This is a genomic window from Streptococcus mitis, from assembly GCF_009496285.1.
In the GTDB taxonomy this organism is placed as follows: domain Bacteria; phylum Bacillota; class Bacilli; order Lactobacillales; family Streptococcaceae; genus Streptococcus; species Streptococcus mitis_BP.
Window position 1 is genome coordinate 1 of sequence record NZ_WIJK01000013.1, and the last position, 57,671, is coordinate 57,671.

The following is a 57,671-nucleotide window of genomic DNA, read 5'->3' on the forward strand; positions in this document are numbered from 1 at the left end:
CATCAATCCCAAATACTGTACGCATGATATTACCTCTTTTGTCTTGAATAATTCCGTGTTTTAGTGATTTTATTTTCAATACGCGACGTCTAGCGTCCCACATACTTTGATCAAATTCCACCTAAAACAGGTGTCTTTCCAGTTTGTCAAGCGACGTCTAGCGCCAAAGAGCCCTACGACTTTACAAGACACCTCTACTTTAACATAAAGAAAAAGTAGTGAGTACTCTCTCCCGTCGGAGATTTTCTCACTACTAATCTTAGTATGTTTTCTACAACAAAATAGGCTCCATAATATCTATAGGGGATTTACCCACTACAAATATTATAGAGCCACTATAAAAAGCTAGAGTTCCACAATTGGGAATATCTAGCTTTTTTGTGGCTGAGAACTATTTTGTCGCAGACTTTTTTAAATGATTTTATAGGTAGAACTATCGGCCTAAACAGAAAAGACTTGCTAAGTTTTATGAAAGTAAGTATACTAGAAGGTAACAAGCGCTTTCAGCTAGTTGCTTTGGAGTTTATTTAGAAATTGAGAGGGAGTTATGGGGACTAGAAAATTTCGACTATTGATGTCCAAGTATGGTTTTAGCATTGCGATTATTCTGATAGAATTATTTGTAGTTTTTGCAGTCATTCTTTACATGAGCCAGATTGCTCCACTTGTTTGGGTTGCTCTTGTATTTCTTGTCAGCGTGGCGACTGTTTTAGCCATTGTCAATCGTTCTATGTCTCCTGAAAGCAAGGTGACGTGGTTGATTGTCACTTTTGTCCCTGTTTTTGGCCCCTTGCTTTATATCATGTTTGGTGAGCGTCGGTTATCAAAAAAGGAATTTAAACAATTACAGGAACTTCGTTCTATCACATCTCATGAAAAGCGCGAACATAGTCTTCATCAAGACATACAGAAAACTGATAAATCTGCCTACGGGATTATCAATGCCTTATTGCATATGGACAGTAATGCAGAAGTTTATGATCAGACAGACTCACAATTCTTTTCAAATGGTAAGGAAATGTGGCAGCAGATGCTGGAGGATTTGAAGAGGGCTGAAAAATTTATTTTTCTAGAATACTACATTGTCGAAGAAGGCTTGATGTGGGATAGTATGCTCGAAGTTCTAGAAGAAAAAGCTGCTCAGGGTGTTGAAGTTAAGATGCTCTACGACGATATCGGCTGTATGGTGACCCTGCCAGGTGATTATACAGTGCATCTCCGATCTCGAGGAATTGAGGCTCATAAGTTTAATAAGGTAATTCCTCGTATGACAGTGGCCTATAATAACCGAGATCACCGCAAAATTTTGGTCATTGATGGGCAGATTGCCTATACTGGTGGCGTCAATCTTGCGGATGAGTATATAAATCAGATTGAACGTTTTGGACATTGGAAAGATAGTGGGATTCGGATCGATGGTCCGGCGACTCAAGCCTTTACAAGACTATTTCTCATGAACTGGTACATCAACCGTGGAGAAATCAGTGATTTTGATCAGTATCATTTGGAAAATCAGACACGACTAGGTGGCGGGCTATGTATCCCATATGGAAGTGGACCAAAGCCTATCTATAGAATGAAGGTGGGTAAAATTGTCTATCAAAACCTGATTAATCAAGCGGAAGATTTTGTCTATATCACCACGCCTTATCTCATTATTGATTATGATTTGACAGAGGATATCAAAAATGCGGCTATGCGAGGCGTAGATGTGAGAATTATAACTCCATTTATCCCAGATAAAAAGCTCATACAGTTAGTAACTCGAGGTTCTTATCCTGATCTTTTGTCTGCTGGTGTACGTATCTACGAGTATACTCCTGGTTTTATCCATAGTAAGCAAATGATTGTTGATGATCGATTTGCGGTTGTTGGAACCATAAATCTTGATTATCGCAGCTTGGTTCACCACTATGAAAATGCAGTTTTATTATATGAAACACCATCGATTGTAGATATTCGTAAGGACTTTGAAGAAATTTTTGAAGAGTCGCAAGAAATTTTTCCTGGAACAATCAAGCCTACCTGGTATCAAACATTAATCAAAGAAGTAGTTCAATTATTCGCCCCTATGCTTTAATTGGAAGAATTAACTGAGAATAAATGATTAGAGGGAGAGGTGGAGAACCGCCTCTTTTTCTGTAAGCAGTTTCCTTGACATCTTGTTTATTTTGCGTTATCATATGTCCATATAATATATGGGAGTCTGTGTACAGTCTGAGAGGAAGTGTTAAACTTCGACCGCACCTGATCTGGGTAATGCCAGCGTAGGGAACGAATACTTGGCCTAATTTTGCACCTTTTTCATATATGAAAGAGGTTTTTCTTTTTTTACAAAGAAAAACTGTAACTTAGAAGGAGGTTTTTATGAAAGCAAGCATTGCTTTACAAGTCTTGCCCCTGTCACAAGGGATTGACCGCATAGCCCTTATTGATCAAGTTATTGCTTATCTGCAGGCTCAAGGAGTGTCCATGGTGGTGACACCTTTTGAAACAGTCCTAGAAGGAAACTTTGAGGAACTGATGCGTATTCTCAAAGAAGCTTTAGAAGTGGCAGGTCAAGGGGCAGATAATGTTTTTGCCAATGTCAAAATAAATGTAGGAGAGATTTTAAGTATTGATGAGAAACTTGAAAAGTATCATGAGACGGCATATTAGTCTGCTAGGATTTTTGGGTGTCTTATCTCTTTGGCAGGTGGCAGGTTTCTTAAAACTCCTACCAAAGTTTATCTTGCCGACACCACTTGAAATCCTCAAGTCTTTTGTTCGTGACAGAGAATTTCTTTGGTACCATAGTTGGGCAACCTTGAAAGTAGCCTTGTTAGGTCTAGTGTTAGGTGTCTTGATAGCCTGTATCATGGCCGTCCTTATGGATAGTCTGGGCTGGCTCAATGATCTGATTTATCCTATGATGGTGGTTGTCCAGACCATACCGACCATTGCCATAGCCCCTATCCTGGTTTTATGGTTAGGTTATGGAATCTTGCCCAAGATTGTCTTGATTATCTTGACGACAACCTTCCCTATTATCGTCAGTATTCTAGATGGATTTAGGCATTGTGACAAGGATATGCTGACCTTGTTTAGTCTGATGCGAGCCAATCCTTGGCAAATTCTCTGGCATTTTAAAATCCCTGTCAGCCTGCCTTACTTTTATGCAGGACTGAGGGTGAGTGTCTCCTACGCCTTTATCACAACAGTGGTATCTGAGTGGTTGGGAGGCTTTGAAGGACTAGGTGTCTACATGATTCAGTCTAAAAAACTGTTTCAGTATGATACCATGTTTGCGATTATTATTCTGGTATCGCTTATCAGCCTTCTGGGTATGAAGCTGGTCGATGTCAGTGAAAAATATGTGATTAAATGGAAACGTTCATAGAACAATAACGTTTGAGAAAAAGAAAAGAGGAAATAAAAATGAAGAAAACATGGAAAGTGTTTTTAACGATTGTAACAGCTCTTGTAGCTGTCGTGCTTGTGGCTTGTGGTCAAGGAACTGCTTCTAAGGACAATAAAGAAGCAGAACTCAAAAAAATTGATTTTATCCTAGACTGGACACCAAATACCAACCATACAGGGCTTTATGTAGCTAAAGAAAAAGGTTATTTCAAGGAAGCTGGAGTGGATGTTGATTTGAAATTGCCACCTGAAGAAAGCTCGTCAGACTTAGTTATCAATGGCAAGGCGCCATTTGCTATCTATTTCCAAGATTACATGGCTAAGAAATTGGAAAAAGGGGCAGGAATCACTGCCGTTGCCGCTATAGTTGAACACAATACATCAGGAATCATCTCTCGTAAGTCTGACAATGTTAGCAGTCCAAAAGACTTAGTTGGTAAGAAATACGGAACCTGGAATGACCCGACTGAGCTTGCTATGTTGAAAACCTTGGTAGAATCTCAAGGTGGAGACTTCGAGAAGGTTGAAAAAGTACCAAACAATGACTCAAACTCGATCACACCGATTGCCAACGGCGTTTTTGACTCTGCTTGGATTTATTATGGTTGGGATGGAATTCTTGCCAAATCTCAAGGTGTAGATGCCAACTTCATGTACTTAAAAGACTATGTAAAAGAGTTTGACTACTACTCACCAGTTATCATCGCTAACAACGATTATCTGAAAGACAATAAAGAAGAAGCTCGTAAAGTTATCCAAGCCATCAAAAAAGGCTACCAATATGCCATGGAGCACCCAGAAGAAGCTGCAGATATCCTCATCAAGAATGCACCTGAACTCAAGGATAAACGTGACTTTGTCATCGAATCTCAGAAATACTTGTCAAAAGAATACGCAAGCGACAAGGACAAATGGGGACAATTTGATGCTGACCGCTGGAATGCCTTCTACAAATGGGATAAAGAAAATGGTATCCTTAAAGAAGACTTGACAGACAAAGGCTTCACTAATGAATTTGTGAAATAATGACAGAAATTAGACTAGAACACGTCAGTTATGCCTATGGTCAGGAGAGGATTTTAGAGGATATCAATCTGAAAGTCACTTCAGGTGAAGTGGTTTCTATCCTAGGCCCAAGTGGTGTAGGAAAGACCACCCTCTTTAATCTGATCGCTGGGATTTTAGAAGTTCAGTCAGGGCGAATTGTCCTTGATGGTGAAGAAAATCCTAAGGGGCGCGTGAGTTATATGCTACAAAAGGATCTGCTCCTGGAGCACAAGACTGTGCTAGGAAATATCATCTTGCCCCTCTTGATCCAAAAGGTGGATAAGGCAGAAGCCATTGCCCGTGCAGATGAAATCCTTGCTACCTTTCAGTTGACGGCTGTACGGGACAAGTATCCTCATGAGCTTAGCGGCGGGATGCGCCAGCGTGTGGCCTTACTTCGCACTTACCTATTTGGGCATAAACTCTTTCTTCTCGACGAGGCCTTTAGTGCCTTGGATGAGATGACTAAGATGGAGCTTCATGACTGGTATCTTGATATTCATAAACAGCTAGGCCTGACGACACTCATCATTACGCATAGTATCGAGGAGGCCCTTAACCTTAGCGATCGTATCTATATCTTGAAAAATCGCCCTGGGCAGATTGTTTCAGAAATTAAACTAGATTGGTCTGAAGACGAGGACAAGGAAGTCCAAAAAATTGCTTATAAACGTCAAATCTTTGCAGAATTAGGCTTAGATAAGTAGAAAAATAGGGAGTTGGTGATGTTGAACTTTGCCAGCTCTTTTTTCTTTTAAAAATGAGAAAATTTCGGTATAATAGTCAAAGATAGTCAAGGTTTAAAGAGAGGTGGGTTTGTTATGAGACTTAAAAATACATCAGATCATATTGAGGCCTACATCAAGGCAATTTTAGATCAATCTGGTATTGTGGAGTTGCAACGGAGTCAGTTGGCAGATACTTTCCAGGTTGTTCCTAGTCAGATTAACTATGTGATTAAGACTCGTTTTACAGAAAGCAGGGGATACTTGGTTGAAAGTAAGCGTGGTGGTGGTGGCTACATTCGTATAGGACGGATCGAATTCTCCAACCACCATGAAATGCTCCGCGATTTACTGTATTCGGTGGGCGAAGAAGTCAGCCTAGTTATCTTTGAAGATGTTTTAAGACTCTTGTTTGAACAGGATTTAGTGACTCGTCAGGAGATGAATCTATTACTAGCGATGGCGACAGACCGGGTTTTAGGTGAGGATGCCAATCTTATCCGTGCCAATATGCTCCGACAGTTATTACAAGAGGTAGATAGAAAAGGAAAATAGAACTAAATGAAATATTCAAAAGCATTGAAAGAATGTATAGACAGTGCCTTTCTGGTCGCAAGTCATTTTGGAGCAGAATACCTAGAGTCTTGGCACCTATTGATTGCTATGGCCAATCATAGTTATAGTGTAGCTGGGGCAACTTTAAACGAATTTCCATATGAGATTGATCGTCTGGAGGAAGTTGCCGTAGAGCTGACTGAAACAAAGTATAGCGATAAGGAAAATTATCAGGAGTTGCCTTTTTCACACCGTTTGAAGGTATTGTTGTTGGAAGCAGAGCATGTAGCTTCTGTTGTGCATGCCAAGGTTTTAGGAACAGAGCACGTGCTTTATGCTATCTTACATGATGGCAATGCCTTGGCTACTCGTATTCTAGAAAAAGCGGGATTTTCTTACGAAGATCAGAAGGATCAGGTCAAGATTGCTGGACTTCGTCGTAGTCTTGAAGCGCGTGCTGGTTGGACTAGAGATGATTTGAAGGCCCTTCGTCAACGCCATCGTACGGTAGCGGACAAGCAAAATTCTATGGCTAATATGATGGGCATGCCTCAGACACCAAGTGGAGGTTTGGAAGATTATACGCATGATCTTACAGAGCAAGCTCGCTCAGGTAAATTGGAACCAGTCATCGGGCGTGACCAAGAAATCTCTCGTATGATTCAAATCTTGAGCCGTAAGACAAAAAATAATCCAGTCCTAGTTGGAGATGCAGGTGTCGGTAAAACAGCTCTAGCACTTGGTCTTGCGCAACGTATTGCCAACGGGGATGTACCTGATGAAATGGCTAAGATGCGAGTTTTAGAGCTTGATTTAATGAATGTGGTTGCGGGAACTCGTTTCCGTGGAGACTTTGAAGAACGTATGAACAATATCATCAAAGATATCGAGGAAGATGGCAAGGTCATCCTCTTTATCGATGAGCTTCATACCATTATGGGTTCAGGAAGTGGGATTGATTCGACCTTGGATGCGGCCAATATCCTGAAACCTGCCCTAGCGCGTGGAACTCTGAGAACTGTTGGGGCAACCACTCAGGAAGAATACCAAAAACACATCGAAAAAGATGCAGCCCTTTCTCGTCGCTTTGCAAAAGTGATGATTGAGGAACCAAGTGTGGCTGATAGTATGGCTATCTTGCGTGGCTTGAAGGCAACTTATGAGAAACACCACCATGTTCAAATTACAGATGATGCAGTCGAAACAGCTGTCAAAATGGCACATCGCTATTTGACTAGTCGTCACTTGCCAGACTCAGCGATTGATCTTTTGGATGAAGCGGCAGCAACTGTCCAAAATAAATCAAAGCACGCTAAAAAAGATGAGTCAGGCTTAACAGCTGCAGATAAGGCTTTGATGGATGGCAAATGGAAACAAGTAGCTCAGCTCATTTCAAAAGAACAGGAAGTTCCAGTCTATAAAGATCTAGTAAAAGAGTCTGATATTTTGACAACCTTGAGTCGCTTGTCAGGTATTCCAGTTCAAAAATTGACACAAACGGATGCCAAGAAGTATCTCAATCTTGAAACTGAACTGCATAAACGTGTTATCGGTCAGGAACAAGCGGTATCAAGCATCAGTCGTGCCATTCGCAGAAATCAATCGGGGATTCGCAATAACAAACGTCCAATTGGATCCTTTATGTTCCTAGGACCAACAGGTGTTGGTAAAACTGAATTAGCCAAAGCCTTGGCAGAAGTTCTCTTTGATGACGAGTCAGCTCTCATTCGTTTTGACATGAGTGAATACATGGAGAAATTCGCAGCTAGTCGTCTCAATGGAGCTCCTCCAGGTTATGTAGGCTACGAAGAGGGCGGAGAGTTGACCGAGAAGGTTCGTAACAAACCGTACTCAGTACTTCTCTTTGACGAGGTAGAAAAGGCCCACCCAGATATCTTTAATGTGCTCTTGCAGGTCTTGGATGATGGTGTCTTAACAGACAGTAAGGGTCGCAAGGTTGATTTCTCAAATACCATTATTATCATGACGTCAAACCTTGGTGCGACAGCTCTTCGTGATGACAAGACAGTCGGTTTTGGAGCTAAGGATATTCGTTTTGACCAAGAAAATATGGAAAAACGGATGTTCGAAGAGTTGAAAAAAGCTTATCGTCCAGAGTTTATCAACCGTATTGACGAAAAGGTGGTCTTCCACAGCTTGTCAAGTCAAGATATGCAGGAAGTGGTTAAGATTATGGTCAAACCATTGATTGCAAGTCTGGCAGAAAAAGGAATTGACTTGAAACTCCAAGCATCTGCCCTTAAGCTTCTAGCTCAGAAGGGATATGACCCAGAGATGGGAGCTCGCCCACTGCGCAGAACTCTGCAAACAGAAGTAGAAGACAAACTAGCAGAACTCCTTCTTACAGGTGAACTGAAAGAAGGTAAGACACTTAAAATTGGTGTCAAAGCTGGTCAGTTAAAATTTGAAATTGTTTAAAAATGTAAGGTTGGAACAGATTGTTTCAGCCTCTTTTTTTGGAAAGTTGTTACTCAAATAAGGATTTGGATTTTGCATTTAGTTTAAGGATTTCAAAACAGAATTCTCCTGATCAGGTTTTGCATATCAAGTAAAAAAATCTTATCATGTATCAACGTTTTTATAAAAAATAATAAAAAAGTGTTGACAAACAGAACAAGACATAGTATAATGCAAAATATAAAAAGTTATAAAAAGGTTGAAAAGACATGAAAAAAAAGATAGCGGTGGTTTTTGGAACCTTTGCTCCCTTGCATCAGGGGCATATTGATTTAATCCAAAGAGCAAAACGACAATGCGATGCTGTATGGGTGGTAGTTTCAGGCTATAAGGGAGATCGTGGTGAACAGGTTGGACTGACACTACAAAAGAGGTTTCGCTATATTCGTGAAGCATTTCGAGATGATGAGTTGACCTCTGTTTGTAAACTTGACGAAACTAATATCCCTCGCTATCCAATGGGCTGGCAGGAGTGGTTGGATCAGATGTTGCAGGCCATTTCCTATGACCAGACTGGTCAGGAGCTCATCTTTTTTGTAGGAGAGTCCGAATACCAACAAGAATTGTCAGAACGTGGTTTCGAGACTGTTTTGCAGGAAAGAAAATTTGGAATTTCGGCTAGCATGATTCGTGAAAATCCAAGCAAATATTGGAAATATATCGCTCAACCTTTCCGCCGTCAGTTTACGAAAAAAGTGTTGATTATGGGAAGTGCTAGTAATGGTAAAACAACTCTAGCCAAGGATTTAGCTCGCTTTTATGACGCGCCAGTCAGTCTGGAGTATGCTCGTGAGTATCAGATAAAAAATAATGTTCGAGATGATGAGCTTACTCCAAAAGACTATTATTACCTCCTTTTGGGCCAATATGACCAAACTTCCAAGTTAATCGATAGCAATGCCAATCGAGGCTTGGTCATTGCAGACACCAACTCATTGGTAACCAAGGGCTACTACGATTACTACATGGAAACTGAAGAGCAGGGGGACTTGTCCGTAGAAACATTTGATAATCTATTCGTTTCCATCTTAGCCAAGGAAAAGTGGGATTTAATCCTCTTTGTGCAACCTGTTGGCTCTTATGTTAATGATGGTTTTCGAGACATGACCATGGCAGAAGACCATATCCGTCATAGTTTTTCTCAGCATTTGGATATGATGAGGGAGCAATATCTGGCTACTATCCCTCATGTTTATCTAGCTGATGACTATCTAGGAAATTATGAAGCAGCAAAAGTAGCTATCGATGCCATTTACCAAGCAGATTAGGAGAAGAAAATGAAAAAAATAACTGAAAAAATCACTCGATTTATCGCAAACTTTAAAAATGTTCACGCAGAAGCTCGTAAAATTGGTTTTGAAGGAGTTATGCGTTTGCTTTGGAATGACCTCTTTGTGGGACGCAGTCTTTTCCAGTGGCTCTATTTGATTGCTTTATCAAGTGTCCCTCTTATTCTGGAGTTTACACAAAACACAGAAAGTCATGACTGGATTGGTCTCTTGGCCTCTTGGACAGGGATTGTCTGCGTTATCTTGGTAGCTGAAGGTCGGGCTAGCAACTATCTTTTTGGAGCTATTAACTCTGCAATCTATTTGGTCCTAGCTATGAATGCTACTTTCTACGGAGAAGTATTGACCACAGTTTATTTCTTTGTCATGCAGCCTATTGGTCTCTATACTTGGTTGTCTAATCGGATCAATGAGCAAGGAAGACCAGAGGAGTCTCACTTTGAAGCTAAGAAACTCGGTCTGATTGATTGGCTCAAGTACTTGGCCTTGACTGCTATCATCTGGATTGGCATGGGATTAGCCTACCAAAGTATCAGCAGTGCTCGTCCTTTCCGTGACAGTGTTACCGATGCGACCAATGGTGTTGGTCAGCTCTTGATGACACGTCTTTACCGTGAGCAATGGATTTTCTGGATTGCAACCAATCTCTTTAGTATTTACCTCTGGTGGGGTGAAAATATCCACATCCAAGGTATGTACTGGGTTTACACCATCAATAGTTTAGTCGGTTGGTACCAATGGACAAAAGCTGTCAGGGAGGGATAAGATGACTGAAACGATAATCTCGGCTGGAATGACAGAAAGAGAATATTTTGAGATTCATGCGACGGAGAAGGAATTTTTAGACTGGTACTGCAAACAGGATCTTCCTCAGTATGAAAAACCAAGCGTGACGGTGGATATGGTAGCTTATTGCTTTGTGGAAGGGAAAATCAAACTCTTGCTGATTCGTCGCAAGGCCCATCCTTATCAAAACTGTTTGGCTTTGGTCGGTGGTTTTATGGATAAGAGTGAAGATGCAAGGCATGCTTGCCAGCGTGAGGTGCGAGAGGAGGTTAACCTCGACCTTCCGTTGGAAAAAATCGAACAGTTGATGACAGTGTCTACCCCAGGTCGTGATCCGCGGGGCTGGACGGTTACTATCGCCCACTTGGTGTATCTACCTAGTCGAGCACTCGAACTCGTTCAAGCTGGAGATGATGCCAAGGATGTGGTTTTTGTCGATGTTGATTTTCAGACGGGCAAGTGTTTCCTAGAGGGACTAGAGTTGGAGGAGCATGCCTTCGCCTTTGACCATTATGCCATTATCCAAGAGTCTATTAAACGAATCCAAGGGCGTCTTGACTGGAATCCGACCTTCCTCTATCTACTAGAGGAGGAGTTCACTGTCTATGAAGGAACCGAATTAGTCAATCTCATCAACCCAGGACGACCAATCGTCAGCAATAACTTTCTCGTAAAATACGGTGAGTATGTAGAAGAAGTTGGGCTCAAACGAGTTCCTAAAAAGAAACCAAGAAAAACCTATCGATTGAAATAAAAAGCTTTAGGATAGAAATCGATAGACCAAGTCTCGATTTCCTAGTCTCAGTCCTGAGAAGTCTCAACAAATCCGATGGCTGGTTCATGTTTGAGAATAGAGAAAATAAAGTTTGTGTCAAAAGTCAATTCAACTATCGTGTCAAAGGTTTATTATTCATAAAAAATCGAGGTCGGGATTTTTCCCGGCCTCTTTTTGTTGTTATTTTTTGTTTAAGGATGTTTATCTTTTTTAGGATTACTCATAAAACGAATGAATAAATCTTTGTATTTATATTTTAAATAATGTTCATGTAAGTACAGTAGAGCTACGTAGACAATCATGAAAATGGCAGTTAGGTAGAACAAATCAAATGTTGTTTGAGCGTAATGAGTAGCAACTCCATAAGAAGAGAATGCACCAATAATCAACCAAGGAAGATATGTGTAATATTTCTTTGACATAAACCTACACCTCCAATATCCTATTTCAATTTTATTATAGCACTTCAAGAAAAAAATGCAAGCGATTACACTTTAAAATATAGCACTTTGTCAGGAAGAACTTTTGTGTTTTTTTAAATTCTTTACGAATAAAAGATATAGGAGGGGTAAGAAAATAAGTGTACTAAAAAATAATTCTAAAAAATTTTAGATAAATAGTTGACAGATTTAAAAACGAATATTACAATAATGTTACAAAAAAATTTCTTAACATTTCAAAAATGTTACAAAGGAGCATAAAATGAAAAATAAAACTTCTATCAAATTAATGGCCGCAACTGTACTCGCTTCAACATTGCTATTGGGGGCTTGTGGTAATAAGAAAGAGAATACTGTAAGCGATAGTTCTAGCAAGACAACACAAGCATCTTCTAGTTCTAAGGCAAGTTCTTCAAGTAAAGAGAACAAGACTCAGAAGTCCTCAAGTTCAGCTTCATCAGAAAAAGCTAAATCATCATCTTCCGATCAGTCAACGACTACTGCTAATCAATCGCAAGCAACACCAGCACCAGAAACAAGACAGAGTCAAGAAGCTTCTAACCAACAGGCATCTTCGCAAACTCCCTCAAATCAACAAGGTTCTCAAGCACAGACTAGCCAGTCGACTTATGACCCAACGACTGACCGCAAACTCCAAGACAAGCAAGCAGAGCAAAACAAACGTTACAAGGGTGTTCTAACCATGGTTGATGGAGATTTCTCTGCCGCAGCTGGAAACTGGAAGGGGGCTAATGGCGAGACTATCACGGTCTCATCAGCTGGTCAATTTACAGTAGAATCTGCTGATGGAAAGAAAGAAAATTACTCTATCCAAGGTTATGCCTATACTCTTGATGATGGTAAATATAATGCCAAAATTGGTGGAGGAAAAGTCATCCAAATTACAATAGGTGCAGATGGTACTGTTTCCAGTGTTGCTTTGATTAAGCCATAGACTTCAGTACAGAAACAATTTGTTTAAAATAGTTTAGTTGATAAGTACCTACAGCATTTGAAGTTGATAAGACGTCATAAATGAACTCCAGAGATGAGACTAACTTAGGAGTATATCTAATCATGTCTACCTGATCTGACTGTTTTTCACTTAGTTTCTTTCAGAGAAAGTGGTATAATGAAAAAATCAAAGGGAAACGAGTGATGAATCAATGCCAGATAAATTAATTTTACCTCAAAACACACGACTCATGGGAGTGTTCCTTGGCTTTATCGGTGGTTCTTTGGATGTATTCTGTCACATCCAGTACCATAGTTTGGTGGCAACGCAGACAGGGAACATTCTCCTACTGATATCAGATTGGCACGATTCACATGTCATCAATACCATGTTGAGATTCTGTTCTATTATATTCTTTTCCCTAGGCTTTCTGTTTGCCTTGTACATGAAAGAATATCGCAAAACAGCCTATTGGCGGGTTAAGATGCTACTTCCCTTATTTATCGGGACCCTTGTTTTGCCCTTCTTTTCTCGATTTCCTTTACTAGAAGTACCTTTTATTGCTTTTGGAACAGGCATGATGATGCTAACATTTACGGGTATTTTGATTGAAGATCATCCCTATGTCATTTTTATGACGTCTGGGAATTACCGAAAAATGTTGACTGCTTTGTATCGTATCGTTAGAGGAGAAGGAGATGTTCAAGAATATCGTCGTCAAGCCTTGAACTATGGTATTGTTGTAGGCAGTTTCGTAGTGGGTGCCATTAGCTTGGCTGTATCTATGCATTTTTTTCATGAATGGTCTATCTGGATTGTCAGCTTCAATTTGTTTTTGATCATGTCCTACTATATTGCTAGAGTGAAGCAACTCGATTTGCAAGATGAAAATATATAAAAAACGGCAAATCTCAATTTGAGGGATTTGCCGTTTTTGGTACGATGGACATGTCGTACATCTGAGGTGGAAGTCCTCTGTGGGACACTTACTACCAGTGAACTTTTGAGCAACTGAATTTGTCCATTAGGGGATGGATAAACTATTTCTCATTGGAAAATATGAAGCGCATAGTCACCAGCATAGATGAGCGCTTGCGTACTCGTCTACGAGTGATTATCTGGAAGCAATGGAAGAAGAAATCTAAACGACTGTCGGGCCTATTTAAGTTAGGAATTCCTAAAAGGATAGCAGATAAGGATCTGGCTGGGGTGAACACTATCAATTAGGGCTCAGAGGTCGGTACTTAAACGTGATATATCAAAACCAGTCCTCGAAAACGTGGACTGGTTTCTGGTTTGTATTATCTTGAACAGCATGCGTTAAAAGTTAGTTGAACTACCGTATGCCGAATGGCATGTACCATGGTGTGAGTGGGGTTAGTCTTAGCCGCTACTCGATTTTATTTCACCAACTTCTTCATCTCATCAATACGTGCGACAGTCGCATCATATTTCGCTTGGTAGTCGGCTTGTTTGTCGCGTTCTTTTTGGACGACTTCTGGTTTGGCATTGGCTACGAAGCGTTCGTTAGAGAGTTTCTTACCGACCATGTCCAGTTCTTTTTGCCATTTAGCAAGTTCTTTGTCGAGACGAGCGAGTTCTTCTTCGACATTGAGGAGGTCTGCGAGCGGCAGGTAGATTTCTGCTCCTGTGATGACGCTTGACATTGCAAGTTCAGGTGCAGGGATGGTTGATGCGATTTCCAAGTGTTCTGGATTTGTGAAGCGTTTGATGTAGTTGACATTGCTGTTAAAGAAAGTTTCCAAGTCGCTATCACTGGTTTTAACAAGAATTGTGATAGGCTTGCTTGGTGCTACGTTTACTTCCGCACGCGCATTACGAACAGCACGGATCAAGTCTTTAAGGCTTTCTACACCAGTGTGAGCAGCGAGGTCTTCAAAGGCTGGGTTAACAGTTGGGTATTCTGCTGTAACGATAGAGCCTTCTGAGATTTGTCCAAAGATTTCCTCTGTCACGAAAGGCATGATTGGGTGAAGGAGACGAAGGATCTTGTCCAAAGTGTAAAGGAGAACAGAACGTGTGATGACTTTCTCTTCTTCGTTATCGCTATAAAGGACTTCTTTGGTCAACTCAACATACCAGTCCGCAAACTCGTCCCAGATGAAGTTGTAGAGGATGTGTCCAGCAACACCAAACTCAAACTTGTCAAAGTTAGCAGTTGCTTTTCCGATTGTCTCATTGAGGTTGTGGAGAATCCAGCGGTCTGTGACGTTCCCAGCTTCCTTGTTAACAACTTTTTCCACATTTGCAGTTGCTTGCTCAAGGGTCAAGCCTTCATTGTTCATGAGGATGTAGCGAGAGATGTTCCAGATCTTGTTAATGAAGTTCCATGAGGCATCCATTTTCTCGTAAGAGAAGCGAACGTCTTGACCTGGTGCAGAACCGTTTGAAAGGAACCAACGAAGAGCATCGGCACCGTATTTCTCGATGACATCCATTGGATCAATCCCGTTACCGAGAGATTTAGACATCTTGCGTCCTTGCTCATCACGAATGAGACCGTGGATAAGGACGTTTTGGAATGGCTGACGACCAGTAAATTCCAAGGATTGGAAGATCATACGAGACACCCAGAAGAAGATGATGTCGTAACCTGTAACCAAGGTTGAAGTTGGGAAGTAGCGTTTGAAGTCTGCTGAGTCGACATCAGGCCAGCCCATAGTTGAGAACGGCCAAAGAGCAGAACTGAACCAAGTGTCCAAGACATCTTCGTCCTGAGTCCATCCGTCACCTTCTGGAGCTTCCTCACCGACATACATTTCACCCTCAGCATTATACCAAGCAGGGATTTGGTGACCCCACCAGAGCTGACGAGAGATAACCCAGTCGTGGACATTTTCCATCCATTGGAGGAAGGTATCGTTGAAACGAGGTGGGTAGAATTCAACCTTGTCCTCTGTGTCTTGGTTGGCGATAGCGTTCTTAGCCAATTGGTCCATTTTCACGAACCACTGCGTAGACAAGCGTGGTTCAACCACAACACCTGTACGTTCTGAGTGACCAACACTGTGGATACGTTTTTCGATTTTGACGAGGGCACCGATTTCTTCCAACTTAGCCACAACTGCCTTACGAGCTTCAAAACGGTCCATGCCTACAAATTCGAAGGCAAGCTCGTTCATAGTTCCGTCGTCGTTCATGACATTGACTTGTGGCAAGTTATGACGTTGACCAACCAAGAAGTCGTTTGGATCATGGGCAGGCGTGATTTTCACGACACCAGTACCAAACTCAGGGTCGGCGTGCTCGTCTCCCACGATTGGGATGAGTTTATTAGCGATTGGAAGGATGACGTTTTTACCGATCAAGTCCTTGTAGCGTGGGTCTTCTGGATTGACCGCAACGGCTACGTCCCCAAACATAGTCTCAGGACGAGTAGTGGCAACTTCAAGGGCACGTGAACCGTCTTCCAGCATATAGTTCATGTGGTAGAAGGCACCTTCTACGTCCTTGTGGATAACTTCAATATCAGAAAGGGCTGTGCGAGCTGCTGGGTCCCAGTTGATAATAAATTCACCACGGTAGATCCAACCTTTCTTGTAAAGGTCCACAAAGACCTTACGAACCGCTTTTGACAAACCTTCGTCAAGAGTGAAACGCTCACGAGAGTAATCGACAGAGAGCCCCATCTTGCCCCATTGTTCCTTGATAGTAGTCGCATATTCATCTTTCCATTCCCAGACTTTCTCGAGGAATTTCTCACGACCAAGGTCGTAACGGCTGATGCCCTCGCCACGCAAGCGCTCCTCAACCTTAGCCTGAGTTGCAATCCCAGCGTGGTCCATCCCTGGAAGCCAAAGCGTATCAAAGCCTTGCATGCGTTTTTGACGGATGATGATATCTTGCAAAGTTGTATCCCAAGCGTGACCAAGGTGGAGTTTCCCAGTTACGTTTGGTGGTGGAATCACGATTGAATAAGGCTTAGCCTTTTTATCGCCTGAAGGCTTGAAAACATCTTCGTCAAGCCATTTTTGGTAACGACCAGCCTCAACCTCGGCTGGATTGTATTTAGGTGAAAGTTCTTTAGACATGTGTGTGTCCTTTCTCTATTGTTTTCATTTTTTCTTGAATCTGCTTTGCGACTTCTTCTGCAGACAGATTCGTATTATCAATTTTCAGGTAGTGGTGAAGACCACTCGGTTGCTTTTGAGAATTAAGTTGATTTGTTTTATCAGTCTCTAAAATTTCTCTTTCAGATACCTCAAAATTCCGTTTCAAGGGTTTGTATTTCAACCGATTCTCTGTCCGATTGCGACGTAAGCGCTCCTCAAGAGACGTTTCTAATTCAACAAAGAGAATCTCTTGATGATACTCATTTAATAAATCTTGAATATCCTTCAAATACATCAGATGGTATTGATTTGAAAAATCAGTTACACCTGTTAAAATCACCGACCGATGATGCCTGGCGCTTGTTCCAAGAAAAGAAAAGTTAACGCTACGAACAAATTCCCACATTTCTTCCGTAAAATCCTGATAGATTTCGAGTGCGAAATCTATTGGTTGATGGTTGAAAAAGAGAGTCGCACTGGTGAGTTTTGAAAGTTCCTGACCAATGGTCATTTTCCCTGAGGCTGGAGCTCCAATGATGAAAACATGCATCAATCCGCCTCCCACTCACTCCTCAGCAAGCCATATCTCAAATCATCACAACGATTGCCTTGGGCATCTTTGCGATCCCTTATGCGAGCTTCAAGGGTGAAACCAAGTTTCTCAGCGACTCGTTGACTTTGGACATTGTAACCAAAACAAGTTAGTTCAATCTTGTGTAGGTTCAATTCTTTAAAAGCTAAATCAATCAAGGCACGGGCTGCTTCTGGCACATAACCGCGCCCCCAATAATCTGGGTGCAAGGTATAGCCAATCTCTAGCACATCATCTTCGTGGCGATGGGGAAAATCGACAGAACCAATGATTGTATCGGTCCCTTTAATCACAATTCCATAGCCTGCTGGGAGATTGTCCTTTTGATTACGCTCGGGAAGGATATGTTCTAGGTAATAAATCTCATCTTCCAAGGTTTTGACAGGTGGAAACCCTGCTGGGTAAGAGACTTCTGGACGACTGGCATAGCCAAAGATATCCTCAGCATCCGCCACTGTACGTACTCGCAAGACCAGTCGCTCCGTTTCGATTTGTTCTGGCAGTTCAGTTCTTGTCATTCTTCTTCCTCGCTTTCTTGATGAAGCTCCCTATAGGATCGACTCGGTCATCTAGATAACGATAAACGCGCTGATGGCCGTCACCCATAAAGTAAGTAGGTGCAAAGTGGTCATTTTTAAAACGGCCCTTGTCATCTAAGAGCTCTCGGTCAGCCAGTCGCTCGAGAATTTTGGCAAAGATATGACAGATGCCATCTTCCTCGATAATCCGATCTACCTGACAGTCCAATACGACTGGACAAGCCTCCAAGATTGGAGCCTGAGTCTGCTCAGAAATCTCGTAGACAAGCCCCAGGTGTTTCAACTTTTCCCGATGGCTGATGAAGCCTGCCTGTTCCATCTGGATCATGAAGTTTTCATCAGGGATGTTTACGGTAAACTGTTGATAATGCTTAATCTGGTCAGCCGCATTTTCCTCAGCACCAACCCCGATGACTAGCCAATCACCCAGGCTATAAGAGGAACTGCAGGTCGTGATATTGTGCCCAAAGTTCTGGTCCTGATAGCCCAAAATGAAGATAGGAAAACCATAGTAGAGCTTACTGGTGTTAAAAGATTGTTTCATGGCAACCTCCTTTGGCTAGGGGTGTAAAAGAAAAATCGCCCCTGCCATCTACATGACAGGGACGAATGTATTTATCCGCGGTACCACCCAAATTCGGGCAAAGCCCGCAACTCTCGTCTTTTTGTTTCTCTTTGATTAGGTTTGCAACTCGCTACCTTGTCCTAAAAGGAAACAAAAAGATTTATATTTCAATTTTTAATTTCATCCATTAGCAACCAGTTTTGACACATTGTGGACTTCTCAGCTCCGCCACTTTCTGTAAAATGTGGGATTCAAAACACCTCTAATGGCTATATTTTAACAAGTTTTTCACGGAAATGCAAGGGACAAGAAAGATTACTTGAACTTGATGCCGTTTTCTTTTAATTTCTTGATTGTAGCTGGACCGATTCCTTTCAGGGCAAGGAGTTCTTTTTCAGTCCAGTTTTTGAAATCAGCAGCAGACTTGATGCCTTCATCGTAGAAAGTTTTAGCACGGTCAAGTGGAAGTCCGCCTAGGTTAGCTGCGAACTCTTCAACAGAAGTCGTAACCTTGTGGGCTTGCTCTTTAGTTACTTCTACAGCTTTTTCTACTTGCTTAGAGACAGCTTTTCCAGCCTCGCTTGCGGCATGTTCTGCGTGTTTAACGACTTTTTTTGTCTCTTCGACAACCTTGTTTACAGCATTTGAAAACACACCTGAACGACGAAGGCTGTTTCTTAATTGTTTTTTACGTTGGAGTTTCTTTGACATCATAAAATCCTTTCAATAAAAAATCCCTGTGGCTGAACAAGGATCGAATCTCTATGGTTTTATTGTATCAACTTTCTTTAGGAATTGCAAGGCTTGGTATACTGGAAATATAGGAGATATATGGGAAATTTCACCGTAGAATGATAGACGATAATAGAAGAAAAATGAAAAATATGGTATAATGAAACGATAGATTTTTGAATAGGAATACAATCATGTTTGGATTTTTAAAAAAAGATAAAGCAACAGAAGCCCCCACAATGGTGCCCGACCACATCGGTGTTATTATGGATGGGAATGGCCGTTGGGCTAAAAAACGGATGCAGCCACGTGTCTTTGGGCATAAGGCTGGGATGGATGCATTGAGAAAGGTAGCGATTGCTGCTAGTGATATGGGTGTCAAAGCCTTGACGGTCTATGCCTTCTCAACTGAAAATTGGACACGTCCAGACCAGGAAGTCAAGTTTATCATGAATTTACCTGTTGAATTTTATGATAAGTTTGTTCCCGAATTGCATCAGAAGAACATGAAGATTCAAATGATTGGGGAGACTGATCGTTTGCCGAAGCAGACTTTTGATGCTCTTAAAAAGGCAGAAGAGCTGACTAAGTTAAATACAGGATTGATTCTCAATTTTGCCCTTAATTATGGTGGACGAGCTGAAATTACACAAGCGGTCAAGTTGATTGCACAGGATGTTTTAGATGCTAAGATCAATCCTGGTGATATCACAGAGGAATTGATTGGGGAATACCTCTTTACGGGACATTTGCCAAAAGTCTTGCGTGATCCTGACTTGATTATTCGGACCAGCGGTGAACTTCGTTTGAGTAATTTCTTGCCTTGGCAGGCTGCTTATAGCGAGCTCTATTTCACGGATGTCTTGTGGCCTGACTTTGATGAGGAAGCCTTGAAAGATGCTATCATCGAGTACAATCGTCGCAACCGTCGTTTTGGAGGAGTTTAGGAGATATTATGATACAGGATTTACAAAAGAGAACCCTTTTTGCTATCTTGGCCTTGGCTATCTTTATCCCAATCTTGGCGATTGGTGGCTTATGGCTCCAGATTGCCATGGGGGTTGTGGCTATGTTGGGAGTACATGAGTTACTGCGCATGAAGGGTTTAAATACCATGACGCCTGAAGGTCTCTTGACTTTACTAGCGACTTTTGCTCTGACCGTACCTTTGGAAAACTACTGGAAGTTTTTACCTGTAGATGGGAATGTTGTAGCTTATAGTGTCGTGATACTGATTTTACTAGGGGCAACAGTCTTCAGCAAGAACTATACTATTGAGGATGCTGTTTTTCCGATTGCCATGAGTTTTTATGTTGGCTTTGGTTTTAATGCTTTGGTCGATGCTCGTATTGCAGGTTTGGATAAGGCGCTTTTGGGACTGTGTATGGTCTGGGCAACCGATAGTGGTGCTTATCTGGTAGGGATGAAGTTTGGTAAGAGAAAGCTAGCTCCGAGAGTTTCCCCTAACAAGACCATAGAGGGTGCTATGGGGGGTATCGTGGCTGCTATGCTAGTGACTTTGATTTTTATGCTAGTTGATAGTACCGTTGCTTTACCTTATGGAATTTACAAAATGATGGTCTTTGCTATTTTCTTTAGTATAGCTGGTCAGTTGGGCGATTTGATTGAAAGTGCTATGAAACGTCACTTTGGTGTCAAAGACTCAGGCAAGTTTATCCCAGGTCATGGTGGGGTATTGGATCGTTTTGATTGCATGCTGGCTGTCTTCCCTATTATGCACCTCTTTGGCTTATTTTAAGGAAAGGTAAATAGAAATTAAATGATAGGATTACTAACATTTATCCTGGTCTTTGGGATTACCGTAGTGGTTCACGAATTCGGACATTTTTACTTTGCTAAGAAATCTGGAATTTTGGTTCGTGAATTTGCCATCGGTATGGGCCCCAAAATCTTTGCCCACATCGGAAAAGATGGAACTGCTTATACCATTCGTCTCCTGCCACTTGGTGGGTACGTTCGCATGGCCGGTTGGGGTGAAGATACGACAGAAATCAAGACTGGAACTCCCGCAAGCTTAACATTGGCAGTGGATGGCAAGGTCAAGCGTATCAATCTCTCTGGTAAAAAGATTGACCAGACAGCTCTGCCTATGCAGGTTACTCAGTTTGATTTTGAGGACAAACTCTTTATTAGAGGCTTGGTCTTGGAAGAAGAGAAAACCTTCTCAGTAGACCATGATGCGACCATTGTGGAAGCTGATGGAACGGAAGTTCGTATCGCTCCTTTAGATGTTCAATATCAAAATGCGACTGTCTGGGGTAAAATGATCACCAACTTTGCTGGCCCTATGAATAACTTTATTCTAGGAGTCATCGTTTTTTGGATCTTGATTTTCATGCAAGGCGGTGTTCGTGATACGCAAACGAATAACTTCAATATTATTCCAGATAGCGCTTTGGCTAAGGTTGGTGTTGAAAATACGGCCCAAATCACTAAGGTCGGCAGTCACGAGATTTCAAACTGGGCAGATTTAATTCAGGCTGTTGATGCAGAAACCAAGGATAAAACAGCGCCTGTTTTGGATGTGACTATTGCTGAGAGTGGAACTGAAAAACAAGTGAGTGTGGCACCTGAAGAAAGTCAAGGTCGTTATATCCTGGGTGTTCAGCCAAGACTCAAATCAGATATCTGGTCCATGTTTATGGGTGGATTTACAAGTGCGGCTGACTCAGCCTTGCGTATTCTCAATGCTTTGAAAAGCTTGATCTTCCAACCAGATTTGAATAAGCTAGGCGGTCCTGTTGCTATCTTTAAGGCAAGTAGTGATGCTGCTAAAAATGGTCTTGAGAATGTCTTGTTCTTCTTGGCTATGATTTCCATCAATATCGGGATTTTTAACTTGATTCCAATCCCTGCGCTAGATGGTGGAAAAATCGTGCTCAATATCCTAGAAGCGATCCGTCGCAAACCACTAAAACAAGAAATTGAAACCTATGTCACTCTGGTTGGAGTTGTCATTATGGTCGTATTGATGCTCGCTGTAACATGGAACGACATCATGCGAACCTTCTTTTAAGAATTAGAGGAGTAATTATGAAACAAAGTAAAATGCTTATCCCAACGCTTCGCGAAATGCCAAGCGATGCTCAAGTTATCAGCCACGCCCTTATGTTGCGTGCTGGTTATGTTCGTCAAGTATCTGCAGGTGTCTATTCCTACCTGCCACTTGCTAACCGTGTTATCGAAAAAGCCAAGAACATCATGCGTCAAGAGTTTGAGAAGATGGGTGCCGTTGAGATGTTGACTCCAGCCCTTCTAAGCGCTGACCTTTGGCGTGAATCTGGCCGTTATGAAACCTACGGGGAAGACTTATATAAATTGAAAAACCGTGAGAAGTCAGACTTTATCTTGGGTCCAACTCACGAAGAAACCTTCACAGCTATTGTCCGTGATTCTGTTAAGTCTTACAAGCAATTACCACTGAACTTGTACCAAATCCAGCCTAAGTACCGTGATGAAAAACGTCCACGTAATGGACTTCTTCGTACCCGTGAGTTCATCATGAAAGATGGTTATAGCTTCCATGCTAACTACGATAGCTTGGATGTAACTTATGATGAGTACAAGGCGGCCTATGAGCGTATCTTCACTCGTAGTGGTTTGGACTTCAAAGCAATCATTGGTGACGGTGGAGCTATGGGTGGTAAGGATAGCCAAGAATTTATGGCCATCACACCTGCTCGTACAGACCTTGACCGTTGGGTTGTTTTAGACAAGTCAGTTGCATCATTTGATGAAATCCCTGATCAAGTGCAAGAAGAAATCAAGGCAGAATTGCTCAAATGGATGGTTTCTGGTGAAGATACCATTGCCTACTCAAGTGAATCAAGCTATGCAGCTAACTTGGAAATGGCAACCAACGAGTACAAACCAAGCAATCGTGTTGTGACTGAAGATCAAGTGGCTCGCGTGGAAACACCAGGTGTCAAATCGATTGATGAAGTCGCAGCCTTCTTGAATGTCTCTGAAGAGCAAACAATCAAGACCTTAGTTTATATCGCAGATGAGGAGCCAGTTGTGGCTTTACTCGTTGGCAATGACCAGCTCAATGAAGTCAAATTGAAAAACTACCTTGGAGCAGATTTCTTGGAACCTGCAACTGAGGCAGAAGTGAAAGAATTGTTGGGAGCGGACTTTGGTTCACTTGGCCCAGTAGATCTTCCAGAAAATGTCAAGATTATCGCAGACCGCAAGGTACAAGATAGCCGCAATGCTGTTGTTGGTGCCAACCAAGATGGTTACCACTTGACTGGTGTCAACCCAGGTCGTGACTTCACTGCCGAGTATGTGGATATCCGTGAAGTTCGTGAAGGTGAAATTTCTCCAGATGGACAAGGTATTCTTAACTTTGCGCGTGGTATCGAGATTGGTCACATCTTTAAACTGGGTACTCGTTACTCAGCAAGTATGGGTGCAGATGTCTTGGATGAAAATGGCCGTGCTGTGCCAATCATCATGGGTTGCTACGGTATCGGTGTCAGCCGTCTCCTTTCAGCAGTTATGGAGCAACACGCTCGTCTCTTTGTTAACAAAACGCCTAAAGGTGAATACCGTTACGCTTGGGGAATCAATTTCCCTAAAGAATTGGCTCCGTTTGATGTGCATTTGATTCCAGTTAATGTCAAGGATGAAGCAAGTCTTGAATTGACTAATCGTATCGAAGAAGCCTTAGTCAACAAAGGCTACGAAGTCTTGACAGATGACCGTAACGAACGTGTCGGTGTTAAATTCAGTGATAGCGACCTGATTGGTCTTCCAATCCGTATCACTGTTGGTAAAAAAGCAGCTGACGGTATCGTAGAAGTGAAGATCAAGGCGACAGGAGATACAATCGAAGTTCACGCAGATAACTTGCTTGAAACCCTTGAAATCTTAACTAACAAATAAAATCTATAATCAGAAGAAAAACAAGACAAAAATGTAACTAGTTTTTGCCTTGTTTTTTCTGTATAATGAGAGAAAGTAAGACTCAATGAAAATCAAAGAGCAAACTAGGAAACTAGCCGCAGGTTGCTCAAAACACCGTTTTGAGGTTGTGGATAGAACTGACGAAGTCAGTAACACATATACGGCAAGGCGACGTTGACGCGGTTTGAATTTGATTTTCGAAGAGTATAAACATTAAAAGCGTAAAAAGAGGTAGTACTATGCTAAAATTTCCAAAGGATTTTGTCTGGGGTTCCTCAACTTCTGGACCACAGACAGAAGGGCGAGTGCCTGGTGACGGCAAGGGAGATAATCTCTGGGATTATTGGTACCAAGTAGAGCCAAACCGTTACTACAATGGTATTGGACCAGACAAAACGTCGACCTTCTATGAAAACTGGGAAAAGGATATCGAACTCTTGTTAGAAACTGGCCACACAGCCTTTCGAACTTCTATCCAGTGGTCTCGTATTTTCCCACAGGGTCGTGGAGAAGTCAATCCTCAAGGTGTGGCTTTCTATCGTCATGTCTTTGAAGCTATTAAGGCTAAGGGAATTCGTCTTTTAGTCAATCTCTATCACTTTGACCTGCCTTTTGCCCTTCAAGAAGATGGGGATGGTTGGGAAAATAAGGCAACCATCAAGGCCTATGAAGACTATGCTCGTTTCTGTTTTGAAACTTATGGAGACTTGGTTGACCAGTGGATTACCTTCAATGAGCCTATCGTTCCTGTAGAGTTCGGCTATTTCTATGATGCCCATTACCCTCATAAGGTAGATGCCAAAGCAGCGGTTAAGGTTGCCTATCATACCCAGCTAGCTAGCACTCTTGCGGTCAAAGCCTGCCATGAGGTCTTGTCAGGTTCTAAGATTGGGATCGTCCTCAACTTGACACCAGCCTATCCACGTAGCCAGCATCCTGCCGATGTCAAGGCTGCTCGTATTGCCGACCTCTTTCAGGCACAATCTTTCCTAGATCCGTCTGTTTTAGGAGCTTATCCAGAAGAGCTGGTGGAAATTTTGGCTGAGCATGACTTGTTACCAGAATACACAGCCGAAGAGTTGGAACTCATTCGCGAGCATACGGTTGACTTCCTAGGAGTCAACTACTACCAACCTTTGCGTGTCATGGCGCCGCGTTTTGCTAAGCATCCTGACAGCCCACTCTTGCCAGAGCATTTCTATGAACCTTACGTCATGCCTGGTCGTAAGATCAATCCGCACCGTGGTTGGGAAATCTACGAGCAAGGGATTTATGACATTGCCCAAAACATCAAGGAAAACTACGGTAATATTGAGTGGATGCTGACAGAGAATGGTATGGGCGTTGAAGGTGAAGACAAATTCCGTGAAAATGGAATGATTCAGGACGACTACCGTATCGACTTTGTCAAAGGTCACCTTCGTGAACTTCATCGTGCTATCGAAGACGGTGCCAACTGTAAAGGCTACTTGATCTGGACCTTTATCGATTGCTGGTCATGGCTCAACAGCTACAAAAATCGCTATGGTTTGGTTGAACTTGACCTTGAAACACAAGAACGTCGCCTGAAAAAATCAGGCCACTGGTTCAAAGAACTCAGTGACAATAATGGATTTTAAGAGTAAAATAACCAATTAGATTAAGAAAAAACCATTGGAAATGAACTTCTCAATTTGAGAGCTTCCAATGGTTTTTCTTGTTCTTATAATAGTCCAATAAAGAGTAGTAGAGCTGATAAACCAATAAAGGCTAGCGTTGCTATACCACGTTGCCCCAAACTATAAATCTTTCTTTCGCCTCGAACTGGGAAGACGATAGCTAGTAATGCGCCACCGACAGCTCCACCTACGTGTCCAGTAAGGCTGATACCAGGTATTAAAACACTACCTACTAGGTTGATGACCAAGAGGGAGAGGTAAGATTGACCGAGCTGTTGAAGATAGGGGTTGCGTGAGGCATAACGAAGAACGACAATAGAAGCGAACATGCCATAGAGGGCAGTTGAAGCACCCGCGGTAATAGCATTGGGACTAAAAACTAGGACAAAGAGATTCCCCATCATACCTGACAGAAGGTAGATAAAGAAAAACTGTTTAGAGCCAAAGATTTGTTCCATCTGACGTCCCAAGAAGTAAAGGGATAGCATATTGACTAAAAAGTGCTCCAAGCCAATGTGAACAAAGGTTGCTGAGAATATGCGCCAGATTTGTTCAGGCATGGCCTTGATTGCTGGGGGATAAACAGCTCCGAATTTATACAAGGTGGCTGCGCTTGTGTAATTGAAACCACTGGTTAGAAACATGAGTATAAAAACTAGGCTTGTCACGAGGAGAAAGAAGCTCGTGACAGGATAACGACGATCAAAAATCTCTTTCATAGATGAGTACCTCCTCAACTGGAATATCGTAGTGATCAGGTTGGAAATCCTGAATCTGGCATGGATAAAGCGTACTAATGGTATGGCCTGGGAAATGCTCCAAGTAGCGGTCGTAATAGCCTCCTCCGTAGCCAACCCGATAGCCAGAAGGATTGAAAGCCAAACCAGGAACATGAATCAAGTCAATCAGAGAGGGTTCAATGATTGAGAAGTTTCCTTTGGGTTCAAGAAGTCCAAACGAATTTCGTTCGAGTTTCTCTGGTTCATATAGAACAAAGTCCATTTTCCCATGTGGATAAGTTTTGGGAATGAGAATCGTCTTTCTATCTTTCTGAGCTTGTTCAATGAGTCTAGCTGTCTGAAATTCATGGGGAAAAGACAGGTAAGTGGCGACAGTCTTTGCTTCCTTATAAAAAGGATGTTGAAAAAACTGATCTGTGAGCCAATCATTTATGCTCTGCTTTTCTTCTTTGGATAGAGACTTGAGTTCTTGCAAGACCTGCTTGCGTAAGCTTTTTTTCATAGTTTACTCCGCAGCTTTCTTGGCTAAAAAGCTTGATACAGCCTCGACACCGATTGCCAGAGCTTCTTCTCTAGGACTCATCTTTGGATGGTGAAGAGCATAAGGACTATCAATACCTAGCCAGAACATGACACCAGGAACCTTGGAGAGAAGATAACCAAAGTCTTCTCCTGTCATGGCAGGGTCAATATCAATCAGTTCAATGCCCTCTTTTTCATCAAAGAAGGTCATCAATTCACAGGCTAGTTCAGGGTTGTTTTCGACTGGTAAATAACCTCCCTGCTTGAGTTCAACTTCCACATCCATATCAAAAGCAGCTGCGACACCTTCAGCGATAACTTTGACACGTTTTTGAACCAAGAGGCTCATGCTGTGTGTGAGAGCTCGAATGGTTCCATGCAAGAAAGCTGTATCAGCTATGACATTATTGGTTGTACCAGCTTGAAAAACACCGAAAGTGACAACAGCTCCCTCGATAGGATCGACATTACGGCTGACGACTGACTGGACTTGGGTCACAAAATAGCTAGCTGCAACCAGAGCGTCGTTGGATTCATGTGGAAAGGCAGCGTGTCCGCCTTTACCCTTAAAGCGAATCTTAACTTCACATGTTCCAGCAAAGAGTGTATGGGTATTGGTCGCAATTTGTCCAACTTTTAAGTCGGGGCGAACATGAAGTCCATAGAATTGGTCAGGCAACCAGTCGCCAAAAGCATCATCTTCATACATGAGCATACCGCCTGCCTCATTTTCTTCCGCAGGTTGAAAGAGAAAGAGGAGATTGTTTTTAGGTTGCTTTTCTAGAGCACGTTCGAGACTTCCAAGTGCAATGGTCATATGAAAATCGTGTCCACAAGCATGCATGCGATCTGGGTGTTGAGAGGCAAAAGGAAGACCTGTTTGTTCAACGATTGGGAGTCCATCAATATCTGTCCGCCAACCAATGGTACCTTCTGGCTGACTTCCCTGCAAGTAAACTAAAATACCCGTTCGCCAAGTACGAATCTGAACAAAATCCTTACCAGCTGTTAATTTCTCAATAACATTGAGTAAATAAGCATGAGTCTTGAATTCTTCTAAACCAATCTCAGGAATTTGGTGAAGATCGCGTCGAGTTTGAATCAAATCTAACATAGTTAATTTCCTTCTATTGATACGAGAAAGAGGCTGGAAAAGTTTCCGCCTCTGTTACTAATTACAAGGTGCGAAGCGCATCTTCTAGCGCTGTTTTTTGTTGGGTTTGGCTATCGATTTCCTTGATAACACGAGCTGGGACACCAGCTACCACAACATTTTCTGGAACATCTTGAGTGACGATTGCTCCTGCTGCAACAACAGAACCGCTACCGATTTGAACACCTTCGATAACCACAGCGTTAGCACCGATGAGAACATTGTCACCGACACGAACAGGCTCAGCACTAGCTGGCTCGATAACGCCTGCAAGAACAGCACCTGCACCAACGTGGCTATTTTTACCGACAATAGCGCGTCCGCCCAGAATAGCTCCCATATCAATCATAGTGCCAGCACCGATTTCAGCACCGATATTGATAACAGCTCCCATCATGATAACAGCATTGTCACCAATCTCAACCTGGTCACGGATGATAGCGCCTGGCTCGATACGAGCATTGATATCACGTTTATCAAGGAGAGGTACAGCAGAGTTGCGAGCGTCTTGCTCAACAACATAGTCTTTATTTTCTATCAAACCATCGAGAAGCGGAGCAACATCTTTCCAGTCTCCAAATAGGACATTCCCTAGTTTGACAACAGAGCTAGGTACAGCAGTTGCAAGTTCTCCCTCAAAGGTCACTTTCACACTAGTCTTTTTCTCAGCATTTGCGATAAATTGGATAATTTCTTGTGCATTCATTTTTGTAGCAGTCATAGGTGTCTCCTCACTCTTTGTAATGCTTACTATTCTACCAAAAAAGGCTTCAATTTTGAAGCCTTAAGTGTTAAAAGAAGGTGTTTAATTCTTGGATTTTGATTCTTCGATGGACAAGAAAATCATAGGAACGATAATCAAAATCATGGCTAGTACCAAGAAACCATCCATAACCATGCCAAGGAAAAGAACGCTTAGAATAGCAGAGGATAGCGGTTCGCTTGCGCTGACGACTGACACCACCAAGGGAGAAACGAGAGAGACAGCCTTCATGGATAGGAAAAAGGCAAAGGCTGTTCCCAGAAAGGCAATGGTCAAACAAATACAGATACTGATGGCATCAACCTGGAAGCTAATCTTATAAACAGGGTAGAGAAAATTACTAAAAAGTCCAGCGATAATCATTCCCCAACCAACAGTTGGCACAAAACCGTATTTTTTAGCGAAACGTTGGGGTAAGATGACATTGAACATGACGCCTAAGGCACTGAGAAGACCTGTCAGTAAAGCAAGTGGTGTGATAGATAATTTGGATAGATCTCCTTTGGTAGCCATCAAAAAGACTCCAATCATAGCAGTCAAAACATAGAAAATTGCTTTTTTAGAAGCTTTTTTCTTGTAGATGATGCGATTATATAGAAGTATAAAGACAGGACTGATAAATTGGAGGATGGTGGCAGTGGTAGCGTTGGAATACTCGACACAGAGATAGAAGAAAAACTGAACAGAAAAAATCCCTAAGATGGCATAGGCCAGAAAAGGCAGGTAATTGTTTCGATTTTTCCAGATCTCGAAGAGTTGGGACTGGAGTTTAAGACTAGATAAGACGATTACGAAACCACCTGCGACGAGTAGACGCATAGAAGTAATCCACCCTGAAGATACTTGATAATGTGAAAAAAAGTACTCTCCTAAGATTCCACAGATCCCCCAGATCAAGCCAGATAGGAGAGAATAAATGGTTCCCTTAAAAATATTCTTTTGATATTTATTCATGTTGCTATTGTACCATGAAATGAAAAAAGAAAAAAGAGAGTGGAGAAAAATCATTTCTTTCAGAAATTTTCTTTCCCACTCTCAATGATTGTGCTAGTTAGCGCTGTTGATTGCTGCTTCTATTATTGGAACTAGAGCTACTGCTCCCGTTACTATTAGAAGTATTATTACGATTATTATTGTTATTGTTACTACTATTGCTATTGTTCGATGAGGAAGAAGATGCTTTAGGCAGACTTCCTAAAATGGTGTTCCAAGCATTTTGGTAGTCTGCATCGCTTCCACCAATAGCGAATTTATAAGTGGTAGTCGGAGCACCATTTTGGTTAGCCCAGTAACTTGTTACCATTTCACCAGTCACATTAATCTCTTTACCATTGATAGTAACCTTACCTGGTTTTTGACCAGTTGATTTGAGGACTTGTGATGAAGTGACACTTGAATCGAGTTTGAAACGTTCTGAACCCCAAGAAGAAGGGGCTGCTTGTTGAATGGCATTTACCAGATGAGCCATATATTTTGCATTACGGTAGTGTCCTGCACCTTTACCAAGTGGTCGGTTATCATCGTGACCAAGCCAACCACCAAGGGTTAATCTTGGAGTTGAAAGCATGAGCCACATATCGCCATCTTCATTGGTCGTACCAGTTTTACCAATCCAGTCAGCACCCGCTAAACTTGGGTTGATAGTGGCAAGATCGCTCTGGAAGCTTGAAGTCACTTGGGAAGAAATAACATCTCTTAGTAAGTTCTGCATAATGGTTGCAGTTGCTTTAGAGTAGACTTGTACAGGTTCATCTTTGTGCTCATAGATAACCTCGCCGCTGGTTTTTTCGATTTTCGAAATCATGTATTTTTTATGGTAAACACCATTGTTAGCCAAGGTTTGGTAGCCATTTGTATGTTGGGCTACAGTGACATCGATTCCTCCCCCCATAGGAAGACTTTCGATGCCGTATTCTGGGATCTCGTAGCCCATTTTTTCCATGTAAGAGCGGACATCAACTCCTTTTTGAAGAAGTAACTGATAGGTCCAGTAGGCTGGGATATTCCAAGAGTAATTCAGAGCTTCTTTCAGACTCATCATGGCAGTACCAGAACTATTGACATACATAATCGGATTTCCGTTAGAGAAGTTAGTTGGATAGTTAGATAAGACGCTTGCACTTCCCATAAAACCTTGGTCAATCGCAATACTGTAGGCTAGGATTGGTTTAGTAGTTGAAGCAGGAGACCGTTTAGTGTTAAAGGCGTGGTTGTTTTGATTACTTTGGTAATCACGACCACCGACAAATCCTAAAATGGCGCCTGTTTGGTTATCCATCAAGACATTTCCGACTTCTGGTTGACCAGTATCATCATCGACAAGGTAGCCATAGTTTGCAACTGCACCTTGCATGGCTGTATGGATAGCTTTATCAATTGTAGTTGTGATACGGTAACCACCATTTTGAATCTCTTTTTCAGCCAATTCATGATAAGATTTTTGGATAGATTCGTTCTTTAGTTCTGGTGCAGGGACGTTATCTTTTTTGATTAGATAATCATACATGAGGTTGGTGGCTTCATCGAGGGCAGAGAAGTAGAGGAAACCTTTAGCAGTTACGTTGACATTTTCTGCTGGCAAGAAGTCTTTCTTAATATCGTACGCTTTATAGGTTTCATAATCTTCTTGGCTAAGGACTCCAGTTCTGTACATATTGTAGAGAACATCTTTTGAGCGCTTGATTCCAAGTTCAATATCTTCTTCGCTCTTCATCTCACCAGTAGACTCATAAGGTGAGTAGGAAATAGGGCTTTGTGGTAAACCTGCTAGGAAAGCTGCTTGAGGAATGGTTAGTTTGCTAGCATCCACTCCGAAAATCCCAGTTGCAGCCTGCTGAGCACCTGCGATATTTTGCCCCTTGTTATTGCGACCAAAAGGTGCAACATTTAGATAGGTAGTCAGGATTTCATCCTTATTCATAGCACGTTCTAGGGCTAGAGCATCTACGATTTCACTAGCTTTACGAGCAAGCGTAGGAGCATCACCAACTACTTGTTGTTTGATGAGCTGTTGTGTTAGGGTAGAACCACCACTCGAAGAACCAAGGCCGATAAAGTTTCCTAGACTGGCACGAATGACAGCTTTAGGAACGACACCATTGTGCTCTGCAAAGTGTTCGTCCTCGGTTGCAACGATAGCTTGCTTGAGATTCTCTGAGATGGCATCGGATGCGACAGATGTTCGCAAAAGATCGCTCTCGATAGCCCCAATCATGGAACCATCTGCATAGCGAATCTCAGAAATAGATGAAATATTGTTGACCTGTTTAACCAAATCCTCCGTTTGAGGGACACTAACTTGATCAAAGAGAGAAACAGCATACCCCAAAACAACCCCAGTCCCGAGGAGGCCGCCAATAAAAGCTAGGATGAAAAGTGTGTTAAAAGTTGCTTTTATCCCAAGTAAAATCTTGGCCCCAATAGTCCAAATGGTTAGTTTTGTTTTGACTTTCTTATTTTTATCTGGATTTTTTTTGGAAGTTGTTAATTTTAGAGACCGAAGTAAGGCCAGTCCTTTTTGTTTGATTCTTGTTACATGTTTGTTCATAGAATTCCTCACTCTTTATTATTATACCATAAAAGCATCTCTTGCAAGAAATTAGGCTTAGAATGGGGGTTAGATAGGGATTGGTTCTTGGGATTTAGACATCAAAAAAGCCAGATTTAAACTAAATCTGACTGTTTGGTAAATTGTTTATTTGTCTCCTGAAAGTTCTTTTCCAAGATCAATCAAGTAGTCCTTCAAGTGCTCTTTGACTTGTGGATGTTTGAGAGCGTATTCAATGGAAGTCTTCATAAATCCAAACTTATCTCCAACATCGTAACGTGAGCCTTTAAACTCGCGAGCAAATACTCGTTGGGTTTTGTTGAGGGTATCGATAGCATCTGTTAGCTGGATTTCATTTCCTGCTCCTGGTGTTTGATTTTCAAGAATACCGAAAATCTCAGGTGTGAGGAGGTAACGGCCAATAATGGCTAGATCACTTGGTGCATCTTCAGGTGCTGGCTTTTCAACGAAGGTTTCAACACTGTAAAGACCGTCATTTCCTTCTCCTTGAGGAGCGATAACACCGTATGAAGAAACTTCTTCGTGTGGGACAGGCATGACAGCGATAGTAGAAGCGTGAGTCTTCTCATAATCATTCATGAGCTGTTTGGTCAATGGCACAGCTTTGTCATCAGTGATATCCATGAGATCATCTCCAAGCATAACCACAAAGGGTTCGTTTCCAACGAAAGCCTTGGCTTGTAAGACGGCATCTCCGAGTCCACGTGGGTGTGTTTGACGGATGAAGTGAAGGCGCATACCAGTTGTTTCATCAACTAGTTTCAAAAGGTCGGTTTTTCCTTTTTCCTTGAGGTTATATTCTAACTCGAAGTTTGAGTCGAAATGGTCTTCGATAGAACGTTTTGACTTTCCTGTTACGACAAGAATGTCCTCAATTCCAGACTTGAGAGCTTCTTCAACGATAAACTGGATGGTTGGTTTATCCACGATTGGCAACATTTCTTTGGCCAAAGCTTTAGTTGCAGGTAGGAAACGAGTTCCAAGTCCCGCAGCAGGGATAACGGCTTTTCTAACTTTTTGCTTCATGAGCTTCCTTTCTAACGGTGACTAAGACCACTCGTTCTCTGCCTTGAACTCATTGCTCATGAGTTCAGAAACGGCATCCTTAATATTAACATTTTCATAAATAACTTGGTAAATGGCTTGGGTGATTGGCATATAAACTCCGAGTTCTTGCGCCAATTCGTAAGCAGCTTTGGTTGTTGAAATTCCTTCAATGACCATTCCCATATTTGCTTCGATATCTGCCAAGGCTTCGCCACGCCCAAGAGCATCTCCTGCACGCCAGTTACGTGAGTGGACAGAAGTTCCGGTAACGATTAAATCTCCAACTCCAGAAAGTCCACTGTAAGTTAATGGATTTGCTCCAAGTTTAACTCCCAGACGGGTAATTTCTGCCAGCCCGCGCGTGATAATAGCAGCTTTTGCATTATCACCAAATCCAAGTCCATGGAGGGCACCTGCACCAACAGCGATGATATTTTTAAGAGCACCAGCTGTTTCCACTCCGATAACATCCGTATTGGTATAAAGACGGAAGTAGTGGTTGCTAAAGAGTTTTTGGACATATTGAGCAGTTTGTAAATCCTTAGATGCGGCAGTAATCAAGGTGATGTCACGTACAATCGTTTCTTCCGCATGGCTAGGACCAGATACAACCACAATTTCACTACGCAACTCTTCAGGGATTTCTTCTTCTAGAATGGTTGAAAGGCGTTTGTGGCTATTGGGTTCGAGGCCTTTTGAAGCATGCATGATCACCACTTTATGATCCAAAACAGCAGCCACTTGTTGAGCCACCAATCTAGTTACCTTGGTTGGTACCACAAATAAGACGGCATCAACCCCCTTCAAGGTTTCTGCCAAATCATGATAGGCAACAATTTTTTCGTCTAATACAGTATCCTTAAAATAGCGTTTGTTAGTATGTTGTGTATTAATTTCATCAATTTGATCAGGAATATTTCCCCAGATACGCACTTGGTGTCCGTTGTCATTTAGAACTTGTGACAGCGCAGTACCCCAAGAACCAGGCCCTAAAACAGCGATGGTTTGTTTGTCCATATTTCCCTCCTTCTGAGAAAGCACTTTCTTATATTCTACCATAAAAAGCCCTATCATGCATCTATATAACTAGCTAAGATATGTCCTATTGATAGGAATCTGTATTTATCGAAGGTGATGATTCGAGAAAATCAAAAGTAGAGATATAAAAAAACAGCCAGGGGGAATTGGCTGTTTTAGTAGGAAAAAACTAGAGCGTAATGCTGTTATTTTTAGAAATTTTCATAAATAGTAACAAGGAAGTAACTGTTAAGATAGTGAGAATAGTAGACAAGGCTGCTGCCACACCATAATTCCCACGAAGTACTTCAGTGTAAATAGCTACGGTCATTGTTCTAGTTTTAACGTTATATAAGAGAATGGAAGTAGATAGTTCCGAAATCATTGTTACCCATGAAAGGATTGCCCCTGAGATAATCCCTGAAAGCATCATTGGGGTTGTGATTTTAGTAAAGGTATTGAGACGGCTACTTCCCAAGCTTTCTGCTGCTTCTTCGATACTAGGAGCAATCTGTTGCAAACTAGCAACTGAAGAACGAATGGTATAAGGAAGTCTTCTGATAGATAAGGACATAATCAAGATGAAGGCTGTTCCAGTAATCATCAGGAAACCACTTCCGAAGAGGCCTGTATTGAATGAAGAGATAAAGGCAATACCGAGTACAGTTCCTGGTACGATATAAGGTACCATACTAAGACTATCGATTAAGTTGGTAAATAGGTTACGTTTGCGAACTGCAAGATAGGAGATGAAGGTCGCAAAGACAACAACTAGAACCAAGGCAAGGAGAGGGATACGAATGGTATTAAAAATAGCAGATCCCATACGGCTAAAGGCAGTCTTATAGCTGTTTAGTGAATATCCTTTGACGAAAACCATACCAGATGTTTTTAGGAAGGATGTATAAATCAAGTAAACTTGAGGCAAAACAGAGAATAAGATAATGCCATAAACTGTCACATAAATAGCAGCCATCTTCCCTTTTGTCGTTTTCTTAGGTTCAATTGGATGAAGCGAGTTCATACTGAAACTGTAGCGATTTGAAACGTACTTTTGGATGAGGAAGATAACTAGGGCGATTGTAATCGCCATAATTGCTAGGGCTGATGCAAAGGCAGAGTTGCCTCCTACCTCACTGATAAACTGTGTATAGATCAAGACTGGGAAGGTACGATATCCCTCACCAATCAACATCGGAGTACCAAAGTCCGAGAAGGCTCTCATAAAGACGAGGAGTGCAGCTGCTAGTAAGGTTGGAACCAAGAGAGGTAAAACGACTGTTACAATTCGATTTAGACCGAAAGATCCCATGCTTTCAGCAGCTTCCAAGAGGGAGTTGTCGATACTCTTCATAGTCCCAGCTACGTAAAGAAAGACGAGAGGGAAGAGTTGAAGTGTGAAGACAAGCACAATACCTTTGAAACCGTAGATGTCAAGACCTGGCAAGTGAAGTGTGTTGGTTAGAAACTTTGTGATAACCCCGTTTCTTCCTAGCAATAGAATCCAAGAATAGGCACCTACAAAGGGAGCTGACATGGATGCGATGATGATTAAAATCTGTAAAAATTTCTTTCCCTTGAAGTCATACATTGAAAAAAGATAAGCTAGCAAGGTACCCACAACAACAGAAGTAACGGTGGCAGTTACAGAAACCTTGAAACTGTTGATAAGGGTTTCAGAATAGTAAGACTTGCTAAAGAAAGTAACAAAATTTTCTAAAGAGAAATGACCTTCATGTACCAGTGCCTGTTTTAATACCGTAACAATTGGATAGACCAGAAAAACAAGATAAGTAAGGAAGATGAAGAAGGAAGACGCAGTCCAGATATTTAGTTTTTTACGCTCCATGGCTGACTCCTTTTATGAGATTGCGCGAACCATCTTCAGAGAAGACATTGAGTTTTTGAGTATTGATACGCAAACGAACGCGATCTCCTTTTTTCAAATCTTCTTCAAATGTAGATTCTTCACTTACCTGAAGTTTTGAAGCAAATCCTGTCTCAATGAAGTATTCGGTATTAAGTCCAAGATAGACACTGTCAGTAATTGTTCCATCGATTGGTCCGTTTTCGTCACGGATAAATTCTTCGGGACGAATGCTGACATGAATAGCTTGTTCTTCCACCTGGTCTAGTGCTGGCATACGAAGAGAATAACCATCTTCAAAGACGATGTAAGCTCCGTCAGCTTGCTTTTCCAAACGAGCAGGGATTATATTTGTTCTACCAATAAATGTTGCGACAAATTCATTTGCTGGTTTGTGGTAGAGCTCTTTTGGACGACCAATTTGTTGAATAACACCGTCTTTCATAACAGCAATTTGGTCAGAAATGGCCATAGCTTCTTCTTGGTCGTGAGTTACGTAGACAGTGGTAATTCCAACTTCGTGTTGAATTTCGCGAATAGCCTGACGCATATCCAAGCGAAGTTTGGCATCTAGGTTACTGAGGGGTTCGTCCATGAGGAGAACGTTAGGATTAACAGCCAAGGCACGTGCTAGGGCAACCCGTTGTTGCTGGCCACCACTAAGTTTATCTGGTTTACGATCAGCATACTGGGCAATCTGCATCAACTCAAGGTATTTATTTGTTTGTTCGATGAGTTCATCTTTTGGAACTTTCTTTTGCTTGAGCCCGAATGCAACGTTATCACGCACTGTCAAATGTGGGAAAATTGCATAGTTTTGGAAAACCATCCCAATGTTTCGCTTGCTAGGTTCCATGTTGTTGATTTTAGTATCGTCGAAGTAGAACTCTCCTCCTTCGATGCTATTGAAACCTGCAATCATACGAAGTAAGGTTGTTTTCCCACATCCTGAAGGCCCAAGGAGAGTGAAAAGGCTACCCTTAGGAATGGTCACGCTTAGATTTTCGATAACAGCTACATCGTGATAAATTTTCTTGGCATTGATAATCTTGATCTCACTCATAGTTAACCTCTTTTACTGTTTAGATTGGATATCTGTAAAGACTTCGTTGTATTTCTTCACGATATCTGATTTGTTTTTGATGACATAATCATAGTCTTCAGTTAGTGTTTTAATTTGTTCGATTGGTTTCATGTTTGCGCTAGTTTTAGCATTTTTACGAACTGGACGGTTAGTAGTTGTTGTACCAAGCGTGTCTTGGACTTCTTGAGAAATGATGAAGTCGATAAATTTCTTAGCGTTTTCCATATTTTTAGCGTTTTTAATGATGGCAGCGCTAGCAGGCAGGAAGACAGTACCTTCTTTTGGATAAACAACCTTGATGTTAGCTCCGTCGTTTAGAAGTTTCACTGCGGGGTCTTCGTAAGAAAGACCAACAGCCATTTCTCCATCTGCTACGGCCTTGTAAACGCCAGATGAACTTGAGCCGATTTTACCGTCAATCAAAGTAAAGAGATCTTTGACATAAGTCCAAGCTTTGTCGTCTGTATAGCCGCCCTCAGCTTGTAACATGTTTGTTAGTTGAGCAAAGGCGCTAGAAGAGTTGGCTGGGTCTGCAGTTGCGATTTTTCCTTTGAGTTCTGGTTTGATGAGATCGCTATAACCTTCAATATTCATCCCCTTAGTTAAGTCAGGGTTGACGATCAAAACACTACCATCCAATGTATAAGGAGTTGAGTAGCCAGTTGTATTTTGATATTCTTTGATTACATTATCGTTTTCCGTTGATACGTAATTTTCAAAAAGTTCCCCGTGGGTAGCATATTGGGTATAGGAACCACCAAAGATGATATCTGCCACAGGGGCTTCTTTTTCAGATTCTAGTTTTTTAAAGAGTTCACCTGTTCCTGCTTGAATGAGTTCAACCTTGATACCATACTTTTCTTCAAAAGCAGGAATAGTTGCTCCAATCAATCCTTCTGAGTTTGGGGAGTAGACTACTAGAGTATCGCTTCCTCCATTTTCAGTTGCCTTTTCTCCTGAAGCGTCGTCAGAAGAGCAGGCAGCAAGTCCCAAAATAGCAAGTCCACACGCAGCATAATACATCCATTTCTTTTTCATGATGGATACCTCCATAGTTTTGTTACCTCTATTGTAAAGCAATGAAAGCGCTTTTAAAACCTAAAATTCTATCCTAATGGGGTAAAATTCTCTACAAAAAAGAAGAATAGTATCTAAACTATTCTTCCAATGGATTTTAACTCTTTAGGAGAGATATGAAAGTATTTCTTAAAAACTTTCCCAAAATACTTATAGTCTGAGAAGCCGACTTCTTCAGCGATTTGACTAAGAGGGGAGTCAGGATGTTGACTCATCTTTTCAACGGCTTGTTTTAAACGATACTGAAGAATGTATTCGTTCAAGGTGATAGGGAAATCTTCTTTGATAACCTTGTAGAGATAACTTTCGCTATAGCCTAGATTCTCTGCAATGGTAGAAATGGTAAAGTGTAGGTAGTAGTGTTGGTGGACAAATTCGAGAATTTGTTGAATCAATTGGTTTTGAGGATTGATTTTTTGAAGGGAGGTAACAAAGGCTTGGTAGTCATGTAAAAATGGATTGGTTTGGTGTTGATCCATCTTGAGGCGCAAAGTTATTTTTTCTAAACACTCTGTTAATTCTACGACATTTATGGGTTTTGGGAGGAAGTCTACTGCTCCGAATTGCATGGCCTTTTTTGCGTTTTGGAAATCATTGTAACCAGAGAGGATCACTTTTTCATATGAGAGTGAACGAGTCGCTTCAAACATCATAAAAGCATCCATGATGGGCATGGTAATGTCTGTCAGGACGATGTGTGGTTTCTCTTTTTGAATTAACTCCATGCCTTCTTGTCCGTGACTTGCAGTTCCAACAACTTGAATACCTAAGGCTGAGTAGTCGACGGCAATTTCAAGCCATTTTCGGATCAGGTGTTCATCTTCGACAATGATTAGCTTAAACATGCGTTCTTCCTTTCGTAACAAATTTTACCCAGGTTTCCCCTTGCGGGTTCACTCCTAAATCCAATTCGACATTCTCAAAAAAGTTATTCAATCGTTTGTAACTATTGACAATACCGTGCTGTGTATGTGGGCTGTCCAAGGATTCTAAGATATGTAGGCGTTCTTGTTTGGTTAGACCACCAGCATTATCCTTAACGATAAAGGTCAGTGCTTCCTGCTCTTGAGTGATTTGGATAGAGATGGCAAGGTCGATACGATACTGTCTTCCGTATTTTAGAGCATTTTCCACAAGGGGTAATAAGAAAAGTTTCGGAATAGTTTGGGAATGTAGATTCTCAGAACAGTCAATCTGATAAGAAAAATGTTCAAATCGAATCTGATGGATTTTCAGATAAGCTTCTATAATTTCTAGGTCCTGCCCAAGAGTCGTTTCTTTTTCTAGTTCAGTTACACTATATCGCAGGATGCGCGTGAGATTTTGAATAAGTTCTTGAGTAATACTAGCATCAATCATACTCGTGATTTTAATGGTTTCCAAGGTATTGTAGAGGAAGTGAGGATTAAACTGAGCTTCCAGCATCTTTCTTTCAAAGATCCACTTTTCCTTCTCAATGGTCAACATCTTTTGATGGAGCTCATCCAACTCTTGGAGCATATCGGTTATTTTCTCAGCAATCAGTTCAAATTCGTCTCCTGTCTGGAGGATCAGCTTCTTGTCCTTTTTCTTAGGAATTTCCTGCAGTTGATAGACTAGACTTTCAATAGGGCCGGCATTGTGCGTCGCAATTTTATAAGCAATTCGTCTCGCCTGCCAGAAGTATAATAGAAAGATACAGAGTGTTAAGACAGAAGCAAGCCCTAGTAAACTCGGAATGGGAAAGAAAGATTGAAAGGTGTAGATTGAGAAAATCGGTTCAATTTTACGTTTTTCAATCAGAAGTGGATTTTCAACATACCAATGAGTTTTAGACTGGAGTAATTTTTCATCAAATTTTTCCAGAGTTGATTGAGTAAATTGATTGGTATTACTAGAGTAGATGTTTCCAAAAGTATCTGTAATGGCGTATTTTGAATTGATGAGAGGGATACTGGACACAAATTCATTTTCATTTACAAAAGAAATGCTATAAGCCTTAACTCGTTGATTTTGAACGATAGGCATAATGAAGAGTGCGTAATGTTGTTTATCTATTGACAAAGCAACCTTTTCTGTAATAGCTCCTTGAATCGGATTTTGAATTAATAATTTTAAATAATAAGGAGCTAAAATAGTTTCTTGATGGTTGCGATTGGTACTAAAGAGAAGTTCTCCTGTGTCGTCAAGGATGATAAAATCAGAACTGAGTTTCAGTTGAGCTTTTGTTTCATAAAATAGACTAAAGAGTTCTCGGTCAGTGTGTTTACCTTCTAAAAATTCTGGAACCATTTTTTGATTCATGGTCTCCAATAATTGATAGTTCGCTTGTTTCATGTTTCGAACATGTTGGACAATCTGTTGAGTGTCCTTGGTGAGTTGTTGCTTTTGAAGGAAATAGGAAAAACCAAATAGGAGAATGAGGAGTAAAAACGAGGTCGCCAAAGCAGCCAAAGAACTACGGTGAAGAATCTCTTTTTGGAGAGAATGTTTAAAAGAATGTGCCATAAATTACCTCTTACAAAGAGCATACTAAAGTAAGTATAGCAGTATTAAAAATGGAAGGCAAGGTGAAAAGAGAAAAGAGTTGAAAAGAAAGAGACGAATTCCCCCTAAAAATGGTATAATAGGAGCATCACGAAAATTGGAGAGACGCTATGAGTTTTTACAATCATAAAGAAATCGAGCCTAAGTGGCAAAAATACTGGGCTGACAATCACACTTTTAAGACAGGAACAGATGCTTCAAAACCTAAGTTTTATGCGCTTGATATGTTCCCTTACCCATCTGGAGCGGGTCTGCACGTAGGACACCCAGAAGGCTACACAGCGACTGATATCCTCAGCCGTTTCAAACGTGCGCAAGGTTACAATGTCCTTCACCCAATGGGCTGGGATGCCTTTGGTTTGCCTGCAGAGCAATACGCTATGGATACAGGGAATGACCCAGCGGAATTCACAGCAGAAAACATTGCCAACTTCAAACGCCAAATCAATGCGCTTGGATTCTCTTACGACTGGGATCGTGAAGTCAATACTACAGATCCAAACTACTACAAGTGGACGCAATGGATCTTCACTAAGCTTTACGAAAAAGGTTTGGCTTATGAAGCTGAAGTGCCAGTAAACTGGGTTGAAGAATTGGGAACAGCCATCGCCAACGAAGAAGTTCTTCCAGATGGCACATCTGAGCGTGGTGGTTATCCAGTTGTCCGCAAACCAATGCGCCAATGGATGCTTAAAATAACGGCCTATGCAGAGCGCTTGCTCAATGACTTAGATGAACTAGATTGGCCAGAGTCTATCAAGGACATGCAACGCAACTGGATTGGAAAATCAACTGGTGCCAATGTCACTTTCAAGGTGAAAGGAACTGACAAGGAATTCACCGTCTTTACGACACGTCCGGATACCCTTTTCGGAGCGACCTTCACTGTTTTGGCGCCTGAGCATGAACTAGTAGATGCTATCACAAGTCCAGAACAGGCCCAAGCTGTAGCGGACTACAAACACCAAGCCAGCCTCAAATCAGACTTGGCTCGTACAGACCTTGCCAAGGAAAAAACAGGAGTTTGGACTGGTGCTTATGCTATCAACCCTGTTAACGGTAAAGAAATTCCAATCTGGATTGCGGACTACGTTCTTGCTAGCTATGGTACAGGTGCGGTAATGGCTGTTCCAGCCCACGACCAACGTGACTGGGAATTTGCCAAACAATTTGACCTTCCAATCGTAGAAGTGTTGGAAGGTGGAAACGTTGAAGAAGCTGCCTACACAGAAGATGGCCTTCACGTCAACTCAGACTTCCTAGATGGACTGAACAAAGAAGAAGCGATTGCTAAAATCGTGTCTTGGTTGGAAGAGAAAGGTTGCGGTCAAGAGAAGGTTACCTACCGTCTCCGCGACTGGCTCTTTAGTCGTCAACGTTACTGGGGTGAGCCAATTCCAATTATTCATTGGGAAGATGGAACTTCAACAGCTGTTCCAGAAAGTGAACTCCCACTTGTCTTGCCAGTAACCAAGGACATCCGCCCTTCAGGTACTGGAGAAAGTCCACTAGCTAACTTGACAGACTGGCTTGAAGTGACTCGCGAAGATGGAGTCAAAGGCCGTCGCGAGACCAATACTATGCCACAATGGGCAGGTTCAAGCTGGTACTACCTCCGCTATATCGATCCACATAACACTGAGAAATTGGCTGATGAGGACCTTCTCAAACAATGGTTGCCAGTAGATATCTACGTGGGTGGTGCAGAACACGCTGTTCTCCACTTGCTTTACGCTCGTTTCTGGCACAAATTCCTCTATGATATCGGTGTTGTTCCAACCAAAGAACCTTTCCAAAAACTCTTTAACCAAGGAATGATTTTGGGAACAAGCTATCGTGACCACCGTGGAGCTCTCGTGGCAACTGACAAGGTTGAAAAACGAGACGGTTCCTTCTTCCATGTGGAAACTGGCGAAGAGTTGGAGCAAGCACCAGCCAAGATGTCTAAATCTCTCAAGAATGTGGTCAACCCAGACGATGTGGTGGAACAATACGGTGCTGATACCCTTCGTGTCTATGAAATGTTCATGGGACCACTTGACGCTTCCATCGCTTGGTCTGAAGAAGGCTTGGAAGGAAGCCGTAAGTTCCTTGATCGTGTTTACCGTTTGATTACAAGTAAAGAAATCATTGCGGAAAACAATGGCGCTCTTGACAAGGTATATAACGAAACTGTTAAAGCTGTCACTGAGCAAATCGAGTCTATGAAATTCAACACAGCCATTGCTCAGCTCATGGTCTTTGTCAATGCGGCGAACAAGGAAGATAAACTTTATGTAGATTACGCCAAAGGCTTTATCCAATTGATCGCTCCATTTGCGCCTCACTTGGCAGAAGAACTCTGGCAAACAGTCGCAGCAACAGGTGAGTCTATCTCTTACGTAGCTTGGCCAACATGGGACGAAAGCAAATTGGTTGAAGACGAAGTCGAAATCGTTGTCCAAATCAAAGGTAAAGTTCGCGCCAAACTCATGGTAGCTAAAGATTTGTCACGCGAAGAATTGCAAGACATTGCTCTCGCTGATGAAAAAGTCAAAGCAGAAATTGACGGTAAGGAAATCGTGAAAGTGATTGCGGTACCTAACAAACTCGTTAATATCGTTGTGAAATAACGAGTTTATTAGCCCTATCTGCCACCTTCAATAGTCCACTGGACTATTGAAGCCAACCAAACTTGTAAATATTGTTGTGAAATAAATTTAAAAGTCCTTCAGAGCTAAGTTCTGGAGGATTTTTTGTAGATTACCTGTGAGATGTGATATACTATTCACATCTTTAAACTTATAAAAGTGAGATAAGGAGAATACTATGCCAGTAAATGAATATGGTCAGATAATTGGTGAACCTGTAGATAATACACCTGGAGTTTTACCCTCGCTTGTACGGATAGAAGGAAAGTATACGATTCTAGAAGCTCTTTCGGTGGAAAAGCATGCGGAGGATTTGCTGGCTGTTTATGGTCCAGATAGCCCTCGTGATATGTGGACCTATCTCTTTCAGGAGCCAGTAGAAAATCTCGAAGAATTAATCGTAGCTTTGAAGAAAATGCTTGAGCGTAAGGATCGTTTCTATTATGCGATTATCGATAAAGTGACTGGAAAGGTGTTGGGGACTTTTTCTCTCATGCGTATTGACCAAGCTAATCGCGTGATTGAAGTTGGCGCGGTGACCTTTTCTCCGGCTCTCAAACAGACAAGGATGGGAACAGAAGCCCACTATTTGCTAGCTCGTTATGTCTTTGAAGAACTCAACTATCGCCGTTATGAGTGGAAATGTGATGCACTAAATCTACCTTCTAGAAAAGCAGCAGAGCGTTTGGGATTTGTCTACGAGGGAACCTTCCGCCAAGCTGTTATCTATAAAGGTCGCACCAGAGATACGGATTGGATGTCTATGATTGATAAGGACTGGCCAAGGGTTAAGGCTCGTTTTGAAGCATGGTTGAAGCCAGATAATTTTGATGAAAATGGGCAACAGTTGAAATCCCTTAGAGAATGTTAGAAAGGTTTGCTATGATTAAGATTACAAAAGAAACATCTGTTTCAATTGATGACGTTTTGCATCTCTATCAGGCAGTTGGTTGGACAAATTATACAAATCAATCCCAAATGTTTGCCCAGGCTTTGACTCATTCACTGGGCATTTATCTAGCACGTGATGGTGAGAAAATCGTTGGTCTAGTTCGCTTGATTGGAGACGGTTTTTCTTCGGTTTTTGTCCAGGATTTGATTGTCTTGCCTACCTATCAGCGCCAAGGAATTGGCAGCACCTTGATGAAGCAGGCTTTATCCGATTATAAGGATACCTACCAAATCCAACTAGCGACAAATGAGTCTGAAAAAACCTTGGGATTTTATCGTTCTCTGGGGTTTGAAACCTTATCTAGTTTCCAGTGTACGGGCATGATTTGGGTGAATCGAAAAAATTTAAAATAATTTTTTTCACTTAAGCTAATTTTAAGTCTTGTCCTGTATCATGTAACCATTAAATAAAGACCTCCTAACTTTATTTAATAGAAATCCTAAACTTTTTTTCATCATAATCTCCCTAATAAAGTCACCCAATTTGGTGGCTTTTTTGTTATGTGACTTTCAGCGATATTTCATTTGTATTCGTTGTTTTGAACAAAATTAAAAGTTCGTGTCAAGGAAAACGCGGATATCCATATAATACAAAGATCGTCTTATATTCTTCCTAGTATTGAACATATTGATGCCTTTAAAATTAGTGTTATTAAACTTTTTAATGACCTACTTGAGATCCTGATAAAAAGTATCTGATTTATCGTGATTTTATCAAAAGGTATCGAAATATGAAAGAATTAAATTTTTCAAAAAGAAGATTGTCGTGGAAATCTCGTGTAACAATATAGTATTTTGTGAGGAAGTAAGACTATGGAAAAATACTTTTTCTTGATGAAAATCTATATCTAGTATATAATCAATCTATAACGTATAGATTGGAGATATATCATGGCTATAAGCATATCGAAACAATACAATTTTAAACTGAATGAAGCTACTATGGAACAAGCTCGAAATATTATCAAGGAAAAGGGCATGACAATGACAGATGCTATTTCTTTATTTGTAGAGCAAATAGTCCTAGAGCAAGATTTGCCTATTAAGACGGCTGAAGATTTGCATAGAGAGCAGTTAATTGCTGAACTACAAGCCCAATCTGAACGTGCCTTGAGAGAATATGAGGCAGGTGAAGGAACTTCCCTAGACAATGTGAGGGCACGCTATGGCTTATAAAGTGATTCTTTCAAAAGAAGTTGAACAAGCTATCGACAATATACACGAATATATAGCTACGGTACTTTTAGCCCCTCAATCTGCGAAAAATACTGTAGTAAAAATTTTAGATGGCTTAAAAAGTCTAGAAGTCTTTCCTGAGGCTGGTTTTGATGCTGATGTGAAAATCGGTGTAAAGATTAATAGTAAGTTTCCTACACGAGGAAAAATTATAGATCAATACGTTTTGCTTTACTTTATTGATCAGACACAACAGACTGTTTTTCTCTCCCATTTATTTCATACCAAGAGTGACTATGTTACCTTACTACAAAAAGACAATAAAAAAAGTTCAAAATCTTAAGCTAATTTTAAGTTTGCTTGTGTATTATGTAATCATTAAATAAAGACCTCCTAACTTTATTTAATAGAAATCCTAAACTTTTCTTTTTCATAATAATCTCCCTTAACTCCACCCAATCAGGTGGAGTTTTTTTGCTCTATTTCAGACTTTTTGGGAATTTTCTAAAAATAATTTTCCGATAAATTTCGGTAGTTTTTGGAATTTGGTCGGGGAATTGGCGGGGACTTTTTAGCGAATATGATTAAGAAATAGGTCTGTTGTCGTTTCAGTGAGTTCGTCCTCAACTTGGTTATAACGATCCGTCATATAGATTGTTGTATGACCTAGTGCCTGGCCAAACTGCTCGGTTGGAACTCGTGAAATAATGTGAAGAAGTGGCACATCATGTGTAAGTCTGTCGTTTCATTTAATGGATTAAAATGTTGGTTTGACTAATTTGAGTTGATGAGCGCCCATGTTTATTGATAGTGATGTAATCTTTTATTTTCTTTGATAATTCCTAAGGTTCTCTTAATATTGAAAGTCTTATTGGACAAGGGAGTAAAACTTTTGACAAAATTCGCGCACTGTGGGATAATGGATAGGAATTAAGGATTAGTTCTATATCATGGACTAGAAAAGACCCCAAGCTAACTTCCACATTAAGTTTGGGGTCTTTTTTGACACTATTTATCCTTGTTTAGCCATTTATCGACTAATACTCTTCGAAAATCTCTTCAAACCACGTCAGCTTTCATCTGCAACCTCAAAACACTGTTTTGAGCAGCCTGCGGCTAGCTTCCTAGTTTGCTCTTTGATTTTCATTGAGTATATGCGAAGAACGACACCGACCACAATTGGTCCGATGATAGTTTTGAGTACTAGTTCCATCATGGGCTATTTCACCTCCTTTCGCAGGCTGTGTAGCAGTGCCGTAGAATATTATATCTAAACTCGGGAGCCACCAAATTCGGTGGCTTTTTTGTTTGCGGGCTGGATTTTTGCTATAATAGGAGCATGAGTAGAATTTTAGATAATGAAATCATGGGTGATGAGGAGTTGGTAGAGCGTACCCTCCGTCCCCAATATTTACGTGAATATATCGGTCAGGACAAGGTCAAGGATCAGCTTCAAATCTTTATCGAAGCAGCAAAAATGCGTGATGAGGCGCTGGACCATGTTCTTTTGTTTGGCCCTCCAGGTCTCGGGAAAACAACCATGGCTTTTGTCATTGCCAATGAATTGGGAGTCAATCTCAAACAAACATCTGGTCCCGTTATCGAAAAAGCCGGTGATCTGGTAGCGATTTTGAATGACTTGGAGCCAGGAGATGTTCTCTTTATCGACGAGATTCATCGCTTGCCTATGTCGGTGGAAGAGGTGCTTTACAGTGCTATGGAAGACTTCTACATCGATATCATGATTGGTGTGGGGGAAGGTAGTCGCAGTGTCCATCTAGAATTACCACCTTTTACCTTGATTGGTGCGACGACACGAGCAGGAATGCTGTCAAATCCTCTTCGTGCACGTTTCGGGATTACTGGCCACATGGAGTATTATGCCCATGATGACTTGACAGAGATTGTCGAGCGGACGGCAGATATTTTTGAGATGGAAATCACTCACGAGGCAGCTGCTGAGTTGGCCCTCCGTAGTCGTGGGACTCCTCGTATCGCCAATCGTCTCCTCAAGCGCGTTCGCGACTTTGCGCAGATTATGGGCGATGGCTTGATTGATGATTTGATTACCGATAAGGCTTTGACTATGCTGGATGTAGACCATGAAGGCTTGGACTATGTGGACCAGAAAATTCTCCGCACCATGATTGAAATGTACGGTGGCGGTCCTGTCGGTCTAGGTACCCTTTCGGTTAATATCGCGGAAGAACGTGAGACGGTAGAGGATATGTATGAACCTTACCTAATCCAGAAAGGATTTATCATGCGAACTCGTTCAGGTCGGGTTGCGACAGCTAAGGCTTACGAACATTTGGGGTATGAATACATTGAAAAATAAAGCTGAAATTTTAGATTCTTTCAGAGAAGATCCTGACATGATGGCTATTCTGACTATCATCCGTGACTTAGAGTTGAAAGATTCCTGGTTGGCGGCTGGTTCGGTTCGAAATTTTATCTGGAATCTCTTGTCAGATAAGCCATCCTTTGACCGTGAAACGGATGTGGATGTGATTTTCTTTGACCCAGATGTGAATTATGAAGATACGCTGGTTATAGAAAGTAAGTTGAGAGAGGACTTTCCCCAGTATCAGTGGGAGCTAAAAAATCAAGTCTATATGCACCAACATAGTCCCCATACGGAACCGTATAGAAATTCCTGCGATGCCATGAGTAAGTATCCTGAACGTTGTACGGCAGTAGGGCTTCGCTTGCAAGCTGACGCAACTTTAGAGCTCGTTACCCCTTATGGTTTGGAGGATATTTTGAACTTTCAGGTTTCTCCAACTCGCCATTTCTTAGAAAATCAAGACCGAATGAAGCTCTATCAAAAGCGTTTGTCTAAGAAAAACTGGCGAGAAAAATGGAAAAATCTCACATTTAAAAATACTTAAGGAAACTTTAAGATAGGAGCTGTATACTTATCTCATAAGTTAAAAAGACCTTAACTTATACTCCTAAAACTTTTTCACAATAATCTCCCTATAAAAAATTAAGTCGCCCAATCAGGCGGCTTTTTTTGATGGATAGATGATTCGACATATAGTAGATTGAACCTAGAATAGTATAGTGGATTGAAATAAGATATGAACAAAAAGATTAGGAAAGTAAAATTAATTTCTAGAGATGTTTTAGAATTCTCAGTGTACTATTCTAGGTTCAATTCACTATGCGCTACGGATTTTAAAACATTGCTATAAATTGATCTGACTTTTCTTTCTGGTCAATTTGTTTATATTTTATTTCATCCTACTGATTTTTTACAATAATATTTGATTTTTTAAAGCTAAATAGATGATTATTGGATAAAAAAAGAATCTTAAATTCAGGTAAAATCTACAAAAAGAACAAGTAATTTGTATTAATATATTTTTTATACAAATCTTTGGACAATACAGGCTCTATTGTGCTATAATAAGGTGTTATAGATTGAGCTCTATATCAAAATTTTTTAAGAGTACACCAGTGCTTGTCAGGGTGAAAAAAGAGAAAATATCCATGTAACATGGCTGTGTATCTTAAGAATGTTTTGGTATTTAGTTTTTTATAAAAAATGAACTCAAGGAGAAAAAAACATGTTTTTTAGACGTCAAGAAGGAGAGTATCGAGAAACCGATCGTGTAACTAGATACAAACTGATTAAGTCAGGGAAACATTGGTTGCGTGCCTCAACGTCTTTATTCGGGCTATTTAAGGTTCTTCGTGGTGGTATTGATACTGCTCAGGTGACAACTGAAGTTGTGGAAGATCGTGTCTCAACTTCTTTAACCGGGATAGATGTCCTCAAGGGGATAGCTGCCGCGGGGGCTGTTGTTGGTGGTGGAGTTGCCACTCATACGCAAGTCCATGCCAATGAACAGCTGGCTGTAGAGAAAGTCGTGGATGGTACTGACAATCTAGTGAATTCTGATCAGGTTGTTTTGGGAACTGTCAATAAAGATGAGGAGCAGCAAACGTCTGTTTCAACATCTACCTCTGTTAGTGAGAGTGTCTCAATCTCTGCTTCTACAAGTGCCTCTATTTCGGCCTCAACAAGTGCATCCGAGTCCGTAAGCGCCTCAACATCAGCTAGCACTAGTGCCAGTGTTTCATCTTCAACTTCAGCTAGTACCTCGTCTTCATTGAACGATTCTGCCTCAACATCAGATAGTGCTTCGACTGTTGCAAGCAGTTCCCTCTCTGAGGTTTCGCATGTAGAAGGTTCACAGACGGCTCCTAGCGAAGATGCTATCAGTAATGACGGAACATCCAGAGCCGCAGTTAAGGCTAGCGATATTAAGGTCAACCCTAGCCTTTCTAGTTCTCTTTCAACTGCAGAAAACTTTACAAGTCAAAATGCGAGTTTGACAGCTACGACAACAGCGACTCTTGCTGCGACAACGATAGCAGAAACAAGCGCTAAAAAGCAAGCAGAAGATCGTAAGAAACTGGCAACTCTTTCAGCAGAAATGGGAGAATACCTGGCTAAAGCTGTGGACCTTCCAGATACAAGCTCAGCCATTCTTAAGGTAAAATCTGCTATTGCTGAGATTGAGTCTGCTCTCAAGGATCCAAATGCAGATCTAGGAGAAGTGATCAATTCTGCCACTTCAGCTCGCAACTCTATCGCCAATGCGGTTTCACGTGCAACCTCTGGCCAACGTGATAGCCGTAACGGGCAAGCGATGCCAACAGGGGGAAATCTCAGAGGTTTTGCACCAGTAACGCTAAATCAGCAGACGACTGCATCACTTGAGCAAGGAACCTTTGCAAGTAGTAACCGTGAGGTGCTTTGGCGTATCAATATGCATTCGCAGAGTCCGCTTAATTACGCTGGTCTAATCGCACAAGTGGATAAAAATACAACCATCACTCGTGTTCTTTTCAATGGAGAACCAATGGAAAAACGTGGTGGTTCTGGAAATGAGTACGTCTTTAATAAACGCCATGATCTAAATAGGAACTTAGATGCGACTATTTTGATCTATGCAACAGCGAATAATAATTCTAGTGAAGCTACTTTGAATGCCCAGGTGGCTACAAGTAGTAGACCGTTCGAAAGCACTTCAACTGCTGGGAACTATACCAGTGTAATGACTGGTACTGTTCCAACAGGAACAGGTCAGCGACTGGGTAGTAAACCACCAACTATTACATTACCAACTGAGATTACCTATTATAATGACGACAAAATCGCTACGGTAAATATGCCACTCAATGATGATGTAGGGATGAAGCGCCTAGATGCTGCAGAGAGTAATCCGATCATTACTGGCTTGAATGCGCCTAACTATCCAGCAACTAGCAAAAATGGTTATGGAGATCTTGGAATATATGATAGACGTGGTCATTTTACAGGATACCAGAAATCATATAATGTACAAATTGTTGGGACAATTGGTCGAAACAATGGAGTAGGAAAAACCGGTACTGCAGATGGGGCTTGGGAACCGTATAAACCTGGTGCATATGTTCTCGAATATAAAGTGACGGATACTGACAATCAAACCACTACGGCTCGGATGACTGTTCGTATCAAAGGTTTCAACGAACGTAACGAGCCTGTGAGTGGTGATACTGTTACGGTTAACAATCCGTCATCTTTGAGCGAGACTGAGAGAGCTCAAATTCTTGAAAACTTTAGGAACAATAGTAAAAATGCCACTATCCTCAACAGTTCTGATTACAAGAAAAATTCTGAAGGTAATCACGAAATAACGGTGTCTAATACGGGTGAAATCACTATTACTTATCGTGATAACACTGTGGATGTCGTTCGAGCTAGCGTAAGAGCTGAAACGGTACCTCCTGTGCCTGGTGTTACAGTGACGCGTGATGGCCAGACCATCCAAGCAACAGAGAGCCCAGACCCTAGCCGTGGGAAGGAACACATCGTCTATGCTGGTGATGACTTTACAGTTGATTTCACAGCGTATGATAATAGCGGGAAACTAAAAGAGTTTAAGATTATCTCCAAAGCGGACGCTAATCGACCTGCTTTAACAACCAACTTCTTCCAAGGTGATAATGATACAGGAGATGAGTATGGTAAAGGTGTGGTTGACCATCTAAATAGTGGCGATATCAATGCTACTGAGAGCAGTCCAGCTCATATCGTTGTAAAGGCCCATCTTAGGGATGATTTGGAGTGGAAGTCAGGAAATACTTGGCAACGAAATGCGGTTGCTACCGACCAAGTAAATAATCGAAATGTCACAACAGGAACTGGTAATGTTCGTATCACTCAAGGACAACTGAAAGACCGTCTTAAAGTAATAAATCCTGACTTTACACCTGTAGCAAATAAAGATAGCTTAACAGATGATGAAAAGGCAGCTGTCAAGACTGCCATCTATGCTAAAAATAATCAGGCAATACACCGTATCAAAGATATTCAAGTTGCAAACGATGGAACTGCAACGATTATTTATAAGGATTTAACAAGAAATACTATTTCTCGATCTGTTACAGTTAATGAACGTCCAAAACTGGAGATTCATTATGATAATGCTACAACTAAGGAAATCTATCTATACCGTGGGGAAGAAGTTAATGTAACCTTTAGAGCAACTGATGATTCTGGCAAGATTTCTTCATTGAAGTTTGAAATGCAAGGTACAGCTGACAGTACTAATGGTACAAACTATGCAGGATATACTGGAATTACTCGTTCAAATCCGATCGCTAGCTTAACGAATCAAACCGATGCAAAGATTACCCTTACAGGCACTCTAGCAAAAAATGTACCGTTAGCATCATTTGAACGCTATTTAATGGCAACAGATGACCAAAACACCTCTGATAGTAACCATGCAAAAAACGGTATAACCGACAATGGTTATGTCAAATTTGTAATCAAAAGCCAGACTGATAAATATACTGCTGTAGCGAAGGCATCGACTATTTATACCTATACTGGTGAAACGGCAACGGATTTAAACGATGCTACGAACTTTGTCCAGCTTGATGGTGGAGGACAGCTCCCTCAAGGAACGACTGTTTCATGGGTTAGTCGCATTGACAACACATCTGCTGGGACAAAAAGTGCAGTTGCACGGGTTACTTATTCTGATGGCTCGACTGATGATGTAACAGTTAACTATACTGTTTATCCAAAAGTTGAAGTTAAAACTTATAATGGTGTAAAAGGTAAATTCTATGCCTTTAAGTCAGATCAAGGTAATGATAAAGTTACTGGCGGAGACTGGGCTAATAATATCGGTGGAACAATCCAACAATATACAAATTTGGGGGATTCAAGTCTGTCAGGGACAACATGGTCTTATAAGTATAAAATAAATAATCAAGGTAACGAAATTACAACCCCTGTTGGAACACAGCCGTTTGGCGCAATTTGGCATACTACGGGTTCAGAAGCTGAGAGCCATAGTACAACCTATACGCTAATTGCCACATATCCAAAAGGACGTTTTGGGGATGTTTCAACAAGCAATCCAGCCTTGACAAGTCAGACAAACTTTGATTATACAGTTGTTGATCCTGTAGCTAAACAGGAGTACGTTACAACTGTGGCAAATAAGACTCCATTAGCAGAGATTATTGAAAATCCAGGAGAGGCGCTTAAAAATTCGAACGAAAGTGTATCCTTCCCAACAGGAACTACCTTTAGTTGGGATCAGGCTCCTGATGATGCTATGCTGGAAAACGCAGGAGTTTATACACGAAAAGTAAGAATCACTCTTCCACAAGGATCTTACAGCGGAACTGCTAATAGTAGAACGGTTGATGTGACTATTAAGGTCAATCCACAAGCACCGGTTATCTCAGTTGCTTCTACCAACGAAACAGGTGGTTTGCCAAATCGTTCAATTGTTGTGACCAATGTCACACCTGGAGCTCTTGTAACCTTGACTTTAGCAGGGCATACATTCGAGAAGAGAGCTAAAGATAATGAAACAAGCGTAACCTTTGAACCTGCAAAACTGCAAGACGCATACGACGGCAACAATGGTCTTCTTCCAACAGGCGATGTAACTGTTAAACAAAGCAAGGTCTTTACAAATCCTAGCACTGGTGCAAATGAAACCTTGGAATCAGCTACAACGACGAAGACGATTACCAAGGAAACTGTAGCACCTGAAGTAACTTTTGAACTTTATATTAAGAACGATAAAACTGGCCTATGGGAAAAACAATCGATTAAGAATAATGTTCGTCCAGGAGTCAGCGGTTACGAAGTCTTCGCAGGCGACAAGATTAAAGTTGTTTTAACTGCTAAAGATAATAGTGGTAAGATTAAAACTCTGAAATTAAACGATGGAACTTCTGATATCAGTCGTATTTTCCAAGATGGCTATTCTTCAGATGATGATGCACTAGGAATTAAGGATATTACCACTGAAGCTTCGGCGACAACTCCAAAAGTGCTAGAGTACACTGCTACTTATGGAGAAAATGTACAGTATAAAGATGGAAACAAATGGACTCGTGGAACTAATGCTACAGACTTATCAGATAATACGGGTAGAGTAACGACTGTAGTAGCACAAGGGAAACTGAACGAAAAATTCCCAGGTGTTAAACCAAAAGATGCTGTCCAGGTTTCTAATCTAACTTCCTTGACTCGAAAAGACCTTGATAAGATTCTTAATGCAGTGAAGACGTCTAACCCTGCAACAGATTTCCGTATTAAATCGTACGATATTGATAGCAATGGAACTGTAACGATTACCTACAAAGACGGAACAAAAAACACAGTAACTCCTGATTTGTCAGATTCGGATCATAAGTCAGCATCAGCGTCAACCAGTGCGTCAGTGTCTGCTTCAACCAGTGCATCAGTAAGTGCAATGACCAGTGCATCTGAGTCAGCTTCAACAAGCGCAAGTCAATCAGCAAGCACATCAGCTAGCCAGTCAGCATCGACCAGTGCGAGCCAATCAGCCAGCACGTCTGCAAGCCAAAGTGCTTCAACAAGTGCGAGTCAATCAGCAAGCACATCAGCTAGCCAGTCAGCATCGACCAGTGCGAGCCAATCAGCCAGCACGTCGGCTAGCCAGTCAGCTTCAACAAGCGCAAGTCAATCAGCAAGCACGTCAGCTAGCCAGTCCGCATCGACAAGCGCCAGTCAATCAGCCAGCACGTCAGCTAGCCAGTCAGCATCGACAAGTGCGAGCCAATCAGCCAGCACGTCTGCAAGCCAAAGTGCTTCAACAAGCGCAAGTCAATCAGCAAGCACATCGGCTAGCCAGTCAGCATCAACCAGTGCAAGCCAATCAGCCAGCACGTCAGCAAGTCAGTCAGCATCGACAAGTGCGAGCCAATCAGCAAGTACATCAGCTAGCCAGTCAGCATCAACCAGTGCGAGCCAATCAGCCAGCACATCAGCAAGCCAAAGTGCTTCAACAAGTGCGAGCCAATCAGCAAGTACATCGGCTAGCCAGTCAGCATCGACAAGCGCAAGTCAATCAGCAAGTCAATCAGCAAGTACATCAGCTAGCCAGTCAGCGTCAACAAGCGCAAGTCAATCAGCAAGTACATCAGCTAGCCAGTCAGCATCGACCAGTGCGAGCCAATCAGCAAGCACGTCAGCAAGCCAAAGTGCTTCAACAAGCGCAAGTCAATCAGCAAGTACATCAGCTAGCCAGTCAGCATCAACCAGTGCAAGTCAATCAGCAAGCACATCGGCTTCTGAGTCAGCGTCAACCAGTGCAAGCCAATCAGCAAGCACGTCGGCTAGCCAGTCAGCTTCAACAAGCGCAAGTCAATCAGCAAGCACATCAGCTAGCCAGTCAGCATCGACAAGTGCTAGCCAATCAGCAAGCACATCAGCCTCTGAATCGGCGTCAACCAGTGCGAGCCAATCAGCAAGTACATCGGCTAGCCAGTCAGCATCGACAAGCGCCAGTCAATCAGCAAGTACATCAGCAAGCCAGTCAGCGTCAACCAGCGCAAGTCAATCAGCAAGCACGTCGGCTAGCCAGTCAGCATCGACAAGTGCGAGCCAATCAGCAAGCACATCAGCGTCTGAGTCAGCATCGACAAGTGCGAGCCAATCAGCAAGCACATCAGCCTCTGAATCGGCGTCAACCAGTGCGAGCCAATCAGCAAGTACATCAGCTAGCCAGTCAGCATCAACCAGTGCGAGCCAATCAGCCAGCACATCAGCAAGCCAAAGTGCTTCAACCAGTGCGAGCCAATCAGCCAGCACATCAGCAAGCCAAAGTGCTTCAACAAGTGCGAGCCAATCAGCAAGTACATCGGCTAGCCAGTCAGCATCGACAAGCGCAAGTCAATCAGCAAGTACATCAGCTAGCCAGTCAGCGTCAACCAGTGCGAGCCAATCAGCCAGCACATCGGCCTCTGAGTCAGCATCAACCAGTGCGAGCCAGTCAGCCAGCACATCGGCCTCTGAATCAGCGTCAACCAGTGCAAGTCAGTCAGCCAGCACAAGCGCCTCTGAGTCAGCAAGTACAAGTGCAAGTCAGTCAGCAAGTACATCGGCTTCTGAGTCAGCAAGTACAAGTGCAAGTCAGTCAGCCAGCACAAGCGCCTCTGAGTCAGCAAGTACAAGTGCAAGCCAATCAGCAAGTACATCGGCCTCTGAATCAGCAAGTACAAGTGCAAGTCAGTCAGCAAGTACATCGGCTTCTGAGTCAGCAAGTACAAGTGCAAGCCAATCCGCCAGCACGTCAGCAAGCCAGTCAGCTTCAACAAGCGCAAGTCAATCAGCTAGCACAAGTGCGTCAACCTCAGCGTCTGAATCAGCGTCAACAAGCGCAAGCACAAGTGCATCGACATCAGCCTCTGAGTCAGCATCAACAAGTGCATCGACATCAGCCTCTGAGTCAGCGTCAACAAGTGCATCGACCTCAGCGTCTGAATCAGCATCAACAAGTGCAAGCACCTCAGCATCTGAATCAGCGTCAACAAGTGCATCGACATCAGCATCTGAATCAGCAAGCACAAGCGCATCAACATCAGCGTCAGAGTCAGCGTCAACAAGTGCATCGACCTCAGCCTCTGAGTCAGCAAGCACAAGCGCGTTAACCTCAGCGTCTGAATCAGCAAGCACAAGCGCATCGACCTCAGCGTCTGAATCAGCAAGCACAAGCGCATCAACATCAGCATCAGAGTCGGCGTCAACAAGTGCATCGACCTCAGCATCTGAATCAGCAAGTACAAGTGCATCGACCTCAGCGTCAGAGTCAGCATCAACAAGTGCATCGACCTCAGCGTCAGAGTCAGCATCAACAAGTGCATCGACCTCAGCGTCTGAATCAGCGTCAACAAGTGCATCGACCTCAGCGTCTGAATCAGCGTCAACAAGCGCATCGACCTCAGCGTCTGAATCAGCAAGTACAAGTGCATCGACCTCAGCGTCTGAGTCAGCATCAACAAGTGCATCGACCTCAGCGTCAGAGTCAGCGTCAACAAGTGCATCGACCTCAGCATCTGAGTCAGCGTCAACAAGCGCATCGACATCAGCGTCAGAGTCAGCATCAACAAGTGCATCGACCTCAGCGTCTGAGTCAGCGTCAACAAGTGCATCGACATCAGCATCTGAGTCAGCAAGCACAAGCGCGTCAACCTCAGCGTCTGAATCAGCATCAACAAGTGCATCGACATCAGCATCTGAGTCAGCAAGCACAAGCGCGTCAACATCAGCGTCTGAATCAGCATCAACAAGTGCATCGACATCAGCATCTGAGTCAGCATCAACAAGTGCATCGACATCAGCATCTGAGTCAGCAAGCACAAGCGCGTCAACCTCAGCGTCTGAATCAGCATCAACAAGTGCATCGACATCAGCATCTGAGTCAGCATCAACAAGTGCATCGACATCAGCGTCTGAATCCGCATCAACAAGTGCAAGCACCTCAGCATCTGAGTCAGCATCAACAAGTGCATCGACATCAGCATCAGAGTCAGCAAGCACAAGCGCGTCAACCTCAGCGTCTGAATCCGCATCAACAAGTGCATCGACATCAGCATCTGAATCAGCGTCAACAAGTGCATCGACCTCAGCGTCTGAGTCAGCATCAACAAGTGCATCGACCTCAGCATCTGAGTCAGC

47 protein-coding genes, 3 pseudogenes and 1 riboswitch (1 of these 51 running past the window's edge) are annotated in these 57,671 nt (G+C 42.0%); of the genes and pseudogenes, 28 read left to right on the forward strand and 22 right to left on the reverse strand.

The genetic code is table 11. The features are described from left to right. Positions 1 to 547: 547 nt before the first annotated feature. The 10 genes from cls (at position 548) to GEZ89_RS05455 (ending at position 11,033) form a co-directional block, all read left to right on the forward strand. The gene (gene cls, locus GEZ89_RS05410) at positions 548 to 2,080 is read left to right on the forward strand and encodes a cardiolipin synthase (RefSeq protein ID WP_153225250.1); all 1,533 of its coding nucleotides are present in this window, start codon (positions 548 to 550) and stop codon (positions 2,078 to 2,080) included. Positions 2,081 to 2,188: 108 nt separating this feature from the next. Next, a riboswitch (TPP riboswitch) is annotated at positions 2,189 to 2,291 on the forward strand. Between the two features lie 76 nt (positions 2,292 to 2,367). Continuing rightward, positions 2,368 to 2,658 carry a thiamine-binding protein gene (locus tag GEZ89_RS05415; protein WP_153225251.1) on the forward strand — a complete coding sequence of 97 codons (291 nt, stop codon included), beginning with the start codon at positions 2,368 to 2,370 and terminating at the stop codon, positions 2,656 to 2,658. Further along, positions 2,621 to 3,379, forward strand: a complete 759-nt coding sequence (locus GEZ89_RS05420) for an ABC transporter permease (protein ID WP_194251833.1) — start codon at positions 2,621 to 2,623, stop codon at positions 3,377 to 3,379. Before GEZ89_RS05415 ends, GEZ89_RS05420 begins: the two co-directional genes overlap by 38 nt. 38 nt (positions 3,380 to 3,417) lie before the next feature. Next, positions 3,418 to 4,425, forward strand: coding sequence for an ABC transporter substrate-binding protein (locus GEZ89_RS05425; RefSeq protein WP_153225253.1), 1,008 nt, complete (start codon positions 3,418 to 3,420; stop codon positions 4,423 to 4,425). Continuing rightward, positions 4,425 to 5,153 carry an ABC transporter ATP-binding protein gene (locus tag GEZ89_RS05430; RefSeq protein WP_153225254.1) on the forward strand — a complete coding sequence of 243 codons (729 nt, stop codon included), beginning with the start codon at positions 4,425 to 4,427 and terminating at the stop codon, positions 5,151 to 5,153. Before GEZ89_RS05425 ends, GEZ89_RS05430 begins: the two co-directional genes overlap by 1 nt. Before the next feature lie 114 nt (positions 5,154 to 5,267). Continuing rightward, a complete protein-coding gene (locus GEZ89_RS05435; RefSeq protein WP_001237459.1) occupies positions 5,268 to 5,726 on the forward strand; it encodes a CtsR family transcriptional regulator in 459 nt (152 codons plus the stop codon). A 6-nt stretch (positions 5,727 to 5,732) separates the two neighbouring features. Next, a complete protein-coding gene (locus GEZ89_RS05440) occupies positions 5,733 to 8,165 on the forward strand; it encodes an ATP-dependent Clp protease ATP-binding subunit (RefSeq protein ID WP_153225255.1) in 2,433 nt (810 codons plus the stop codon). A gap of 248 nt (positions 8,166 to 8,413) precedes the next feature. Then, positions 8,414 to 9,472 carry an AAA family ATPase gene (locus tag GEZ89_RS05445; protein WP_153225256.1) on the forward strand — a complete coding sequence of 353 codons (1,059 nt, stop codon included), beginning with the start codon at positions 8,414 to 8,416 and terminating at the stop codon, positions 9,470 to 9,472. 9 nt (positions 9,473 to 9,481) lie between these two features. Next, positions 9,482 to 10,258 (forward strand): nicotinamide riboside transporter PnuC, encoded by a 777-nt coding sequence (gene pnuC, locus GEZ89_RS05450; protein ID WP_153225257.1) that lies wholly within the window; start codon positions 9,482 to 9,484, stop codon positions 10,256 to 10,258. Position 10,259: 1 nt separating this feature from the next. After that, positions 10,260 to 11,033 (forward strand): NUDIX domain-containing protein, encoded by a 774-nt coding sequence (locus GEZ89_RS05455; RefSeq protein WP_153225258.1) that lies wholly within the window; start codon positions 10,260 to 10,262, stop codon positions 11,031 to 11,033. A 212-nt stretch (positions 11,034 to 11,245) separates the two neighbouring features. Here GEZ89_RS05455 and GEZ89_RS05460 read toward each other — a convergent pair whose 3' ends face one another. Continuing rightward, a complete protein-coding gene (locus GEZ89_RS05460; protein ID WP_153225259.1) occupies positions 11,246 to 11,476 on the reverse strand; it encodes a hypothetical protein in 231 nt (76 codons plus the stop codon). Between the two features lie 280 nt (positions 11,477 to 11,756). On the opposite strand from GEZ89_RS05460, the gene GEZ89_RS05465 reads away from it, so the two are divergent. The 3 genes and pseudogenes from GEZ89_RS05465 to GEZ89_RS05475 form a co-directional block, all read left to right on the forward strand. After that, positions 11,757 to 12,449 carry a hypothetical protein gene (locus tag GEZ89_RS05465; RefSeq protein WP_153225260.1) on the forward strand — a complete coding sequence of 231 codons (693 nt, stop codon included), beginning with the start codon at positions 11,757 to 11,759 and terminating at the stop codon, positions 12,447 to 12,449. A 211-nt stretch (positions 12,450 to 12,660) separates the two neighbouring features. Continuing rightward, a complete protein-coding gene (locus tag GEZ89_RS05470) occupies positions 12,661 to 13,347 on the forward strand; it encodes a YoaK family protein (RefSeq protein ID WP_153225261.1) in 687 nt (228 codons plus the stop codon). 107 nt (positions 13,348 to 13,454) lie between these two features. Continuing rightward, positions 13,455 to 13,784: pseudogene (locus GEZ89_RS05475) on the forward strand (group II intron maturase-specific domain-containing protein); the annotation flags it as partial. A gap of 65 nt (positions 13,785 to 13,849) precedes the next feature. Here GEZ89_RS05475 and GEZ89_RS05480 read toward each other — a convergent pair. From GEZ89_RS05480 to GEZ89_RS05500, 5 genes are all read right to left on the reverse strand, one after another. Continuing rightward, on the reverse strand, positions 13,850 to 16,501 hold the full coding sequence (locus tag GEZ89_RS05480; RefSeq protein ID WP_153225262.1) for a valine--tRNA ligase: 2,652 nt from the start codon (positions 16,499 to 16,501) through the stop codon (positions 13,850 to 13,852). Next, entirely contained in the window at positions 16,494 to 17,072 is a 579-nt protein-coding gene (locus tag GEZ89_RS05485; protein ID WP_153225263.1) for an AAA family ATPase, read from the reverse strand. The genes GEZ89_RS05480 and GEZ89_RS05485 overlap by 8 nt, the downstream gene beginning before the upstream one ends. Then, a complete protein-coding gene (locus GEZ89_RS05490) occupies positions 17,072 to 17,632 on the reverse strand; it encodes a GNAT family N-acetyltransferase (protein ID WP_153225264.1) in 561 nt (186 codons plus the stop codon). Before GEZ89_RS05490 ends, GEZ89_RS05485 begins: the two co-directional genes overlap by 1 nt. Then, positions 17,619 to 18,197, reverse strand: a complete 579-nt coding sequence (locus GEZ89_RS05495) for a flavin reductase family protein (protein WP_153225265.1) — start codon at positions 18,195 to 18,197, stop codon at positions 17,619 to 17,621. The genes GEZ89_RS05490 and GEZ89_RS05495 overlap by 14 nt, the downstream gene beginning before the upstream one ends. A 336-nt stretch (positions 18,198 to 18,533) precedes the next feature. Further along, positions 18,534 to 18,929, reverse strand: a complete 396-nt coding sequence (locus tag GEZ89_RS05500; RefSeq protein WP_153225266.1) for a helix-hairpin-helix domain-containing protein — start codon at positions 18,927 to 18,929, stop codon at positions 18,534 to 18,536. A gap of 215 nt (positions 18,930 to 19,144) precedes the next feature. Here GEZ89_RS05500 and GEZ89_RS05505 point away from each other — a divergent pair, with 215 nt between their 5' ends. From GEZ89_RS05505 to GEZ89_RS05525, 5 genes are all read left to right on the forward strand, one after another. Next, positions 19,145 to 19,897 carry an isoprenyl transferase gene (locus tag GEZ89_RS05505; protein WP_075231150.1) on the forward strand — a complete coding sequence of 251 codons (753 nt, stop codon included), beginning with the start codon at positions 19,145 to 19,147 and terminating at the stop codon, positions 19,895 to 19,897. An 8-nt stretch (positions 19,898 to 19,905) separates the two neighbouring features. After that, positions 19,906 to 20,709: a phosphatidate cytidylyltransferase gene (locus GEZ89_RS05510; RefSeq protein ID WP_153225267.1), complete on the forward strand. Its 804-nt coding sequence runs from the start codon at positions 19,906 to 19,908 to the stop codon at positions 20,707 to 20,709. 21 nt (positions 20,710 to 20,730) lie between these two features. Next, positions 20,731 to 21,987: an RIP metalloprotease RseP gene (gene rseP / locus GEZ89_RS05515; RefSeq protein ID WP_153225268.1), complete on the forward strand. Its 1,257-nt coding sequence runs from the start codon at positions 20,731 to 20,733 to the stop codon at positions 21,985 to 21,987. A 17-nt stretch (positions 21,988 to 22,004) separates the two neighbouring features. Continuing rightward, positions 22,005 to 23,858 carry a proline--tRNA ligase gene (locus GEZ89_RS05520; protein ID WP_153225269.1) on the forward strand — a complete coding sequence of 618 codons (1,854 nt, stop codon included), beginning with the start codon at positions 22,005 to 22,007 and terminating at the stop codon, positions 23,856 to 23,858. A 260-nt stretch (positions 23,859 to 24,118) separates the two neighbouring features. Then, entirely contained in the window at positions 24,119 to 25,498 is a 1,380-nt protein-coding gene (locus GEZ89_RS05525; RefSeq protein ID WP_153225270.1) for a glycoside hydrolase family 1 protein, read from the forward strand. Between the two features lie 83 nt (positions 25,499 to 25,581). Here GEZ89_RS05525 and GEZ89_RS05530 read toward each other — a convergent pair whose 3' ends face one another. From GEZ89_RS05530 to GEZ89_RS05590, 13 genes are all read right to left on the reverse strand, one after another. Next, entirely contained in the window at positions 25,582 to 26,256 is a 675-nt protein-coding gene (locus GEZ89_RS05530; RefSeq protein ID WP_153225271.1) for a rhomboid family intramembrane serine protease, read from the reverse strand. Then, positions 26,240 to 26,779, reverse strand: a complete 540-nt coding sequence (locus tag GEZ89_RS05535) for a 5-formyltetrahydrofolate cyclo-ligase (protein ID WP_153225272.1) — start codon at positions 26,777 to 26,779, stop codon at positions 26,240 to 26,242. Before GEZ89_RS05535 ends, GEZ89_RS05530 begins: the two co-directional genes overlap by 17 nt. 3 nt (positions 26,780 to 26,782) lie before the next feature. After that, positions 26,783 to 27,913 (reverse strand): N-acetyldiaminopimelate deacetylase, encoded by a 1,131-nt coding sequence (locus GEZ89_RS05540; protein WP_153225273.1) that lies wholly within the window; start codon positions 27,911 to 27,913, stop codon positions 26,783 to 26,785. Positions 27,914 to 27,974: 61 nt separating this feature from the next. After that, complete coding sequence (dapD, locus tag GEZ89_RS05545) at positions 27,975 to 28,673, reverse strand: 2,3,4,5-tetrahydropyridine-2,6-dicarboxylate N-acetyltransferase (protein ID WP_153225274.1); 699 nt, start codon at positions 28,671 to 28,673, stop codon at positions 27,975 to 27,977. A gap of 84 nt (positions 28,674 to 28,757) precedes the next feature. Beyond that, complete coding sequence (locus GEZ89_RS05550) at positions 28,758 to 29,669, reverse strand: DMT family transporter (RefSeq protein WP_153225275.1); 912 nt, start codon at positions 29,667 to 29,669, stop codon at positions 28,758 to 28,760. A 97-nt stretch (positions 29,670 to 29,766) separates the two neighbouring features. Further along, positions 29,767 to 32,262, reverse strand: coding sequence for a penicillin-binding protein PBP1B (pbp1b, locus tag GEZ89_RS05555; RefSeq protein ID WP_153225276.1), 2,496 nt, complete (start codon positions 32,260 to 32,262; stop codon positions 29,767 to 29,769). Positions 32,263 to 32,409: 147 nt separating this feature from the next. Further along, positions 32,410 to 33,309: a UTP--glucose-1-phosphate uridylyltransferase GalU gene (galU, locus tag GEZ89_RS05560; RefSeq protein ID WP_153225277.1), complete on the reverse strand. Its 900-nt coding sequence runs from the start codon at positions 33,307 to 33,309 to the stop codon at positions 32,410 to 32,412. Between the two features lie 21 nt (positions 33,310 to 33,330). Then, positions 33,331 to 34,347, reverse strand: coding sequence for an NAD(P)H-dependent glycerol-3-phosphate dehydrogenase (locus GEZ89_RS05565; RefSeq protein ID WP_153225278.1), 1,017 nt, complete (start codon positions 34,345 to 34,347; stop codon positions 33,331 to 33,333). Positions 34,348 to 34,537: 190 nt separating this feature from the next. After that, entirely contained in the window at positions 34,538 to 36,196 is a 1,659-nt protein-coding gene (locus GEZ89_RS05570) for an ABC transporter permease (protein WP_153225279.1), read from the reverse strand. Beyond that, positions 36,186 to 37,277 (reverse strand): ABC transporter ATP-binding protein, encoded by a 1,092-nt coding sequence (locus GEZ89_RS05575; RefSeq protein WP_049549609.1) that lies wholly within the window; start codon positions 37,275 to 37,277, stop codon positions 36,186 to 36,188. Before GEZ89_RS05575 ends, GEZ89_RS05570 begins: the two co-directional genes overlap by 11 nt. Before the next feature lie 12 nt (positions 37,278 to 37,289). Next, complete coding sequence (locus GEZ89_RS05580; protein ID WP_049549610.1) at positions 37,290 to 38,336, reverse strand: ABC transporter substrate-binding protein; 1,047 nt, start codon at positions 38,334 to 38,336, stop codon at positions 37,290 to 37,292. Between the two features lie 113 nt (positions 38,337 to 38,449). Then, positions 38,450 to 39,220: a response regulator transcription factor gene (locus tag GEZ89_RS05585; RefSeq protein ID WP_153225280.1), complete on the reverse strand. Its 771-nt coding sequence runs from the start codon at positions 39,218 to 39,220 to the stop codon at positions 38,450 to 38,452. Then, positions 39,213 to 40,862, reverse strand: a complete 1,650-nt coding sequence (locus tag GEZ89_RS05590) for a sensor histidine kinase (RefSeq protein ID WP_153225281.1) — start codon at positions 40,860 to 40,862, stop codon at positions 39,213 to 39,215. Before GEZ89_RS05590 ends, GEZ89_RS05585 begins: the two co-directional genes overlap by 8 nt. Before the next feature lie 149 nt (positions 40,863 to 41,011). Here GEZ89_RS05590 and leuS point away from each other — a divergent pair, with 149 nt between their 5' ends. The 5 genes from leuS to GEZ89_RS05615 all read left to right on the forward strand — a co-directional run bounded on the left by leuS (position 41,012) and on the right by GEZ89_RS05615 (position 46,001). Continuing rightward, on the forward strand, positions 41,012 to 43,513 hold the full coding sequence (leuS, locus tag GEZ89_RS05595; RefSeq protein ID WP_153225282.1) for a leucine--tRNA ligase: 2,502 nt from the start codon (positions 41,012 to 41,014) through the stop codon (positions 43,511 to 43,513). 196 nt (positions 43,514 to 43,709) lie between these two features. Beyond that, positions 43,710 to 44,402 carry a GNAT family N-acetyltransferase gene (locus GEZ89_RS05600; RefSeq protein WP_153225283.1) on the forward strand — a complete coding sequence of 231 codons (693 nt, stop codon included), beginning with the start codon at positions 43,710 to 43,712 and terminating at the stop codon, positions 44,400 to 44,402. An 11-nt stretch (positions 44,403 to 44,413) separates the two neighbouring features. Beyond that, entirely contained in the window at positions 44,414 to 44,836 is a 423-nt protein-coding gene (locus tag GEZ89_RS05605; protein WP_153225284.1) for a GNAT family N-acetyltransferase, read from the forward strand. Positions 44,837 to 45,373: 537 nt separating this feature from the next. Continuing rightward, on the forward strand, positions 45,374 to 45,658 hold the full coding sequence (locus tag GEZ89_RS05610) for a type II toxin-antitoxin system RelB/DinJ family antitoxin (protein WP_153225285.1): 285 nt from the start codon (positions 45,374 to 45,376) through the stop codon (positions 45,656 to 45,658). Next, positions 45,648 to 46,001, forward strand: coding sequence for a type II toxin-antitoxin system RelE/ParE family toxin (locus GEZ89_RS05615; protein ID WP_153225286.1), 354 nt, complete (start codon positions 45,648 to 45,650; stop codon positions 45,999 to 46,001). Before GEZ89_RS05610 ends, GEZ89_RS05615 begins: the two co-directional genes overlap by 11 nt. Before the next feature lie 228 nt (positions 46,002 to 46,229). Here the strand turns inward: GEZ89_RS05615 and GEZ89_RS05620 are convergent, their stop codons facing one another. Next, entirely contained in the window at positions 46,230 to 46,382 is a 153-nt protein-coding gene (locus tag GEZ89_RS05620) for a hypothetical protein (RefSeq protein WP_153225287.1), read from the reverse strand. A 345-nt stretch (positions 46,383 to 46,727) separates the two neighbouring features. Continuing rightward, positions 46,728 to 46,874 (reverse strand): hypothetical protein, encoded by a 147-nt coding sequence (locus GEZ89_RS09570; protein ID WP_194251834.1) that lies wholly within the window; start codon positions 46,872 to 46,874, stop codon positions 46,728 to 46,730. Between the two features lie 123 nt (positions 46,875 to 46,997). Here GEZ89_RS09570 and ruvB point away from each other — a divergent pair, with 123 nt between their 5' ends. The 3 genes and pseudogenes from ruvB to GEZ89_RS09840 form a co-directional block, all read left to right on the forward strand. Then, positions 46,998 to 47,996: a Holliday junction branch migration DNA helicase RuvB gene (gene ruvB / locus GEZ89_RS05630; protein WP_153225288.1), complete on the forward strand. Its 999-nt coding sequence runs from the start codon at positions 46,998 to 47,000 to the stop codon at positions 47,994 to 47,996. Next, the gene (locus tag GEZ89_RS05635; RefSeq protein ID WP_153225289.1) at positions 47,977 to 48,549 is read left to right on the forward strand and encodes a nucleotidyltransferase family protein; all 573 of its coding nucleotides are present in this window, start codon (positions 47,977 to 47,979) and stop codon (positions 48,547 to 48,549) included. The genes ruvB and GEZ89_RS05635 overlap by 20 nt, the downstream gene beginning before the upstream one ends. Before the next feature lie 681 nt (positions 48,550 to 49,230). Continuing rightward, positions 49,231 to 49,473 (forward strand): annotated as a pseudogene (locus GEZ89_RS09840) (accessory Sec-dependent serine-rich glycoprotein adhesin); the annotation flags it as partial. A gap of 92 nt (positions 49,474 to 49,565) precedes the next feature. Here GEZ89_RS09840 and GEZ89_RS05645 read toward each other — a convergent pair. Further along, positions 49,566 to 49,940, reverse strand: coding sequence for a hypothetical protein (locus GEZ89_RS05645; protein WP_153225290.1), 375 nt, complete (start codon positions 49,938 to 49,940; stop codon positions 49,566 to 49,568). On the opposite strand from GEZ89_RS05645, the pseudogene GEZ89_RS09845 reads away from it, so the two are divergent. Further along, positions 49,930 to 52,743 (forward strand): annotated as a pseudogene (locus GEZ89_RS09845) (Rib/alpha-like domain-containing protein); the annotation flags it as partial. The gene GEZ89_RS05645 and the pseudogene GEZ89_RS09845 sit on opposite strands and share 11 nt — an antisense overlap. Before the next feature lie 546 nt (positions 52,744 to 53,289). Then, positions 53,290 to 57,671 carry the 5' portion of an LPXTG cell wall anchor domain-containing protein gene (locus tag GEZ89_RS05655; RefSeq protein WP_416222459.1) on the forward strand. The gene runs 2,275 nt beyond the window's last position, so only the first 4,382 of its 6,657 coding nucleotides appear in the window; it begins with the start codon at positions 53,290 to 53,292; its stop codon lies beyond the right edge, outside the window.

Excerpts from the sequence above, each read along its gene's own strand:
- GEZ89_RS05525 (WP_153225270.1), top strand. The coding sequence starts at position 24,119 with ATGCTAAAATTTCCAAAGGATTTTGTCTGGGGTTCCTCAACTTCTGGA.
- GEZ89_RS05415 (WP_153225251.1), top strand. The coding sequence starts at position 2,368 with ATGAAAGCAAGCATTGCTTTACAAGTCTTGCCCCTGTCACAAGGGATT.
- GEZ89_RS05500 (WP_153225266.1), bottom strand. The coding sequence starts at position 18,929 with ATGTCAAAGAAACTCCAACGTAAAAAACAATTAAGAAACAGCCTTCGT.
- GEZ89_RS05535 (WP_153225272.1), bottom strand. The coding sequence starts at position 26,779 with ATGAAAAAAAGCTTACGCAAGCAGGTCTTGCAAGAACTCAAGTCTCTA.
- GEZ89_RS09570 (WP_194251834.1), bottom strand. The coding sequence starts at position 46,874 with ATGATGGAACTAGTACTCAAAACTATCATCGGACCAATTGTGGTCGGT.
- GEZ89_RS05605 (WP_153225284.1), top strand. The coding sequence starts at position 44,414 with ATGATTAAGATTACAAAAGAAACATCTGTTTCAATTGATGACGTTTTG.
- leuS (WP_153225282.1), top strand. The coding sequence starts at position 41,012 with ATGAGTTTTTACAATCATAAAGAAATCGAGCCTAAGTGGCAAAAATAC.
- dapD (WP_153225274.1), bottom strand. The coding sequence starts at position 28,673 with ATGACTGCTACAAAAATGAATGCACAAGAAATTATCCAATTTATCGCA.
- GEZ89_RS05510 (WP_153225267.1), top strand. The coding sequence starts at position 19,906 with ATGATACAGGATTTACAAAAGAGAACCCTTTTTGCTATCTTGGCCTTG.
- GEZ89_RS05460 (WP_153225259.1), bottom strand. The coding sequence starts at position 11,476 with ATGTCAAAGAAATATTACACATATCTTCCTTGGTTGATTATTGGTGCA.
- GEZ89_RS05435 (WP_001237459.1), top strand. The coding sequence starts at position 5,268 with ATGAGACTTAAAAATACATCAGATCATATTGAGGCCTACATCAAGGCA.
- GEZ89_RS05590 (WP_153225281.1), bottom strand. The coding sequence starts at position 40,862 with ATGGCACATTCTTTTAAACATTCTCTCCAAAAAGAGATTCTTCACCGT.
- GEZ89_RS05615 (WP_153225286.1), top strand. The coding sequence starts at position 45,648 with ATGGCTTATAAAGTGATTCTTTCAAAAGAAGTTGAACAAGCTATCGAC.
- GEZ89_RS05635 (WP_153225289.1), top strand. The coding sequence starts at position 47,977 with ATGAATACATTGAAAAATAAAGCTGAAATTTTAGATTCTTTCAGAGAA.
- GEZ89_RS05480 (WP_153225262.1), bottom strand. The coding sequence starts at position 16,501 with ATGTCTAAAGAACTTTCACCTAAATACAATCCAGCCGAGGTTGAGGCT.
- GEZ89_RS05495 (WP_153225265.1), bottom strand. The coding sequence starts at position 18,197 with ATGAAACAATCTTTTAACACCAGTAAGCTCTACTATGGTTTTCCTATC.
- GEZ89_RS05575 (WP_049549609.1), bottom strand. The coding sequence starts at position 37,277 with ATGAGTGAGATCAAGATTATCAATGCCAAGAAAATTTATCACGATGTA.
- GEZ89_RS05520 (WP_153225269.1), top strand. The coding sequence starts at position 22,005 with ATGAAACAAAGTAAAATGCTTATCCCAACGCTTCGCGAAATGCCAAGC.
- GEZ89_RS05430 (WP_153225254.1), top strand. The coding sequence starts at position 4,425 with ATGACAGAAATTAGACTAGAACACGTCAGTTATGCCTATGGTCAGGAG.
- pbp1b (WP_153225276.1), bottom strand. The coding sequence starts at position 32,262 with ATGAACAAACATGTAACAAGAATCAAACAAAAAGGACTGGCCTTACTT.
- GEZ89_RS05570 (WP_153225279.1), bottom strand. The coding sequence starts at position 36,196 with ATGGAGCGTAAAAAACTAAATATCTGGACTGCGTCTTCCTTCTTCATC.
- GEZ89_RS05425 (WP_153225253.1), top strand. The coding sequence starts at position 3,418 with ATGAAGAAAACATGGAAAGTGTTTTTAACGATTGTAACAGCTCTTGTA.
- GEZ89_RS05485 (WP_153225263.1), bottom strand. The coding sequence starts at position 17,072 with ATGCATGTTTTCATCATTGGAGCTCCAGCCTCAGGGAAAATGACCATT.
- GEZ89_RS05465 (WP_153225260.1), top strand. The coding sequence starts at position 11,757 with ATGAAAAATAAAACTTCTATCAAATTAATGGCCGCAACTGTACTCGCT.
- GEZ89_RS05440 (WP_153225255.1), top strand. The coding sequence starts at position 5,733 with ATGAAATATTCAAAAGCATTGAAAGAATGTATAGACAGTGCCTTTCTG.
- cls (WP_153225250.1), top strand. The coding sequence starts at position 548 with ATGGGGACTAGAAAATTTCGACTATTGATGTCCAAGTATGGTTTTAGC.
- GEZ89_RS05530 (WP_153225271.1), bottom strand. The coding sequence starts at position 26,256 with ATGAAAGAGATTTTTGATCGTCGTTATCCTGTCACGAGCTTCTTTCTC.
- GEZ89_RS05455 (WP_153225258.1), top strand. The coding sequence starts at position 10,260 with ATGACTGAAACGATAATCTCGGCTGGAATGACAGAAAGAGAATATTTT.
- pnuC (WP_153225257.1), top strand. The coding sequence starts at position 9,482 with ATGAAAAAAATAACTGAAAAAATCACTCGATTTATCGCAAACTTTAAA.
- rseP (WP_153225268.1), top strand. The coding sequence starts at position 20,731 with ATGATAGGATTACTAACATTTATCCTGGTCTTTGGGATTACCGTAGTG.
- GEZ89_RS05470 (WP_153225261.1), top strand. The coding sequence starts at position 12,661 with ATGCCAGATAAATTAATTTTACCTCAAAACACACGACTCATGGGAGTG.
- GEZ89_RS05505 (WP_075231150.1), top strand. The coding sequence starts at position 19,145 with ATGTTTGGATTTTTAAAAAAAGATAAAGCAACAGAAGCCCCCACAATG.
- GEZ89_RS05585 (WP_153225280.1), bottom strand. The coding sequence starts at position 39,220 with ATGTTTAAGCTAATCATTGTCGAAGATGAACACCTGATCCGAAAATGG.
- GEZ89_RS05610 (WP_153225285.1), top strand. The coding sequence starts at position 45,374 with ATGGCTATAAGCATATCGAAACAATACAATTTTAAACTGAATGAAGCT.
- GEZ89_RS05565 (WP_153225278.1), bottom strand. The coding sequence starts at position 34,347 with ATGGACAAACAAACCATCGCTGTTTTAGGGCCTGGTTCTTGGGGTACT.
- GEZ89_RS05445 (WP_153225256.1), top strand. The coding sequence starts at position 8,414 with ATGAAAAAAAAGATAGCGGTGGTTTTTGGAACCTTTGCTCCCTTGCAT.
- GEZ89_RS05540 (WP_153225273.1), bottom strand. The coding sequence starts at position 27,913 with ATGTTAGATTTGATTCAAACTCGACGCGATCTTCACCAAATTCCTGAG.
- GEZ89_RS05550 (WP_153225275.1), bottom strand. The coding sequence starts at position 29,669 with ATGAATAAATATCAAAAGAATATTTTTAAGGGAACCATTTATTCTCTC.
- galU (WP_153225277.1), bottom strand. The coding sequence starts at position 33,309 with ATGAAGCAAAAAGTTAGAAAAGCCGTTATCCCTGCTGCGGGACTTGGA.
- GEZ89_RS05490 (WP_153225264.1), bottom strand. The coding sequence starts at position 17,632 with ATGACAAGAACTGAACTGCCAGAACAAATCGAAACGGAGCGACTGGTC.
- GEZ89_RS05420 (WP_194251833.1), top strand. The coding sequence starts at position 2,621 with ATGAGAAACTTGAAAAGTATCATGAGACGGCATATTAGTCTGCTAGGA.
- GEZ89_RS05580 (WP_049549610.1), bottom strand. The coding sequence starts at position 38,336 with ATGAAAAAGAAATGGATGTATTATGCTGCGTGTGGACTTGCTATTTTG.
- GEZ89_RS05600 (WP_153225283.1), top strand. The coding sequence starts at position 43,710 with ATGCCAGTAAATGAATATGGTCAGATAATTGGTGAACCTGTAGATAAT.
- ruvB (WP_153225288.1), top strand. The coding sequence starts at position 46,998 with ATGAGTAGAATTTTAGATAATGAAATCATGGGTGATGAGGAGTTGGTA.